Annotated in this window: 32 protein-coding genes, 1 tRNA gene, 2 rRNA genes, 1 other RNA gene and 1 riboswitch (2 of these 37 only partly in view); of the genes, 7 read left to right on the top strand and 29 right to left on the bottom strand. The window is 40.6% G+C overall.

Annotation, left to right across the window (positions count from 1 at the left end; all coding sequences use genetic code 11):
- The 12 genes from dnaX to speE all read right to left on the bottom strand — a co-directional run.
- A protein-coding gene (gene dnaX / locus PO903_RS06185; RefSeq protein WP_273592901.1) for a DNA polymerase III subunit gamma/tau crosses the window boundary here: on the bottom strand, window positions 1-1328 show its 5' portion. 424 nt of this gene lie to the left of the window's left edge; only the first 1328 of its 1752 coding nucleotides appear in the window; it begins with the start codon at window positions 1326-1328; its stop codon lies beyond the left edge, outside the window.
- A gap of 143 nt (window positions 1329-1471) precedes the next feature.
- An RNA gene (gene ffs / locus PO903_RS06180) (signal recognition particle sRNA large type) lies at window positions 1472-1738 on the bottom strand.
- A gap of 127 nt (window positions 1739-1865) precedes the next feature.
- Window positions 1866-3224, bottom strand: coding sequence for a transcription termination factor Rho (rho, locus tag PO903_RS06175; RefSeq protein ID WP_273592900.1), 1359 nt, complete (start codon window positions 3222-3224; stop codon window positions 1866-1868).
- 238 nt (window positions 3225-3462) lie between these two features.
- Complete coding sequence (gene murA, locus PO903_RS06170) at window positions 3463-4722, bottom strand: UDP-N-acetylglucosamine 1-carboxyvinyltransferase (RefSeq protein ID WP_069328590.1); 1260 nt, start codon at window positions 4720-4722, stop codon at window positions 3463-3465.
- Window positions 4723-4866: 144 nt separating this feature from the next.
- Window positions 4867-5721: a class II fructose-1,6-bisphosphate aldolase gene (gene fba, locus PO903_RS06165; RefSeq protein ID WP_069328589.1), complete on the bottom strand. Its 855-nt coding sequence runs from the start codon at window positions 5719-5721 to the stop codon at window positions 4867-4869.
- A 153-nt stretch (window positions 5722-5874) separates the two neighbouring features.
- Entirely contained in the window at window positions 5875-6261 is a 387-nt protein-coding gene (locus tag PO903_RS06160) for a response regulator (protein WP_069328588.1), read from the bottom strand.
- A gap of 363 nt (window positions 6262-6624) precedes the next feature.
- Window positions 6625-8226, bottom strand: a complete 1602-nt coding sequence (pyrG, locus tag PO903_RS06155) for a CTP synthase (RefSeq protein WP_069328587.1) — start codon at window positions 8224-8226, stop codon at window positions 6625-6627.
- A gap of 275 nt (window positions 8227-8501) precedes the next feature.
- Entirely contained in the window at window positions 8502-9044 is a 543-nt protein-coding gene (gene rpoE / locus PO903_RS06150; protein ID WP_069328586.1) for a DNA-directed RNA polymerase subunit delta, read from the bottom strand.
- Between the two features lie 183 nt (window positions 9045-9227).
- The gene (argS, locus tag PO903_RS06145) at window positions 9228-10907 is read right to left on the bottom strand and encodes an arginine--tRNA ligase (RefSeq protein ID WP_069328585.1); all 1680 of its coding nucleotides are present in this window, start codon (window positions 10905-10907) and stop codon (window positions 9228-9230) included.
- A 30-nt stretch (window positions 10908-10937) separates the two neighbouring features.
- Window positions 10938-11375, bottom strand: coding sequence for a YwiB family protein (locus tag PO903_RS06140; RefSeq protein ID WP_069328584.1), 438 nt, complete (start codon window positions 11373-11375; stop codon window positions 10938-10940).
- 250 nt (window positions 11376-11625) lie between these two features.
- Complete coding sequence (locus PO903_RS06135) at window positions 11626-12831, bottom strand: WD40/YVTN/BNR-like repeat-containing protein (RefSeq protein ID WP_273592899.1); 1206 nt, start codon at window positions 12829-12831, stop codon at window positions 11626-11628.
- Between the two features lie 161 nt (window positions 12832-12992).
- Window positions 12993-13823, bottom strand: coding sequence for a polyamine aminopropyltransferase (speE, locus tag PO903_RS06130; protein ID WP_069328582.1), 831 nt, complete (start codon window positions 13821-13823; stop codon window positions 12993-12995).
- Window positions 13824-13994: 171 nt separating this feature from the next.
- Here speE and PO903_RS06125 point away from each other — a divergent pair, with 171 nt between their 5' ends.
- A complete protein-coding gene (locus PO903_RS06125; protein ID WP_273592898.1) occupies window positions 13995-14636 on the top strand; it encodes a DNA-3-methyladenine glycosylase in 642 nt (213 codons plus the stop codon).
- Window positions 14637-14668: 32 nt separating this feature from the next.
- Here the strand turns inward: PO903_RS06125 and PO903_RS06120 are convergent, their stop codons facing one another.
- The 6 genes from PO903_RS06120 to PO903_RS06095 all read right to left on the bottom strand — a co-directional run bounded on the left by PO903_RS06120 (window position 14669) and on the right by PO903_RS06095 (window position 31363).
- Window positions 14669-16693 (bottom strand): putative bifunctional diguanylate cyclase/phosphodiesterase, encoded by a 2025-nt coding sequence (locus PO903_RS06120; protein ID WP_273592897.1) that lies wholly within the window; start codon window positions 16691-16693, stop codon window positions 14669-14671.
- A 162-nt stretch (window positions 16694-16855) separates the two neighbouring features.
- Window positions 16856-26338, bottom strand: a complete 9483-nt coding sequence (locus PO903_RS06115; protein WP_273592896.1) for an S-layer homology domain-containing protein — start codon at window positions 26336-26338, stop codon at window positions 16856-16858.
- 217 nt (window positions 26339-26555) lie between these two features.
- Window positions 26556-28775 carry a LuxR C-terminal-related transcriptional regulator gene (locus tag PO903_RS06110; protein ID WP_273592895.1) on the bottom strand — a complete coding sequence of 740 codons (2220 nt, stop codon included), beginning with the start codon at window positions 28773-28775 and terminating at the stop codon, window positions 26556-26558.
- Window positions 28762-29013, bottom strand: a complete 252-nt coding sequence (locus PO903_RS06105) for a hypothetical protein (RefSeq protein ID WP_069328928.1) — start codon at window positions 29011-29013, stop codon at window positions 28762-28764. The genes PO903_RS06110 and PO903_RS06105 overlap by 14 nt, the downstream gene beginning before the upstream one ends.
- A gap of 17 nt (window positions 29014-29030) precedes the next feature.
- Window positions 29031-30488, bottom strand: coding sequence for an ATPase domain-containing protein (locus PO903_RS06100; protein WP_137225817.1), 1458 nt, complete (start codon window positions 30486-30488; stop codon window positions 29031-29033).
- A gap of 362 nt (window positions 30489-30850) precedes the next feature.
- On the bottom strand, window positions 30851-31363 hold the full coding sequence (locus PO903_RS06095) for a YwhD family protein (protein WP_069328930.1): 513 nt from the start codon (window positions 31361-31363) through the stop codon (window positions 30851-30853).
- Window positions 31364-31843: 480 nt separating this feature from the next.
- A riboswitch (cyclic di-AMP (ydaO/yuaA leader) is annotated at window positions 31844-31983 on the top strand.
- A 12-nt stretch (window positions 31984-31995) separates the two neighbouring features.
- On the opposite strand from PO903_RS06095, the gene PO903_RS06090 reads away from it, so the two are divergent.
- On the top strand, window positions 31996-32469 hold the full coding sequence (locus tag PO903_RS06090; RefSeq protein ID WP_069328943.1) for a C40 family peptidase: 474 nt from the start codon (window positions 31996-31998) through the stop codon (window positions 32467-32469).
- Between the two features lie 277 nt (window positions 32470-32746).
- Window positions 32747-33262 (top strand): GNAT family N-acetyltransferase, encoded by a 516-nt coding sequence (locus PO903_RS06085; RefSeq protein ID WP_273592894.1) that lies wholly within the window; start codon window positions 32747-32749, stop codon window positions 33260-33262.
- Window positions 33263-33344: 82 nt separating this feature from the next.
- Here the strand turns inward: PO903_RS06085 and PO903_RS06080 are convergent, their stop codons facing one another.
- Complete coding sequence (locus tag PO903_RS06080) at window positions 33345-33638, bottom strand: hypothetical protein (RefSeq protein WP_069328932.1); 294 nt, start codon at window positions 33636-33638, stop codon at window positions 33345-33347.
- 197 nt (window positions 33639-33835) lie between these two features.
- Between PO903_RS06080 and motA the strand changes: the two genes are divergently transcribed.
- The 4 genes from motA (at window position 33836) to PO903_RS06060 (ending at window position 36870) form a co-directional block, all read left to right on the top strand.
- Window positions 33836-34654: a flagellar motor stator protein MotA gene (gene motA / locus PO903_RS06075; RefSeq protein ID WP_069328933.1), complete on the top strand. Its 819-nt coding sequence runs from the start codon at window positions 33836-33838 to the stop codon at window positions 34652-34654.
- The gene (motB, locus tag PO903_RS06070) at window positions 34647-35486 is read left to right on the top strand and encodes a flagellar motor protein MotB (protein WP_069328934.1); all 840 of its coding nucleotides are present in this window, start codon (window positions 34647-34649) and stop codon (window positions 35484-35486) included. Before motA ends, motB begins: the two co-directional genes overlap by 8 nt.
- Window positions 35487-35763: 277 nt before the next feature.
- Window positions 35764-36252, top strand: coding sequence for a tRNA adenosine(34) deaminase TadA (gene tadA / locus PO903_RS06065; protein ID WP_083243601.1), 489 nt, complete (start codon window positions 35764-35766; stop codon window positions 36250-36252).
- A 21-nt stretch (window positions 36253-36273) separates the two neighbouring features.
- Entirely contained in the window at window positions 36274-36870 is a 597-nt protein-coding gene (locus PO903_RS06060) for a GNAT family N-acetyltransferase (RefSeq protein WP_273592893.1), read from the top strand.
- Window positions 36871-36951: 81 nt separating this feature from the next.
- On the opposite strand, the gene PO903_RS06055 is transcribed toward PO903_RS06060, so the two are convergent.
- The 10 genes from PO903_RS06055 to PO903_RS06010 all read right to left on the bottom strand — a co-directional run.
- A complete protein-coding gene (locus tag PO903_RS06055) occupies window positions 36952-38043 on the bottom strand; it encodes a hypothetical protein (RefSeq protein WP_069328937.1) in 1092 nt (363 codons plus the stop codon).
- A gap of 214 nt (window positions 38044-38257) precedes the next feature.
- Window positions 38258-39163, bottom strand: a complete 906-nt coding sequence (locus tag PO903_RS06050) for a YitT family protein (protein ID WP_069328938.1) — start codon at window positions 39161-39163, stop codon at window positions 38258-38260.
- Between the two features lie 272 nt (window positions 39164-39435).
- A tRNA-Ser gene (locus PO903_RS06045) sits at window positions 39436-39524 on the bottom strand.
- A gap of 88 nt (window positions 39525-39612) precedes the next feature.
- Window positions 39613-40896 (bottom strand): serine--tRNA ligase, encoded by a 1284-nt coding sequence (gene serS / locus PO903_RS06040; RefSeq protein ID WP_069328939.1) that lies wholly within the window; start codon window positions 40894-40896, stop codon window positions 39613-39615.
- Window positions 40897-41102: 206 nt separating this feature from the next.
- Window positions 41103-41684: a pyridoxal 5'-phosphate synthase glutaminase subunit PdxT gene (pdxT, locus tag PO903_RS06035; RefSeq protein WP_069328940.1), complete on the bottom strand. Its 582-nt coding sequence runs from the start codon at window positions 41682-41684 to the stop codon at window positions 41103-41105.
- Between the two features lie 15 nt (window positions 41685-41699).
- Window positions 41700-42581 (bottom strand): pyridoxal 5'-phosphate synthase lyase subunit PdxS, encoded by an 882-nt coding sequence (gene pdxS / locus PO903_RS06030; protein WP_069328941.1) that lies wholly within the window; start codon window positions 42579-42581, stop codon window positions 41700-41702.
- Between the two features lie 217 nt (window positions 42582-42798).
- Window positions 42799-44166, bottom strand: coding sequence for a D-alanyl-D-alanine carboxypeptidase family protein (locus tag PO903_RS06025; protein ID WP_137225825.1), 1368 nt, complete (start codon window positions 44164-44166; stop codon window positions 42799-42801).
- A gap of 547 nt (window positions 44167-44713) precedes the next feature.
- Window positions 44714-46171, bottom strand: a complete 1458-nt coding sequence (gene guaB, locus PO903_RS06020) for an IMP dehydrogenase (protein WP_273592892.1) — start codon at window positions 46169-46171, stop codon at window positions 44714-44716.
- Between the two features lie 774 nt (window positions 46172-46945).
- Window positions 46946-47062: ribosomal RNA gene (gene rrf / locus PO903_RS06015) — 5S ribosomal RNA — on the bottom strand.
- Window positions 47063-47125: 63 nt separating this feature from the next.
- A 23S ribosomal RNA gene (locus PO903_RS06010) occupies window positions 47126-50000 on the bottom strand; it runs 48 nt beyond the window's last position.

Here is a 50000-nt window from a genome sequence, read left to right as displayed (position 1 = left end):
TGAGAAGGAATTTTGGCTGCTGAAGATACTCTTGCTGTTGGAGGACGTCTTCCAGAGCTTCCTGTCTGATTACGGTCGCCTGCATCGCCACTTGCCGCTATTCCTGATTTTAACGCTTTATCTAGCTTTTGTTCTAATTGAGCTAATTGCTGTTTGAGTTGTCGAATCTCTGAAGCATCTGTGGGCGTATGACTGCTTGAAGACGTGGTCACTTCTGCCGTATGATCTCCATGTGATCCTGTATTCGGTATACTGCCTAATTTCAACAGAGCCACCTCAAATAACATCTGAGGCTGAGCAGCATACTTCATCTCGGTCTGATAATGATTCAACGTATCAATCATGGCAAACAATTGTTCTTTTGTAAATGCAGCTGCTGTTTCTCGAAAAATCTCGGGATCGAGCATTCGCTCTGTTAAATCTCCTGCTTGTGGGATCATCTTAATCATCAATACATCACGGAAATAATAGAGTAGATTCTCCATACATTTCTCTGCGCTTTTACCTTCTTGCATAAATGACTCTACCATCTGTAGTACTTTGCCGATATCTCCATGTAACAATGCAGAGGCTAGTTCCGCAAACTGTTCAGAAGCGATACCACCGGTCATCTGCAATACTTGAGTATAGGTTACTTTGCCATCTGTAAAAGCTGATACTTGATCCAGAATACTAACTGCATCACGCATCCCACCATCTGATAAACGAGCAATGTATTCTAACGCATCACGATCGGCTTCAATCTGTTCTTCTCCGGCGATCAATGCAAGCCGATCTGTCTGCTCTACTAAAGATACACGGCGAAAATCAAAACGCTGACAGCGTGATATAATCGTAGCTGGTAATCGATGAGGTTCTGTTGTAGCTAGAATAAAAACAACATGAGCTGGTGGTTCTTCCAGCGTCTTAAGCAACGCATTAAATGCTTCTGTTGTTAACATATGGACTTCATCAATAATATATACTTTGCGTCGTACTTCAGTAGGCGCGTATTTGACTTTTTCCCGTAGATCACGAATTTCTTCTACACCACGGTTGGATGCAGCATCGATCTCAAGCACATCCATAATATTGCCTGATGTGATCCTTTTGCAAGTTTCACATTCGTTACACGGCTCTATAGCCGGCCCATGTTCACAGTTAATCGCTTTTGCAAAAATTTTGGCAGCAGACGTTTTACCTGTTCCTCTTGGACCACTAAACAGATAGGCATGTGAAATACGCTCTTCCCGAATGGCATTTTGCAGCGTCTGAATGATATGCTGCTGTCCAACCATGTCCTTAAACGACTGCGGTCGCCAAGCACGATAAAGTGCGATATGCTCCACTTGCTTACCCTCTTTCTTCTTTGAATACTTCATTTAATTATACTATAGATTAGACCTAAGCAAAACATCCGAAGCTCTATTTTACAAACAAAAAACACCTGATGTCCTGAGACAAAAGGTGTTATTGAATACATTATTATATACCGTGCACCTGTTATCGATTATTGCGATCCAAGCGGTTTTTCTGAACCACGACTCAGGATAGGCACTCCTTCGGCACAAGAACAAAACTGCTTATGGCTGCTTTCTTCCGAACCTGACCAGATTCACAGCAGTCCTTTGCGAAGGACCCAGCCGTCAACACCGTATTCAGATACCAGCCTCACATCGACAAAACCTAAAACAGGAATTCAACCTCGCTACAGCGGATTGCGAGTTACAGGGCACCGCTACCTCCCCATCTAGCACGGCATTAAATTATTATAACCGAGAGAAGCTTCTAATGCAATGGACAAGATATTTTGTTTTAAAAAAGTTCATTTTTATCACATAAAGTGGCGCTTCGAATCCTAAACGCCACTAGATTTCAATCTTATGTCACTTTGTCGAAGCTGGAGTTGCAGATCGCGTTGGTCGTCTTCCCGGACTACTTGAAGCACTGCTATTGGTAGGCTTTTTCGCGCCACTGCTTTTGCTTTTCGTATTGGTTTCTTCAGAGGTATCAAACGAAGCTAAGAACTCTTTGTTCGTCTCTGTGTTACGCATTTTTTTGAGGAATCCATCTACAAAGTCTGGCGTTTCGTTCATGTTTTTACGAATATGCCAGATTGTATCTAGTTCTTCTTTGCCAAGTAAATCTTCTTCGCGTCGTGTACCAGAACGACGAATATCGATCGCTGGGAAAATACGACGTTCTGCCAATTTGCGATCCAAATGAAGCTCCATATTTCCTGTACCTTTGAACTCTTCATAAATGATATCATCCATACGTGAACCTGTATCGATCAATGCTGTCGCTAGAATCGTTAGGCTACCGCCTTCTTCTACATTACGTGCTGCTCCAAAGAAACGCTTAGGACGATGGAATGCTGCTGGATCAATACCACCGCTTAGTGTACGTCCAGATGGCGGAATCACCAAGTTATACGCGCGTGCCAGACGAGTAATACTATCTAACAAAATAACCACGTCTTTTTTATGTTCTACCAGACGAAGTGCACGTTCAAGTACCAATTCAGCAACTTTGATATGGTTTTCTGGCAATTCATCAAATGTAGAAGCCACAACTTCACCTTTAACGGAACGCTGCATATCTGTTACTTCTTCCGGGCGCTCATCAATTAACAATACAAACAAATCAATCTCAGGATTGTTGGTGGAGATGCTGTTCGCAATCTCTTTAAGAAGCAAAGTTTTACCTGCTTTGGGAGGTGCAACAATTAGACCACGTTGTCCAAGTCCAACAGGTGCAAGAACATCCATAATACGAGTTGATAGTTTATTCTGAGCGGTTTCTAAGACTAGTTTGTCCTGTGGATAAAGAGGAGTTAATGCTGGGAAATGAAGACGCTCTGCGGCTTGTTCAGGGCTTGTTCCATTGACTGCATTGACTTGAAGTAATCCAAAGTAACGTTCATTTTCTTTAGGTGCTCTACATTTACCAGAGACCAGATCACCGGTACGAAGATCAAACTTACGAATCTGTGATGCTGAAATATAGATATCTTCATGACTTGGAAGATAATTAATCGGTCGTAAGAAACCATAACCTTCAGGTAAAATTTCAAGCACACCTTGCATAAACATCAAACCGCTTTTTTCAGCTTGTGCACGCAAGATTGCAAAAATTAACTCTTTTTTCTTGAGCTGTCCATAATAAGGAATCTGATACTGTTTAGCTAGCTTATACAGATCAGTCAGCTTCATTTCTTCCAAATCGGAAATTTGTAAATCCATAAAATAACCACCTATTCAATTTTATCAAGATTGTTGAGACAAATATAAGCCTACTAATATAAAGATAGGAAAATGGAGAAACTACATGTAAAAGGAGTGTATTATTTCAAATGCGTTCATAGGATAGCATTACCCATTTTGGGAGGAGATATTCAAGAGGTATGTATTTTATTGGAAAATACAAAAGAGTTCTCCTCCCCAACAGAGGGATGACTTCAAAAACGATGGTCTGACCTATTTATACGATTTCTCTCCAAACATCTGCGCCTAAGTTGCGTAAATTCTCTACCAAATGATCATAACCACGATCGATAAATTCAACACCTGACACTTCTGTAATTCCTTCAGGAACCGTTAAACCCGCAATCACAAGAGCAGCACCTGCACGCAAATCCGTCGCTTTGACTTTGGCTGCATTCAGTGGGGAACCTTCGATAATCGCAGAACGGCCTTCTACTTTGATCTTAGCGCCCATTCGTGCTAATTCTGGAACATGCTTAAATCGACTACTGTATACAAAATCACTAAGCACACTAACCCCTTGAGCTTGCGTAAGCAGACTTGTCATTGGTGACTGTAAATCTGTCGCAAATCCTGGATACGTTAATGCTTTTACATCAACATGGTTGTACGTCGGTCTACCCATTACACGAATACCTTCGTCTAACTCTTCGACTTGAACACCCATCTCTAATAACTTGGCTGTAATAGCTTCCAAGTGCTTAGGAATAACATTATCAATCAAGACGTCTCCGCGAGTGGCTGCTGCTGCCACCATATATGTTCCTGCTTGAATACGGTCAGGAATAATTGAATGTCTACAGCCGTGCATTTCAGTGACACCTTCGATACGAATAGTCTCTGTGCCTGCACCTTTAATAATGGCTCCCATCGCGTTCAACAATGTTGCTACATCTATAATCTCAGGCTCTTTCGCCGCGTTTTCAATAATAGTGTGCCCTTTGGCTCTTGCAGCCGCAAGCATGATATTAATCGTTGCTCCTACACTTGCAACGTCCAAATAAATCTTAGCTCCACGTAATTCTTTAGCATATAAATGAATAGAACCATGCTCATTCGTTACTGTCGCTCCTAAAGCTTCAAAACCTTTGATATGTTGATCGATAGGACGAGGCTCAAAATTACATCCTCCTGGCAAACCGATCGTTGCTTCTCCAAAACGTCCAAGTAGTGCACCCATCATGTAATACGAAGCTCTTAACTTTTTGACAGGTCCATTCGGCATAGGAATAGATCTGACATCACTTGGATTAATACGCATCTGGTTTTCACTTTCGTGCCAGCTTACACTTGCTCCAAGATTTTCTAAAATTTCTGCATAAACGGCTACATCGCTTAATAGCGGCAAGTTATCCAACACGACTTCCGATTCCGCAAGCAATGCCGCAGGAATAAGCGCAATGGCACTATTTTTTGCACCGCTGATCGTTACAGTTCCCTGCAACGGGCGTCCGCCACTAATCATTAATTTTTCCATAAAGCTTAATGTCCCCCTACGTGTTTTGCATCCGGTAAACGATACGTGATGTTGAATTTTGGTAATGAAAATGGAAAGACACCGACTAGGCGGTGTTCTTCCCACAATCTATTATTTAAAATGTCTTATACAAAAACAATATTCTTATGCTTTGTTGCTTGTGCCAAACTCACGGATTTTACCGATAACTGTTTGTTTGATAGCATCGCGACCTGGAACAATAAATGTACGAGGATCGTAAGCATCTGGTTTAGCAGCAAGTACTTCGCGAACTGCTTTTGCAAATACGATTTGGTTCTCTGTATTTACGTTGATTTTGGATGTTCCCAAAGAGATTGCTTTGTTGATATCGTTTGTAGGAATACCAGTACCACCGTGCAATACCAATGGAATTTGAACTGCGTCACGAACTGCTTCCATTTCTTTGAAGCCTAAGTTAGGCTCGCCGTGGTAAGGACCGTGTACAGAACCCAATGCTGGAGCTAATGTATCGATACCTGTTTCTTTAACGATACGTACACATTCGTTAAGATCAGCATACATGATACCACCGATAACGTCATCTTCTTGTCCGCCTACAGTACCAACTTCAGCTTCAACAGAAACGCCTTTAGCGTGTGCATATTCAACTACTTTTTTAGTCATTTCGATATTTTCGTCGATTGAATGGTGAGATCCATCGATCATTACAGATGTAAATCCAGCATCGATTGCTTCTTTACATTTGTCAAAGCTAGAACCATGATCCAAGTGAATAGCAACTGGAACTGTAACTTTCAAGTCATGAATCAATCCTTCTACCATTTTAACAACAGTAGTGAATCCGCCCATATGACGTGCAGCACCTTCAGATACACCAAGGATTACTGGTGATTTTTCTTCTTCCGCTGCTCCCAGAATCGCTTGAGTCCACTCCAGGTTATTGATGTTGTATTGACCCACTGCATATTTTCCTTCAAGTGCTTTGTTTAACATGTCTGTCATAGATACTAATGGCATAATGATATCCTCCTTGAGAATGATGGTATTTGTAAGCCGATACTCGCATACGTTGCTTATTATAACACAACCCACTTCAAATACTAAACAAGCAATTTAAAAAGAGCTATGCGTCTTTGCATAGCAAAAAACCTATCTTTGTAGGATAGGATTCTATTTTTGCTGATCGACTTGATTACCGCGCAGGTTTTGATCCACTACATTTCTCATTTCATCAATATCAAAAGGTTTGGTGAAATGACTGATAGCGCCTAAATCCTTAGCTTGTTTGATAATATCTAATTCTCCATAAGCTGTCATCATAATCACTTTAATTTGCGGATGCGTTGATTTGATATGTTTTAAAATTTCTAATCCATCCATGCCTGGAATTTTCATATCCAGAAGAACAAGGTCAGGTGTATCTTGCTCTACCACTTCAAGCGCCGCTTTACCATTTGCTGCCTGATACATTTGGTAACCTTCATTACCGAAAAGTTCCATAAGTAAAATTCGAATTCCGTTTTGATCATCGACAATAAGGATTTTCTTCTGTTCCACGGGTCATCCTTCCCTTCATCGTTGCTAGAATAGTATGCTGTGATTTTTTCTTAATTAGAATGAGGAGGAACGTACAATTCAAACGATTAGTTTACAGATATCAAAATTGACGTCGGATAACATAGTATATAAATTCGCTTTTTATCGTACATTTCCTGCTTGTTCCTAAATTTGTTTCGACAAAAATTAGGTTTACTTTCTAATATTAGTCACTAATTGTAATAACTATTTTATTAGGTTAATTATATAGTTAATTGATCTTATTGAGAAGCTAGTTAGGATAAATACGTGTATGTATACATAAAAAGGCGACTTCTTTCTTCACGAATGGAAGAAAGAAGTCGCCTTATCATCATCTATTGATTAGCCTTGATGTGCAAGTGATGCTTTGACAAATTCACGGAATAACGGTTGTGGACGGTTCGGACGAGAAGTAAATTCTGGATGGAATTGTACTGCTAAGAACCAAGGGTGTTCTGGAACTTCGACGATTTCTACCAATCGACCATCTGGTGAAGTACCCGAGATCTTCATACCCATATTCTCGATTTGCTCACGGTATTGGTTGTTGAATTCATACCGGTGACGGTGACGCTCATATACTAACTCTTCACCGTAACATTCCATAGCCAGTGAACCTGGTTGTAATTTACAAGGATACAATCCAAGACGCATTGTACCTCCTAAATCTTCGATATCTTTTTGTTCTGGTAACAAGTCAATTACCGGATAAGGTGTAGCTGGATTAATTTCAGAACTATTTGCTCCTTCTAATCCTGCAAAAGCACGTGCATATTCGATAACAGATACTTGCATACCTAAACAAATACCGAAGTAAGGAATACTGCGTTCACGGGAATAGCGAATTGCACTGATTTTGCCTTCAATACCACGATCGCCGAAACCACCTGGAACGAGGATACCACCCACACCGCCAAGCAATTCATGTACGTTCTCGTCTGTAATTTCTTCTGCATTGACCCAACGCAATTTGACATCTGCATTCGCATGATATCCTGCATGAGACAATGATTCAACCACACTCAAGTAAGCATCATGTAAGGCTACATACTTACCAACAATCGCAATCTCGACTGTTTTTTCCAAGTTTTTGATACGATCTAATAGGCTCTGCCATTCCGTCATATCTGGTTGAGGTGTATCTAGTTTGAGATGATTTACTACGATCTCATCTAGACCTTCATCACGTAGATTTAGTGGCACTTCATAAAGAGAAGAAGCATCACGACATTCAACTACAGCATTAGCATCAATATCACAGAACAATGCAATTTTAGCTTTCATATCTTCAGACAATTCATACTCTGTACGGCATACAATCACATTCGGTTGGATACCGATACTACGTAATTCTTTAACACTATGTTGTGTTGGCTTTGTTTTCACTTCACCTGCTGCTTTGATATAAGGAATCAAAGTTACATGGATATACATCACATTGTCGCGACCTACATCGCTTTTGATCTGACGAATTGCTTCAAGGAACGGAAGGCTTTCAATATCACCTACTGTACCCCCGATTTCGGTAATTACGATATCAGAACCTGATTCACGACCTGCACGGAATACACGCTCTTTGATTTCATTTGTAATGTGTGGAATCACCTGTACTGTTCCACCCAAATATTCGCCACGACGTTCTTTGCTAATTACGGAGGAATATACTTTACCTGTTGTTACGTTACTGTTTTTGGACAAGTTAATATCAATAAAACGCTCGTAATGTCCTAGATCTAGATCTGTCTCTGCGCCATCATCAGTTACGAATACTTCACCATGCTGGTAAGGACTCATTGTACCTGGATCGATATTGATATACGGGTCAAACTTCTGAATCGTTACTTTCAAACCTCTGTTCTTTAACAACCTACCAAGTGATGCCGCTGTGATACCTTTGCCGAGTGATGATACGACTCCGCCTGTTACAAAAATATACTTTGCCACTGTATGACCTCCTAATTATTTTCCAGAAATTCCGGCGATATATGGGGGGTTACACAGCCCCTTTTCCTTATAAAAAACAAAAAAAGTGACACCCGTAGCTACGGGGCACTTTTATTTATTACAGCATTTGAGAAAATGCGTATACGTTTAGTTATAGGTTTAAATGATAAGCCCAAGCAATAGTTTACTCTGTATCTTAATACCGTGTCAAGACATATCCTCAAGAAAAAAAGCCTGCCTAAAACAGGCAGACTTTGATCCTTATTGATAGAAGATTAATCTTTCTTATCTTCTTCTACATATTCTTCATCTTCGTCTTCATCGTCGTCATCATCTTCGTCGTCGATAACAAGATCAGCTTTATCTTCATCATCATCTTCACCGTCAACAAAGATATCATCGGAATCTTCATCTACTGCATCGTAGTTCTCATCTTCCGGCTCATCTGCATCAACAACATCTTCGTTATTGAATTCTTCGTCTTCGATATCATCGTCTTCTTCATCGTTGATAATACGAGGACGCTTCGCATTAGCGATTGGATCTTCTGCACGCTCAAGCGGATACCAACGTTTAAGACCCCATAGGTTTGTACCTACACAGGCAAAACGACCATCTACATTAATTTCAGTATATAGTTGAGCGATATATTCATCAGTTTGTGCTTTAGTAAAGCCACGTAGTTCTGCAACTTCCTTCATAAGGTCACGGTAGTATAGAGGCGTATTGATTTTTTTCAAAATAGCAACAGCCAAATCTACCATCGGAATTTCGTGTACCTTTTCCGGATCGATTTTTAATTCTTGCGGTGTACTCACTTACGGACACTTCCTCTCGGATCCATTTTCACGCTTTATCATTCACGTTTTTTCGCACAAAAAATGCAAAATGCTGAGTTAAGTAAAACCTATTTATCAGCAAAAATCAAGTTTTTTACAAAAAATCGGATGATTTGCATGTTTTGAGATATAACGTTTTAAATTTGTACCAATATTCGTCGATTACATACGCTCTGGTGCAGATACTCCAACAAGTCGAAGTACGTTCACAATAACGGTACGAACGCTACCTAACAAAGCCAGACGAGCAGCTGTTTGTGCTTCGTTGTCTGTCAGTGTACGTTCTGCTTTGTAATAACTATGCATCATAGATGCTAGCTCGTAGACATAGCGAATCAGGCGGTGTGGAGCATAGTTCTCAGCTGCTAGGGCAACTTCTTGAGGCAATTCGCCCATTTTGTGCAATAGATTATATTCATGCTCACTTGTTAATAAGCTGTAATCAATTGCAGATAACTCAGGCAACTGGATACCTTGCTCTTCGGCTTGACGATAAATACTACAAATCCGTGCATGTGCATATTGAACATAGAACACAGGATTTTCGTTAGAAGTCGAGATCGCCAAATCCATATCAAAATCAAGATGAGAATCGATACTGCGCATCGTGAAGAAATAACGAATAGCATCTACGCCTACTTCTGCCATCAAGTCTTCCATCGTTACAGCTTTACCTGTACGTTTGGACATTTTGACTTTCTCGCCATCTTGGAAAAGACTAACCATTTGCGCAATCAGCACGACCAATTTCTCAGGATCGTTACCCAATCCCTGCATCGCTGCTTTCATACGTGGAATATATCCATGATGATCTGCACCCCAGATATTGATCATTTTATCGTAACCACGACCGTATTTATCTTTGTGATAAGCGATATCTGGTGTCAAATACGTATACGTACCATCGTTTTTGATCAATACGCGGTCTTTATCATCGCCATAAGCAGTCGTACGAAGCCATGTTGCACCATCCAGTTCATAGACTTCTCCACGCTCACGTAGCTCATCCAATGCGTCTAGTACTTGACCTGTTTCGTATAGCGAAGTCTCACTAAACCAGATATCGAACTTCACGCGGAATGCTTCTAAATCACGCTGAATTTTTTGCAATTCTTTTTCAAGACCGTATTGACGGAAAAAGGCAGCTCGCTCACCCGGTGATTGCGATAATAGACGGTCGCCTTCTTGTGCTACTAATTCTTTAGCAAAGCCTTTGATATCTGCACCATGATAACCATCTTCAGGCATCGCTGCATCTTGTCCAAGCTCTTGCAAATAACGAGCTTCAATCGAGCTACTCAAGTTCGATACCTGATTACCTGCATCATTAATATAGTATTCGCGAGTGACTTGGTAACCTGCAAAGTCAAAAATATTACACAATGCGTCACCAAAAGCAGCTCCACGAGCATGTCCTAAATGTAGACTACCTGTTGGGTTCGCACTAACAAACTCAACTTCGACTTTTTCGCCTTTACCGTGTTCGATACGTCCATAGTTTTCACCTTGTTCTGCGACAACTTGGATGACCGGATATAGATAACTTTTGTTCAGCGTAAAGTTGATAAATCCAGGCCCTGCAATCTCAGCGTGTTCAATATCGCCTTGTTTGAGATCGAGGTTAGCGATAATATCTTCGGCGATCTGACGTGGATTCTTTTTAGCGATTCGAGTTAACTGCATCGCAATATTGGTTGCTAAGTCTCCGTGCGCTTTGTCTTTAGGTACTTCAAGCACCACTTCAGGTACTTCTTCACTGCTTACAATATTAGCTGCGATTACTGCTGCATGCACAGCTTCTTTCACTGCACTGCGGCTTTGTTCCAATGGATTACGTGTCATCTTCTACTGCTCCTCCTGTGTTCGCATGGTTCACACTTCGTCTATTTCGTGCGTATCCAATGCCTGTATATGTAAACTGATCTTAAATGTCCCTGTAAGCTCTTCATGCACATACAATTCGTATTCCCAGTTTACACGTCCAAGATGTCCATCTAGCTCTTGTGTCAATTGTGTGGTGTGTGTCGAAAGTGCAAATGTCATAAACGGCGAACGATACGAACCAGGTAGTTGCTTTTCTTGACGAAAAGTCTGATCTGATTCTACCCCACCACGTCTCATAATTTTCACTTCGTGATCATCGATCTTCACGACAGTACGAACTTCCTGCTGAAGAGTATCTGCGGATTCAGTGTAACGAATATATAAACTGCTGCCTTTTTGAAAAGCCTGCCCGATAAATTGAGTTGTGCTTTGCTCTCCATCTTGATCGCTATGCAATGTCAATTGTACCTGATTGAATTCAGTCATAAGATCCAGCTCCATTTTTGATGATGCGCCATGTTAGCTTGTTGAATATAGAACATTTTCACGATTAATTCAATAAGCTCAATCTCTTCTATTGTACCATTATATTGAACCGTACGTAGAGATTCTAAGCAAAAAAATACGTTTTTATTGGAATATGCTTTAGATTCTGATCCATGTCATTGACTTCTGTCTCTACAAAATATACACGAAAAGAAAAGCGACTCCATATAGAGTCGCTTCTACTTTATGCTTACTGTTTATCTGTAGCTACAAATTTTAATGTAGCAGACCATGTTTTACCACCGTCTTTGGTCGTATAGATCGCTGGCGTTAACGAATCGGTTACAGCCAGATAGCCTACATTTTGACTTAAAAACGAAATGTCTGCGCTGATACCATCAATTGTAGCTGGCATATTGTTCCACGTTTTGCCACTGTCCAGAGATCGTCCAACCGCTACTTTACCACCCGCTGGTGATCCGCCTGCAAGATAAGAAATCGTACTGCCTACAAATTGCATATTACCTGGATGTCCACCCGGTTGGGCAGGTCCTTCACCATTACCTAGAGCGCCTGTACCCGGTGCTTTGCCACCGCCGGCTGTCGATTGTCCAAAGACTTGACGCCAACTTTTGCCGCTATCTGAGCTTGCATAGACCGAGTAAGAGACTTGAGACATACCTGCTCCGCCATACAAGATTGCCCATACTTGCTTACCACTCGCATAAATTTCTCCACCAGAGACTTCAAGTGAACCTACGCTAAGCGCTGTTGTCCATTTGTTACCACCATCGATTGTCTCCATAATACGGTAGCCGCTGTTGCTACCTGATACTGTTTTGAGTACCCAACCTGTATTGCTATCCTGAAAATAACCACCGCGCGTATTCGCAGGTGTAGGAATCGCTGTCCATGCTGCGCCACCATTTATCGTTTTGTATACACCTGATGTGGTATATGCAAAACCTGTACTGCCTGATTTCTTATCGATTTTGTTAAATCTAATATTACCTTTATACGGACTTTTCCAAGTTGCTCCGCCATCGGTTGTCGTTAAAAATACAGGTTTTTGTCCAGATTTTGCACTGGCCAATGCCCATCCTTGTGTATTGGTACTAAATTCAATCTGACTGAACTGCCATGTACCCGTATAAATTTTTTGCCAGTGACATCCACTATCCGATGTACCGATCAAAAATCCATTTCCTGCTGCTCGACCTGTCGTTTGACTCAGAAAATCGGTATCGGTAAAATGAATATCTTCTTGAATGCTAGATGAACGCCCTTGCTCCAATTGAGATTGAAGAGTAGAACTATTCACATCACATGCTTTTGACGTTTTGGCAGATACAGGAGTTGCACTGAATCCAACCATTCCTAGTAACAAAACTAATACCATCATTATACTTAACGATGGATACGATCCATATGAAACACGATTATTGTTCATCTTCATCTATTCATCCTCCTAGAATATGTTACATACATGGAATATTCGTCTATGTACTATATAATATTACCCTTATTCATACAAAAAGAAGACCTGTCTTCTTCTATATTATATAAAAGAGGATACAGATCTTCTCAATTCACTCATTTATTTCTAAAATAAATCTCTTATTTGCACAGATCTTCTACAAATTTAGGCAAAACAAATGCCGCTTTGTGTAGACGTGGTGTATAATATTTGTTGCTTTCCATTTCAGGAATAGACGCTTCGTCAACTTGAAGTGGATCATGTACTTTGCTACCCATTGTAAATGTCCATAGACCACTAGGATATGTCGGAATATTAGCACCGTATACATGTACGATTGGGAAAATTTCTTTTACATCTTTATTAACTTGCTGAATCAGATCAGCTTTGAACCAAGGATTATCAGTTTGCGCTACAAAGATTCCATCTTCTTTTAGTGCTTCATAGATTCCTTGATAGAATCCACGTTCAAATAGTGGAGCAGCAGGTCCTACAGGCTCTGTAGAATCAACCATAATCACATCATATTTATTTTTGTTTTCAATAATGTGCATATAACCGTCGTTAACCAATACTTCAACACGCGGGTTGTCGAGTTCGCCAGCGATTTCAGGTAAGTATTTTTTGGAATATTCGATCACTTTACCATCGATTTCAACCAATACTGCTTTTTCTACTTCTGGGTGCTTCAATACTTCACGAATAACGCCACCATCGCCGCCGCCAACAACTAATACATGCTTAGGGTTAGGGTGCGTATTCAATGCAGGATGAGCAACCATTTCATGATAAACGAATTCATCTTTAACGGTAGTCATAACCATGCCATCTAGTACAAGCATGCGTCCGAATTCTTCTGTATCGATCATCGCTAAGTCTTGAAATTCTGTTTTTTCAGTAACAAGTGTCTCACGAATTTTTGCTGTAATGCCGAATACCGGCGTTTGTTTTTCGGTATACCATAATTCCATATTTATTACCTTCTTTCGCATATATTTGTCGGAATCGAAAAGGTCGATGTTACCACATTCATTTCGCATTATACGCGATATAAGACTAGACTGCAAAAGGAACTTTAAAGCCATTCGTATAGAATCCTACGATACAAAAAGATCATACATTTTAAAAAAGGAGTCGAATCCATGAACATCTCAGATATTGTCCAAATGAAGGCACTTGATGCGGCTCCACGTCTACTGGGTCAAATCATTAGCCGAATAACTCCAGCAGGTGAAATACGCTGTCGCATCGTTGAGACAGAGAGCTATGGTGGTGCTGAAGATAAAGGAAGTCATGCTTATGGTAATCGTCGGACAGCTCGTACTGAGATGATGTTTAGACAAGGTGGAACTTCTTACGTCTATCTGATCTATGGTATGTATCATTGTGTAAATGTAGTCACTGGCGATGTTGATGATCCACAAGCTGTACTTATTCGTGCCGTAGAACCTTTAACGAAGCGAGACGAGCAATTAATGACTACTTTAAGACCCACCGATTCACGCCGTATGCGCAATCTATCCAATGGCCCAGGTAAGCTCTGTCAGGCACTAGCGATTGATAAGTCTTTAAATGGTATAAATTTGCTCGCTAGTGGGGGCTTACTTCGCCTAGAACAATCGCCTGTTCTGGAAAACGAGTCATTTGAAATTGAATGTGGACCTCGAATCAATATCGATTATGCTGAAGAATACGCAAGTAAACCATGGCGCTTTTATATCAAAAATCATCTTTATGTTTCTGCCAAAAATGCGATGCCTACTACACTACTATTGGATTCTTAATCTAAAAAAAGATGTCGCTATAGGCAGAAGATTTACTCTGCTAGCGACATCTTTTGATTAGAAGCTTGTATCCATTGATCCATTTGTGAAATGGTCATCGGCCGACCATAATAGTAACCTTGCATCACATAACAGCCTTTAGATTGCAAAAATTCAACTTGTTCTTGCGTCTCTACACCTTCTGCCACTAAATCTAAATTTAGATTATCAGCAATAGCGACAATCGTGCTAATAATGGCTTGCTTGGAAGGAATATCGCTTTTTCGAATAAAGATCTGATCGATCTTCAGAATATCAATCGGAATTTCATCCAAAATGCCTAATGATGAATAACCTGTGCCAAAATCATCTAGTGAAATCTTGACTCCCAATTGCTGTATATATTGCAACTGTTCTACAGTGCCTTCGGTACCGTTCATCGCAATGGATTCAGTAATCTCTAGCTCTACATAACGAGCTTCAATGCCTGTGTCTTGGATCACCTTTTCTACATTGCTTGCAAATTTGGGACATTCAAACATCCGCGCTGACATATTCACTGAAATAGGGACATAGATATGATGTTGCGTTTGCCAGGTCAAATTCTGCTGACACGTTTCTTCTAGCATCCAATGAGTAATCAACATGATCAACCCTGTTTCTTCTGCAACAGGAATAAACTCTGCTGGAGATACCATACCCAGTTCTGGATGATTCCAGCGTAATAATGCTTCCATTCCTGTCAAACGATCATGCAATGAATCCCATTTCGGCTGATACACAATAAAGAGTTGCTTACTTTCAAACGCTCGCCGTAGATCATTTTCCAATTCCATTCTTCGAATCTGACGACGATTCATATCTTCACTAAATATACTGTATTTGTTTTTTCCTGAACTTTTGGATACATACATAGCTGTATCTGCTGCACGCATCAGAAAAGAACGTTCATACCCGTGTTGAGGCACTAGAGCAATACCTATACTGCCAGTGACAAATAACTCAATGCCTCCTAATTGATAAGGCTTCTTAATCACCTCTAAAATTTGTTCTGCAAGCTGTTCAATATCTTCGGTTATCCCTTTATTTGTTGCAATCAAAAACTCATCCCCACCTAAGCGGAAAACAACGCCCTGATCCATCATATACAGTTTAAGTCTGCGTGCTACTTCGACCAGTAATTCATCACCGATATCATGTCCAAGCGTATCATTGATTGACTTGAACCGATCTAAGTCTAGAAAAAGAACAGCACCTGCTTTTTGCGACTTAAATTCTTTTTCAAAATAACGGTGTAATCCATGTCGATTCGGTAAACCTGTTAATGGATCACTATAGGCCATACGTTCCAGAATATGACGTTCTACAAAAATCGCAGCCCATGAAACAGCCAAAATCAAAAACGTCACAACAGCAACCCCTGTAATCAAAAACAGTTGTCCTTTCATCGACTCATCTGCTGAATCGGTATGTGTATAGTGAAATTGAGCTGCCGCCATCCCTGTATAATGCATACCAGATATTGCAAACCCCATCACAATCGAACTATACAATTTCCAGAGACTGAAGTTCGGTCGATTCCGAAAACGACGGAATAAAAATAAAGCAGCATACGACGCTCCCAAAGCCACAAGAACAGATAACATCAAATAAAAAGGATTGTACGTAATTTCAGCATCCATCTCCATGGCGACCATTCCGGTATAATGCATGGTTACAATCCCTATACCCATCGCTGCTCCACCTACGGCTATTTTCCACAAGCGCATCACAGAATCTAACGTGACATAAAAGGCTATGAAAGACGCACTTATGCTGGCAAAAGCAGATAAAAAGGTAGTCCCTACATCATAACGAATATTGACACCTGTATGAAAAGCCAGCATCCCTACAAAATGCATCGCCCATATCCCGCCACCCATTACAAAAGAACCTGAACCTAACCATATGATTTTATGTGTACCTCTCGATTGAGAGACTTTATTTGCCAGATTCAATGCGATATAAGACGCCAATATTGAAATGACTAAAGATAATGCGACAATCGTAAAATTGTAATGAATATACATGTGTTCCATACTCAACCTCCTTGTACACAGCTCTATACTTAATAGAACGGTTACTTCACTTATTTTCGTTATAGCAAATTATCCCAATTTTTGATTTTAAAAAAATAGATGGCAGATTCTTTTACGAATCGTACCATCTATTTTTAATAAAAAGATATCATGTGACTTTGCTTATTCTGTGATGTTAAATTTTTCTGCCATTTTTTGCATTAAGCGTGAGATCGTCATTGCTGCTTCTGCACGTGTTGTATTGTCTTTTGGTGAGATTAATCCATTAGGTCTACCTTGCATAATACCTTCGTTTACTGTTGTTGCAAGGCTTTCTTTTGCCCAATCGGATGTGTTATTACTATCTCTAAATGGTGTAAGCGTCTGATTAGCATCTGTGTCAAACGATGTCGATGGCTCTAAATAGCTTAATGTGTTAGTAAGAATATTCGACATTTCTTCACGTGTAATCTGTTGATCTGGTTGGTAAGAATCGTCTGTATATCCTTTCGTGATGCCTGTAGCAGATACTGCATTGATAGCATTGTAGTACCATTTGTCTGTTGTAACGTCTGAATATGCTTTACTGGATGTGTTTGGTGATAGCTTCAATAAGTTATTGATCATTTGTGTGAACTGCGCACGTGTAATCAATGCATTTGGATCATAATTATTATCGCCGACACCATTCAAAATAGACAAATCTTGTAGTCGGTTAATCTCTGCTTCTGCCCAATGTCCACTCACATCGCTGAAGTTCTGTTTATCTATCGTCACTAGAGTAATCTTGTCAGCATTATCTAGTTCTACATCTGTTGCCTCTCCACTAGCTGCTTCAACAGCATTATCTGTTGGAGGGGTTACTGGCTCTTCTACAGCGGGTACTGGTGTATCTACAGTTGCTGCTGTGACAGGTGCCGGTATTCCTAGAACTCCTGGTGTACGATTAGATCCTACATTGTCGTCATCATCCGATGTTCCTGGGTTCGTTGGTGGATTGGTTGGCGGCGGTGTTTCTCCTTCACGATAATTAATCGTCTGAAGAACACTTGTATTGCCGTTACGATTCAGTGTAATTACCAATTGTCCTTCAGAAGCTGGAAGTTGGATATTAACATTTCCATTTCCGTCTGCTCCAATCGTAATAGTTCCTAACTGAACTGTACCTTGTTCATAGACATCACTTTGTACGGTGACTACATCTCCTGCTTGTAATCCACTTAACTCAATCGTTCCTTGTGTCCCTTGAACATCAACTAGATTTACAACTGGTGTTGCAGGTGTAGTAGGGTCTGTTGGAACTTCAACTCCACTATATGGCAGTGTACCAATCTCTGTTTCGGTTCCGTTGGCTGTTACACGTACCGACAACTCACCTTGTGCATTCGGGAAGGTAAATGTTAATACTGCTTCTCCATTGGCATTAGCTGTTCCCGTTGCTAATACTTCATTAGCTTCGCTATAGATCGAAACTGTATTTCCAACAGCTACTCCACTTACAGTTACTGTTCCTTGATCTCCCGTAATGGTTGTAATGTCAGCGGCTGGTGCTGGGGTCGTTGGAATGTCGATCCCACTGTACGGTAATGTTGTGATTTCAGTCTCGGTTCCATTAATCGTTATACGTACAGATAACTCACCTTGTGCATTCGGGAAAGTAAATGTTAATACTGCTTCTCCATTAGCATTAGCTGTTCCCGTTGCTAATACGTTATTGGCTTCACTATAGATTGAAATTGTATTTCCAACAGCTACTCCACTTACAGTCACTGTTCCTTGATCTCCCGTAATATTAGTAAGATCAGCGGCTGGTGTTGGTGTTGTTGGGATATCGATTCCGCTGTATGGCAAGGTTGCAATTTCGGTCTCCGTTCCATTGATGTTCACTCGTACTGACAATTCTCCTTGTGCATCTGGAAATGTGAATACGATTTGCGCTGTTCCATTGCTTCCTGCTACGGCTGTTCCTAGAGCGTTGTCGTCTGCGTCATACACTGTTACTGTTTCGCCGATTGCTACTCCTGTGATACTGACGGTTCCTTGATCACCTGTAATGTCTGATAATGTTGCGCTTGGTGTTGGTGTCGTTGGAATATCGATTCCGCTGTATGGCAAGGTTGCAATTTCGGTCTCCGTTCCATTAATGTTCACTCGTACTGACAATTCTCCTTGTGCATTCGGGAATGTAAATACGATTTGCGCTGTTCCATTACTTCCTGCTACGGCTGTTCCTAGAGCGTTGTCGTCTGCGTCATACACTGTTACTGTTTCGCCGATTGCTACTCCTGTGATACTGACGGTTCCTTGATCACCTGTAATGTCTGTCAATGCTGCACTTGGTGTTGGTGTCGTTGGAATATCAATGCCACTGTATGGCAAGGTTGCGATTTCTGTGTCCGTTCCATTGATGTTCACTCGTACTGACAATTCTCCTTGAGCATCTGGGAATGTGAATACGATTTGTGCTGTTCCATTACTTCCGGCTACGGCTGTTCCTAGTACATTGTCGTCTGCGTCGTATACTTTCACGACTTCACCAACAGCTACTCCTGTGATATTGACGGTTCCTTGATCACCTGTGATGTCTGTCAATGCTACGCTTGGTGTTGGTGTCGTTGGAATGTCGATTCCACTGTATGGCAATGTTGTAATTTCAGTTTCGGTTCCATTAATGTTCACTCGTACTGACAATTCTCCTTGTGCATTCGGGAATGTGAATACGATTTGTGCTGTTCCATTACTTCCTGCTACGGCTGTGCCTAAAACGTTATCGTCTGCGTCGTATACTTTTACGACTTCTCCGACTGCCACTCCTGTAATATTGACCGTTCCTTGATCACCTGTAATATCTGTCAATGCTGCGCTTGGTGTTGGTGTCGTTGGAATATCAATACCGCTGTATGGCAAGGTTGTAATTTCAGTTTCGGTTCCATTAATAACTACTCGTACTGACAATTCCCCTTGTGCATTCGGGAATGTGAATACGATTTGTGCTGTTCCATTACTTCCGGCTACTGCTGTTCCTAATACATTGTTGTCTGCGTCGTATACTTTCACCACTTCGCCGACTGCCACTCCAGTAATATTGACGGTTCCTTGGTCACCTGCGATGTCTGACAATACAGCATCAGGCGTTGGCGTTGTTGGAATATCAATGCCACTGTATGGTAACGTTGCGATTTCAGTTTCGGTTCCATTGATGTTCACTCGTACTGACAATTCCCCTTGAGCATCTGGGAATGTGAATACGATTTGTGCTGTTCCATTACTTCCGGCTACTGCTGTTCCTAATACGTTGTTGTCTGCGTCGTATACTTTCACCACTTCGCCGACTGCTATTCCAGTGATGTTCACTGTTCCTTGGTCACCTGCGATGTCTGACAATACAGCATCAGGCGTTGGAGTCGTTGGAATGACAACTCCACTGTATGGTAATGTTGCGATTTCCGTTTCCGTTCCATTCAGTGTTACTCGTACTGACAATTCCCCTTGTGCGTTCGGGAATGTGAATACGATCTGTGCTGTTCCATTGCTTCCAGCTACGGCTGTGCCTAAAACGTTATCGTCTGCGTCGTATACTTTTACGACTTCGCCGACTGCTACTCCTGTGATATTGACGGTTCCTTGATCACCTGTGATGTCTGATAATGTTGCGCTTGGTGTTGGTGTCGTTGGAATATCAATACCGCTGTATGGTAAGGACGCAACTTCAGTTTCCAATCCATTTGTCGTTACTCGCACTGACAATTCTCCTTGAGCATCTGGGAATACAAATGTCAATGTTACTTGTCCGCTTCCATCTGCTGTTCCTGTAGCAAGCAATTCATTATTAGCACTATAAATATTGACTGGAGCTGCTGCTGTAACACCAGTAATTCTTACTGTTCCTCGATCACCGATGATATCTGTAATTACAGCATCAGGTGTTGGTGTCGTTGGAATGTCAATTCCACTGTATGGCAATGTTGTAATTTCGGTCTCGGTTCCATTCATGGTTACTCGTACTGACAATTCTCCTTGTGCATCTGGGAATGTAAATACGATTTGTGCTGTTCCATTATTTCCAGCTACTGCTGTTCCTAGAACATTGTCGTCTGCGTCATATACTTTCACCACTTCTCCGACTGCCACTCCAGTGATGTTCACTGTTCCTTGATCACCTGTGATATCTGACAATACAGCATCAGGCGTTGGTGTCGTTGGAATATCAATGCCACTGTATGGTAACGTTGCGATCTCAGTCTCTGTTCCATTGATGGTTACTCGTACTGACAATTCTCCTTGAGCATCTGGGAATGTAAATACGATTTGTGCTGTTCCATTACTTCCAGCTACGGCTGTTCCTAGTACATTTTCGTCTGCGTCGTATATTTTGACGACTTCGCCGACTGCTACTCCAGTAATATTGACGGTTCCTTGATCACCTGTGATGTCTGTCAATGCTGCGCTTGGTGTTGGTGTCGTTGGAATGTCAATTCCACTGTATGGCAATGTTGTAATTTCCGTTTCGGTTCCATTAATAACTACTCGTACTGACAATTCCCCTTGTGCATTCGGGAATGTGAATACGATCTGTGCTGTTCCATTACTTCCTGCTACTACTGTTCCTAGTACATTGTCGTCTGCATCGTATACTTTGACGACTTCGCCAACAGCTACTCCTGTGATGTTCACTGTTCCTTGATCACCTGTGATGTCTGTCAATGCTGCGCTTGGTGTTGGTGTCGTTGGAATATCAATGCCGCTGTATGGTAACGTTGCAATTTCCGTTTCCGTTCCATTAATGTTCACTCGTACTGACAATTCTCCTTGAGCATCTGGGAATGTAAATACGATTTGTGCTGTTCCATTGCTTCCTACTACGGCTGTTCCTAATACATTGTCGTCTGCGTCGTATACTTTCACCACTTCTCCGACTGCCACTCCAGTGATGTTCACTGTTCCTTGATCACCTGTGATATCTGACAATACAGCATCAGGCGTTGGTGTCGTTGGAATATCAATGCCACTGTATGGTAACGTTGCGATCTCAGTTTCGGTTCCATTGATGTTCACTCGTACTGACAATTCCCCTTGTGCATCTGGGAATGTGAATACGATCTGTGCTGTTCCATTGCTTCCTGCTACGGCTGTTCCTAATATATTGTCGTCTGCGTCGTATACTTTCACCACTTCGCCGACTGCTACTCCAGTAATATTGACGGTTCCTTGGTCACCTGTGATATCTGACAATACAGCATCAGGCGTTGGCGTTGTTGGAATATCAATTCCACTGTATGGCAAGGTTGTAATTTCAGTTTCGGTTCCATTAATAACTACTCGTACTGACAATTCTCCTTGTGCGTTCGGGAATGTAAATACGATCTGTGCTGTTCCATTACTTCCGGCTACGGCTGTTCCTAATACGTTGTTGTCCGCGTCGTATACTTTCACCACTTCGCCGACTGCTATTCCAGTGATGTTCACTGTTCCTTGGTCACCTGCGATGTCTGACAATACAGCATCAGGCGTTGGTGTCGTTGGAATATCAATTCCGCTGTATGGTAATGTTGTAATTTCAGTTTCCGTTCCATTGATGGTTACTCGTACTGACAATTCTCCTTGAGCATCTGGGAATGTGAATACGATTTGTGCTGTTCCATTATTTCCAGCTACTGCTGTTCCTAGAACATTGTCGTCTGCGTCATATACTTTCACGACTTCGCCGACTGCTACTCCAGTGATGTTCACTGTTCCTTGATCACCTGCGATGTCTGACAATACAGCATCAGGCGTTGGCGTTGTTGGAATATCAATTCCACTGTATGGCAAGGTTGCAATTTCCGTTTCTGTTCCATTCACTGTCACTCGTACTGACAATTCGCCTTGAGTATTTGGAAAAGTAAAGTTCAAGATAACAGTACCATCCGTACCCACTATCGCTGTACCTAATACCTGCTCATCTTCACTGTATACTTTCACTGTAGAGCCGTTTGTAGCATTAGCTACACTAACTGTTCCTTGATCTCCAACAATATCAGATAACACTGCTGTTGGTGTCGCTGGATCAACTGGCACTTGAATACCTTGATAATCAAATGTATTCACTGTCGTTTCTACACCATTAATTATTACACGAGCAAACAATCTACCTTGAGCTTTCAAGAATTTAAAATTAACAATTGCTTGTCCATCCAAGTTAGCTACGCCTGTACCTAAAATCTGATCGTCGTCGTCGTATACTTTGGCTATTTCTCCTTCGACCATACCTATCACCGTAACAACTCCATCAACACCTAGTACTTGTGTGAACTCGGCTGTCGGTGTATCTGCTGGTGGAGCAACTGCTTCTGCTGCATACGTAACATTTACAATATTACTGTTTACTTGGTTACGAGATAAAATGACAGATACTTGTCCGCCTGCTGGTAATAATTCAAGTTGAATAGTCACTAGACCACTACCATCTGCAATTCCTGTTCCCAAAACAGTATTATTTGAATCCAGTACCCAAATCATATCACCTGATTGAACATTACTTACTTTAATCGTATCGCTATTACCAACGTTATTAAGCACTTGAATATCTGGTAGTGCCAAGACAGGAGTCGGTTCAGCCAGATACACAACAGGTGTTGGTACACTATCAATAGCACTGTGTGTATTTGTAGCTGAGATCGTACCGCCTGTTGAATTCAAAGTCACATTTAAAGTAACACTTCCGCTTGCAGCTACAGTTCCTGTACCTAAAATGGAACCCGCTTCTGCTATTGTAACTTTATTTCCTTCTGGTAAACCCGTAACTGTAACGGTATCTGAGTTACCTGTATTATTCACAACAGTAATCGAAGCTGCTGGAATAGGAGGTACGATTTCTGTCGGATAATTAACAGAAACCGGTTCACTTTCTAATCCCAAATATTCTACAGTAGCACTAATTGCACCACCTGTTGGGATTAAGATTACATCAATAACCGTTATACCATTAGCTAAAGCCGTTCCAGTACCGATTAAATCTGACCCTGAGTAAATATTTACTTTTTGACCTTCATCTAGATTTTCTATTGTGACTGTGTCGTTATCGCCATAATTATTGGCAGGTACAATATCTTGCGAAGGAATAGCTGGAATTAAGATAGAGCCATATCCAACCTGGATTGCTGCACTTTCTACTGTATTACGAACAAGACTTACACTGATCACGCCACCATTAGGTGCTAGATCGGTAGCTACTTTTGCTATGCCATTGCCATCTGCTGGCGCTGTTCCAATTAAAGAACCGTCAGCATAAACGTTGATGATATCTCCATTTTGTAATGCTTTTACAGTCACTGCTGAGTTGCCTGCAATGTCATTAACAATAGAGACATTTGCTTGTAAAAGGGAAGCTACAACTTCAGTTGAATAATTGACCAGTGTTGCAGCACTTTCTACACCGTTGCGAACCAAAGTAACTCCAACTGTACCACCTATAGGTAGCAATGTTGTATTTAATGTTGCTTTTCCATCTGCTTGTACAGTTGCAGTTCCTAATAGGGAGCCTGCTCCGTATACTTCAATACTATCGCCTGTTGTTAATCCACTTACTTGGACAACATCGTTATTACCCGAGTTATTGGTAACCAAGATAGCATTAGCAGAAATAGCAGGTGTCACTTCTGCTCCATAAAGAACTGGTGTTGCAATACTTTCAACACCTTGATGGGTTATCGTTACACCAATAGCACCTCCAAGAGGAACTAAGGTGACATTGAGTAATGCAGTACCTTGAGCGTTCGCGATCTCTGTTCCAATCACTGATCCATTTCCATATACCGTTACAATGTCTCCAGGAGTCTGTCCTGTAATTCGAACCGTATCTGCATTACCTGAAAGATTGTTCACCGTAATATTAGCTACTGGAATAGCAGGAACAACAATCCCACCATACGTGATCGAAGTGGTGACACTATCAATTCCATTTCGTGTAATTCCTACTCCTAGACTTCCGCCCAAAGGATTCACAGCTACTGGAATATTAACAATACCTGTTGCTCCTGCAGTTGCTGTGCCTAAGACCGTACCATTTCCATAGACTTTCACAATATCTCCATTGGTCAGACCACTAATCGTTGCGGTTGCATTGCCTGCAACAATAGGGGAAAGCGAAATCTGATTACTAAGTAGTGGCGTAACCACTTCAGCCAGATAACCTACTGCTGTTGGAGAACTATCTACTCCATTATGATTCAAACTGATACTTACACTTCCACCAAGAGGAGTTAAAACGACAGGAATTGTGACTGTACCTTGAGCATTTACAGTTCCTGTGCCTAACAAACCGTCTGAATTATATACGTTCACGGTATCTCCAGCTAATTGACCTGTAACAACAACTGTATCTGAAGTAGTACCTGAACGATTATTAACTTGAATATTAGCTGTTCCAATAAGCGGAACCGTAATTGAAGGATAGTTCACAGTCGTTGCTGCACTTTGTACTAATCCTTGCTTAATCGTTACACTTAAGCTACCACCTGTAGGTGTCAAAACAACAGGCAAACTCAAGCTACTTGTAAGTGCTGGCGCTGTCGCCAATACTGTGTTTCCAGATGATACTGTAACGATATCGCCTATAGTCAAACCATCTACTTTAACAATAGAAGCTCCACCATAAGAATTGGTTACTGTAATATTTCCAGAAACAATCGGAGGAATAACCTGTGCTCCATAACTAACTGTTGTTGGCGTACTTTCAATAGTATTACGCTTTAAAGTAACACCTACACTTCCACCTTCTGGTGCTAATGTAGTTGTAATAGTAGCAACACCGCTAGCATTAGCTGTAGCATTTCCGATAGCTGTTGCACCATTGTATACTGTTACGACATCTCCTGAGCTGACACCTGTAACCGTTACTGTATCTTGATCACCATATTTATTATCGACTGCGATATTGGCAGCTGGGATTGAATTTAAAACAGCACTGCCATACGTAAAAGAAGTTTTAGTACTCTCGGCAGTACCACGAACGGTACTCACATTGATTGTGCCACCACTTGGAACCAGTGTTGCTGTAATAGTAGCTGTTCCTTGCGCGTTGACTACACCCGAGCCGAGTAAAGTATTACTAGCATTATATACAGAGATTGTATCTCCTGAAGTCTGTCCGATAACTGTAACCGTGGAAGAGCCTACGACTACATTATTTACACTAATTTGAGCTGAAGAAGGGGCAGTTGGAGCAGCAAGTACTGTAAAGCTCCCCTGTTGTGTTGCACTACCGATAGAAACATTTAATGTATTTTTAGAGGTTCCGGTAAATTGATACGTACCAGCGGCTGGTAATGTTTTATTATTAAGAGTCAATGTTGTAGACGGTAATAAAAGCAAAGCGACTGTAGAAATTGTAACTGTCTGTCCATTATTGGTAATTTCACTAGCTACCAGATTTCTACCATTGATCTGGTCAGTCGTTGTGGCTTTAATCCCTGCGGGTAACGTATACGTAATACTCCCCAGAAGACTAAGAACCTCCCCTAAATTATAAGTGACAGACAAATTAGCTGATTGTCCAACAACTTGTACTCCATTTGCAGAAGTAACTGTCATTGAGCCAACAGCAGCATTCGCATATCGAGGTAGGCCTGTAAAAATTAAAGTTACAATTAAAAATACTACAAAGGCCGAATAGCTCTGCTTCTTCATATTTTTCTCCCCTTTTGTTTTAGTCAAATTACCTGTCCCAACAAATAACATACCCTGTTAAGCTTACAGATTCATTCTCCTAGAAACAGCCCCAGTTATATATAGACTTTATTTCCTATTTTATACATATAAGTAAATAGGAAAACCCTCCTCTTCCTTTTATCGCCATAAATAAAAAAAAAGATCACCCTTTTTTAAAAAAAGATGATCTTTTTTTCTAACCTATACTTTTGTTAAATACAGCAGCAATCGCTTGAGCGCGATCGGTTACACTCATTTTGTTGAAAATATTAGTTAAATGATTTTTGACAGTATGTTCACTGATAAATAAAGCAGCAGCAATCTCTTTATTACTAGAAGCTTTTACTACTAATTCTAATACTTCTTTTTCCCGTGGGGATAATCCAAATTCTTTAACGATTGCATCCAGACCACGACCTTCGGCTACTTGAGCAGTTAATGCACGAGGAACAGGCTTCTCTTCCATTAAGCTGATTTCAGTTTGCAAAGTATGGCGGCTAAGCATAAATAAACGGAATTGACTTATTAATGCTGGATCAATATTAGTAAATTGGGAATCATTCATCAGCTGTATATCATTATCGGCAGAAGCAGCTAAGGCAAATACCAATACCATAATCTGCCCGCCTTTACAGTATGCCTGAGAAGACGATTGGTTAGGATTCTGTTGAATTTGCTTAAAGTCTTCTATCATTGCTGCTTCTTGTTCAAACAAGTGCGGGAAGCTACGCAACGTCTTCGGATCAGAGAACGACATGAGACAAGCACGTGCTGTCGTTTCACCTTCCTCTTTACTCAAGCCACCCCACAAAGCAAATTCCATCACAATTTTCTGAGCATCGGTTGCTAATTGATATTGAGCCACATTCCATTCACGAATGGACTCATGTAAAATATGAGCAAATCGATTGCTGTTCGACAAAAATTGCTGTCGATCATAGAGAAGTTTCATAATTACGCTACCCATCGTTGCCAGAGCCGATAAAATCTCACGACATTCTTCGCCTTCTTGTTCATCCCCTATAGCGACGGCTAAGACAGCTCTCGTTTTATCCGCATAGACGATTGGATACTCTATCATCAATGCAGATGGGACAGAACGATTCAGATAGGAACTTGTTGCTGGCTGATTGTTTCCATTTTCCAAATAACGACGTGCAATATCTCTGGCATATGCTTCTCCACCCGGGCTTTCCATACCACGAGCTACCATCTGAACTTTCTCATCTTCACTCGCCCGATGCACTACAATAGAAGCAGATGGAGTCCATACTAGATTCAAGCTCATATCCACCAACATAAACAAAACGCGCTGAATATCCTGTACAGATACCATAACGCTAGCTAATTCCATTAAAGGCTTAAAGCGTTGAATCTGCTTTTCCATTCGACCATGTGTAATATGGTTACCAATATACCATCCGATCAGAGAAATCAATGTTTCTTCAAAGCGCACATTCGTTGTTGCCGATAATTTTTCTTCCAATCCAATACCGAATAATAGACCATAATTCTCGTCATCATAACGAATAGGGAAACATTGGACTTCATAGATCGAAGCTAACCCTTTTTGTAGAAAAAAGTGACTTCGTGGATCTCTTCCTACATCTTTCCAATGGCTGAGTTGTTCACTCAATACCGCTTGCCCTAAGAAACCTTCACCCTCATGGAAAATAGCTCCTTTTAACTCTGCCGCCGCAGGTCCAGTACTACTCACTATTCGATACGTGCCAGGCGATGTTTTTAAAGCAAAACCAAATACGTCTGCCAGATCACTCGAAGCCAGTACTGCACGGGTCACTTCTTCAATCGGCATATTTCGACTAGTATCAGAGCGTAACGTTTCGTTGAGTGTTGTTAACCGCTGTGCAAACTGCTTTTCTTTATATCCTGCTTTCAAAATCAAAGCAATCGCTTTAGACAACTTGCTAATTTTTTCTTTTTTGTATTCGATCTGTGTGGGCTGATCTTCAGGGATACGTTGAATACGTTCTCGCATCATACGGAACACTTCACTAGGCCCGTTCAAATCTGGACTATTATAGTTCACATGATCGATAATCGCTTGCCGGGTATTTTCTTGAATCATAATACCTGCCCAGATATACATTTCAATCGGTTGCTGATCAATACTAATCGGTGCAATAATCCACTTGATTCCGGGTATCCATTGATCCGACAAAGCAGTCACTCGAAGACCTTTTAACTTATCGATCTCGGCTTTTAATGAATCTTCAAGTTCTTTAGGATACGTTACAAAAAGAGAAGCAATTTCAGCATCTGAAGGCGTACTTAATAAATGCCCTTGATCATTCGTGATAAAAATAAACAAACCGGTAAGTTCCGCATATACATTTTGGAGTTCCTGACAGCTGTCTGCGTTATCATCTATAAAGTAACTTTCAATCATAAGCATTCATGTCCACTTCTGTCTGAATGTACGGTGTTTTATAACGGTAAATAGCACGCGTACCTTGACCGTTTTTTTCAAGAATAGACAATTCAGTCAAACGATTTAAAGCACGTTCAATCAAATTTGCATTTCGTCCAAGTCTTTTGGACATGCCCGTACTGGTTTCTAATGCGTAAGGATTATTTTCAAAAAATAAGGTACATTCCATCTGTAGTGTGATTACATCGCTTTCTGCTACCATAAAAGCTTAATCCCTCCTTATACCAGCCGGACAAATGGTGTTTCTGAGATATTAGCTACGATGTGTGGGGCTGACACTCTTCCGCTTGGTGATTTAGTTACCTGCAAATACTGATAATTCCCATCTACCCATGTTCTAATAACACCATTACAGGTACGTTCCAAAAAGGAAGCCGTCTCTGTTCCGATTTCACTAAAGTTACAATGAGCCATAACTGTAATACCAAGTGCACGCCAGAGCGAAATTTCTTCAGAAAAGTATTTCACAACAAATTCTTTACCACGTTCTGAAATGATCGTATTCAGGTCGTAATAAATAAACCAGCGCTTATCGCAAAGCTCTTCACATTCAAAAATAGGAGAAAGCTTGTCATTCAGCGTATTGGCATATTCATCATTTTCAACATCGTCTACCCGAATCAGTGCTTTTTCCAATCCACTATCTACAGCCCGCTTGTAATGCTCAATAAAGTGAGCTTTACCTTCATCGACCGCCTGACGCAAAGAAACGCCAAACAAATCAATCGTATCGGCAAACATATCAAGTGTCGTATTACCAGACATCATCGTGACGGTACAATCATCATCTTTGATTCGTTGTGCATAAATAGAAGAAAGAAGATATCTATAGTTGGCTTTACTATTCGTATCGATCATAAAGACACTACCTTTAGGAATACCACCCATCAGAAGTTCATCTAGCGAATCAATACCTGTCGATAATACTTCGGTTTCTTGTACCAGTATCTTGTCTTCTGCCATTGATAAAGAAGGAATAATATAGACGCCGTCTTCAACAAACTTATACGTATGTTCACCTTCCAAAATTCGGGTACCGCGCATTTTGAGTACTTCGATCGTCCGCTTACGATATTTTTCCATTAACGGCTTCAAAGAAAGTCTGACAATACCATCACAGATATAATTCTCGAAAGGAATATGCATACCTTCCACTTCGGAATATTCTCTAATAAAAAAAGAAGTCAACGCATGTTTTCGCATAATATTGCGAATGGTATATACGTTTGTCCTGGCTTCTTGTTCACTACTCATTAATCTAAATAAACTAATACTATCCATAACTACACGCTTACAACCAATTTCTTTGATCATATATTCAAATAATCCATTGGGTTCAAGCATCTGTTCTAATAAAATTTCCGGTTCTATACAGATCACACGTAATAAGTTACGCCGTTCCAAATCTTTCAAATTCCATCCAAACCGTTCCATATCATCGTAGATTTGTTCAGGAAGTTCTTCGAATGTAATATAAATACCGGGCTCGTTATGTTTAATAGCACCTTCAACCAAGAATTGCATACCTATCGTTGTTTTGCCTGTACCTGGCTCACCTTCCAGAATAACGACGCCTCCTGGGGGAATGCCACCGCATAAAATATCATCCAGTCCCGGGATACCTGTACTAATAGGCTGTTTTAATGTCTTGGTGTAAGCAGCTTCGCTTTTTTGCATTTAGTGTTCCCTCCATCTGTAGAATATTTTAGTCACGCAAGGGACAGCTTCCTACGATGATGACTTTCTCTTAATTATAACAAGGGTTTAGAGATAGAAGGAAGTAAATTTCCAATTTTTATAGTCATTTGATATCCCATCCTCATTCATAACCTTTTTTACCATATTTTACTTGTTATTATATGATATAAATAAAGATAATCCTACTATTTTGAATCCTTAATACTTGTTGGTGAAATATTATTCTTCTATAGAAGAAGTTTTTTAAAAGTGATACCAAAATGGTGACATGAAATGATAAAAGACCGACGATCTGAGGGTCGTCGGTCTTTTGTGTAATACGTAGACTATGTTAGTTATTATTAACCTTCTAATGCAGATTTAAACTCTTCTGAAGACTGATTCCACCACTCTTCATTATGGGCAACCAATAATTTTTTAAGCGCTGCTTTTTCTTCTGTTCCTAAGCCCTCTAACATAATGCGACGCTTGATCGCATAATCTAACTTATTCACATGCTCGGCAAGAATTTTCCAGCCTTTTTTCTCTTCTTCATTGATCCACATCTCACAAGCCGTCGCTCCTGCATAATTAACACCTTCAGCTAATTTATCTACAGCGACCCATACTAACCATACTTGGCGACCACCATTTAATTCTTCACGATTGGTAGTAAATTTGATTCCTTTTTCTACCTTACTTTTGGCATGCATAGCGCCAACATCGATTTTTGCTTCGCCATGGTCTATAATGATAGGGGAAACATTATTGAGGTTAATCGCTCCTGATCCAAACCCCTTATGTTTACTACTTTTTGCACTACTACTTACAATATTCAGTGACATTGACTTTTTACTTGGTTGATTTTCATCCATATTGTTAGAATACTCCTTTGTAGGTCAGTATAAATAAAGACTGTTATACATATAAATGGTACTTTAATCTATTACTCATATTGTAGCGAATAATGAGTTAAAAGCCAATAAAGTCGATTATTGTCACGATTTTTCATAAAAAAAGGTAAAAAACGTTCATTATTGTGATTGGTGAACCGAAGAAAGTATATATAGTGGTCATCATTCACTAATAACCACCCACATCTGATCAAAAGATTAAATTTTTTTAACTTTTAAGAACATGACAACCGTAGGCTTTGACAGAGATTACTCGTCAAAATGCTTAAGCAAATATTAAAAACAGATGAATAAACGTTTGCCAAAGTAAAAAACCTCTGGTAGAATAAATCCAGTGAGATTTTAGTAACAACTTTGTAAACTTTAAAATGAAATGCTGTAACCTTTATAGCGTAATGAAAAATTTGTCGTTTTGTCGTAATGATCCGTGAACGGTACATACCAAGCTTTGAGCCAAATTCCTTGGTACCGGGAAACGGGGGAACCGTTTTGGGTGAATTGATCTTGTTTCGGAGGGATCATAGGGGAATACCTTCTACCGAATCCTTAAGCTAACCTCGTAGGCAATTGGAAGGGGACAATTGATTTTGAACATGAAAAAGAAACTAACAGCCGCAGTAATGGGACTTGCTATTGCATTTACGTCACTTGGAGTAACAAGTGCACATGCAGATTCTAAAATGGATCAAGTAATTGATGGAGCTATTGGAACACCTTATCGTATTGGTGGAACATCTTTCAGCGGTTTTGACTGCTCTGGATTTACACAATATGTATTCGGCAAAATGAACATTGATCTTCCTCGCCAATCTAGTTCTCAATATCAAGTAGGTGAGCCTGTATCAAAAAGTGATTTAATTGCTGGAGATCTGTTATTCTTCAATACTACCGGGGCTGGAGTTTCACATGTAGCAGTTTATGTAGGAAATGGTAACTTCGCACACGCTTCTACTTCTAAAGGTGTGAGAATTGACAGTTTGAGCATGGATTACTATCAAAATCGTTACGTTGGTGCTAAACGCGTTATGAGTGATTCCACATATAACACCTTCGCAACTGACAATTAATTATCCTATTAACAACTCATATAAATGAACCTACAGACCACTTAAGATTCCCGCCAGAATCTTTGGTGGTTTTTTTATGTTTCTATATAAGTAAGACGTATCGAACGTCTAATAGGTTACATAAAATTGTGAATCTTTGAAAATTTATATTTTGTTGTGGTTATAATTATGTCTACTTATTATTAACCTACTCGTAATTATGGTAAACAGGATATTGCAAATTTTTTATCTTTTTTTTATGGTATACATATGAAGTATGGTCATAGGAGGTTACTAGATGAGCTCATCACTAGATTCTGTTTTTCATACTATTCCTTTGACAGAATTACATGCCGCTGAAGTATGCACATGGATCTATGAACCACCTTATAATATCTATGGTTGGATGGCATGGGAACAAATGAAAGAATTAGGGATTGAATTTGGAGATCCGATAATTCGAGAAGAACAATATCTATCTGTTCTAGATCAACATGAACAATTAGCTGGATTTGCTCAACTTTTTCCATTAGGACATACGATTAGACTAGGTATAGGAATGCGTCCTGATCTTTGTGGCCATGGTTATGGAGAAGAATTTGTACGAGCAATTGTGCAGACGGCTCAGGAACGTAGTGCTACCGCAGAGATTGATTTAGAAGTATTGACCTGGAATCAACGGGCTATTCGCACCTATCAGAAAGCAGATTTTTATATTACAGATATGTATGAACGCAGAACGCCTGATGGGATGAAGCCTTTTTATTGTATGGTCTATCAAGCTCCGCCTAACGCACGTTATCCTAATCTCTAAAATAAAAGCACAGAAGGAATGATAAGACTCATTCTTCTGTGCTTTTTGTGTATTTCTTTTTTACATACCTATAATAGATGTTTTAAATTAAAGTTACGAAAGTCATTTCTTCTTTGCCAATCAGAATATCGATCCGATGGGTATCTGCATCGTAAATGACAACTCCACTACCTACATTGATCATAGACTCTGAGCCTAACGCAAAAAATAAATCTTCTGCCAATGCTTCATTCACTTCATGTCGTTCACCTTCAGCAAGTACTTCCCACTCTTGAGGTTCCATATCAAAAAATAAATAACTGTCTGGAATCATCCCTACTGCTGATGTTAAATCACTTAATATGTCCTCATAATCTCTTCCATGCTTAACGCCCATACTTAACCTCCCGATCTGTCCATATTGTTACATTTTCCAGCTTATTTACATTATAACGCAAATATACACTAAAAAACTCTTAACAATGCAGCATATCTTGTCGATAAAAGAGTATCAGATGTTTTTGGAAAACACATCATTACATGGAAGTGGATGATGAAAAAGATAAACTATTATACTCACGGACGAGGTGTATTATGCAAATTTCAACAATTATCGGTCTAGTACTTGGTTTGGGTTCACTAATATTCGGTATGCTTTTAAAGGGTGCTCCCCTAATCAATCTGGTGAATAATCCAGCCGCTTATGTCATCATTTTTGTAGGTACAGCAGCAACCATTTTTATGGCGTTCCCAATGAACGAAGTAAAACGCCTTGGTAAATTGTTTAAAGTCGTATTTGTTCAACAAAAATTAATGGACAAAAAAGATCTAGTCGGTATGTTTATGGAGTGGGCTTCAATTACGCGTCGTGAAGGTCTACTTGCATTGGAATCTAAAGTTGAAGAAATTGATCATCCTTTCCTTCGTAACGGAATGCGTATGATTATTGATGGTAATGATCAGGAATTTGTACAAGATGTATTGATGGAAGATATTAATGCGACAGAAGAACGTCACCGTTCAGGCGCACTTCTTTTCTCACAAGCAGGTATGTATGCTCCTACACTGGGTGTACTTGGAGCGGTAGTTGGTCTGATTGCTGCGATGGCAGATTTGACTGACTTAGAAAAACTTTCTCATGCGATTGCCGGTGCTTTTATGGCGACATTGCTCGGTATCTTTAGTGGTTATGTATTATGGCATCCTATGGCGACTAAGCTTAAACGCTTATCCAAAGCTGAAGTAGAAGTGAAATTGATGATGGTAGAAGGTCTACTTTCGATTCAATCTGGTGTATCTACAATTGCGATTAGTCAGAAGTTGGCAGTCTTCTTAACACCTACTGAAAATGCGAAAATGAACAGCGAAGAAAGTAGCAGTGGCAACGTAGGGGAGGCGGTACCGAGTGAGTAAAAAAAGGCATGAGCCGCACGAAGAACATCCAGATGAAAGCTGGTTACTTCCGTATTCTGATTTAATGACCCTATTGCTTGCTTTATTTATTACTCTATTTGCAATGAGTTCACTAGATGCATCCAAATTTCAACAAATGGCAGCAGCCATGAATGCAGCTTTCACTGGTGGTACAGGTGTTCTAGAGCAAAATGCTATGGAAGAAACAAGCGGTCAAACGCCTAAATCGGATGATAATGAAACACCAGCATCCGCTGCTTCACCTGCTGATAATACTCAGAAAACCAAAGAAAGTTTACGTGAAAAACTCAAACAACAAGAGCAGGAAAATCTAGAGAAGTTAAAACGTCAACTAGACAGCTACATCAAAAACAATGGATTAAGCCAACAGTTAGCGACCAAGCTTAATCAATCTCAATTAAGTATTACGATTAGTGATAATACGTTATTCGCTTCAGGACGAGCTACAGTGAAGCCTGAGTCTCGTGTACTCGCCAAATCGATCTCAAATATTTTACAACAGTTCCCGGATTACGATATTATCGTTTCAGGTCATACCGATAATGTTCCTATCTCCAATTCGCAATATGAATCTAACTGGAACTTAAGTTCAGATCGTGCACTTAACTTTATGAAAATTCTATTGCTGAATAACAAACTCGATCCACGTAAATTTAGTGCGATTGGTTACGGACAGTATCGCCCTGTTGCTAGTAACTCTAACAACTTGGGACGTGCAGAAAATCGTCGTGTAGAAGTATCGATTATTCGTAAGTATGTGGATGAAGATGTGAATCCTACTCTTCAATCGATGGCGAACAACGGTAAATAATAACGATCACCCAAAGTAGACCTTAGTATATCTAAGGTCTACTTTTTTTATTTTGTTTACCATAGATGGATTGAAAATAAATTGCAGTTTGCCTAAAATAGTAGATACGACTTATTTTTGATCGTTTTAAAATAGTTATCCACAACTTTTTGAGCTAAAACGTTATCATTTTCGTTTTTTAAGAGTTATCCACAGTTCTATCCACAACGTGTTAACAACGAATATCTGTTCGATGTACAAGTAAAGAAAGTATCCACAGTGAAAGGTTGGGTTTATTATTTCTCAAGAAGTACATGAGTACTGGATGCGAGAAGCTATAGCCGAAGCTCGCAAAGCGGAACAGCTCGGTGAAGTACCGATTGGAGCTATTGTTGTTAAAGACAATATGATCGTAGGTCGAGGTTATAATTTACGAGAAACTTCATTCGATGCTACTGCTCATGCTGAAATTATAGCGATCAGACAAGCCAGTGAATCGTTAGGTGCATGGAGGCTACTTGATTGTACTCTTTATGTCACTTTAGAACCTTGCCCTATGTGTGCAGGCGCTATCGTGCAGAGTCGTGTCCCTACTGTTGTCTATGGAACTGTCGATCCCAAAGCTGGCTGTGCCGGCACATTAATGAATTTACTTCAAGAACCAAGATTTAATCATCGTACAGAGATCATCACAGATATTTTACAACCTGAATGTGCTCTGCTATTAACAGACTTCTTCAAGCAGTTACGTTTGCGACTCAAAAAGCCTAAACCTTTACAATCATAATTCTGCCTAAGGAGGGATGATATGTCGCTACAATTATCGAATAGCACAATTGGTATTTATATTCGTCTGCTCAAACCAGAGGATGCTTTGGCTCTTCTGCAATTACGAGTGAACAGTCGTGAAGCGAATCAGACTTTTGAACCAAGATATCCCAAAGAGTTTTTTACACTTCCTAGCCAATTGGACTTGATCTACCGCAGACAACAAGAAGCCTGGGAAGACAAAGCTTACTTATTTGGTTTATTTGCACAAGTCGATCATCAATTGCTTGGTACGTTATCGTTAACGCATTTAGTACGTGGTGTTGGTCAATTTGCAGATATCGGTTATTCTATGGATCATCACTTTCAAGGTAAAGGGTATATGACTGGGGGTGTACAATTGCTTTTAGAGTACGCTTTTCGCTCTCTAGGGCTTCATCGGGTACAAGCAGGTATTTTGCCTCATAATATTGCTTCAAGGCGCGTACTGGAGAAATGTGGCTTCCAAGCTGAAGGAATTGCGCGTAAGTTGGTTAAAATTAACGATCAGTGGGAAGATCATCAGATGTTTTCGATTTTAAAAGAAGAATTTTCCCCTCAATCTAGCGACTCCACCGCAGATATAACTCACTTTTAAATGCTATTACTTCTCATACCCATTCATGTTGCACATAAAAAAAGCTCACTGCTTAAGCAGTGAGCTTTTTGTTACAACTAATTAATAACCACCGTACATAGAACCTACTTGTTTTTGGAATTCATCCATTGTAACTACATCTGCATCTGCTGGAATACCGATAGCAAATGTTTGTTTTTCATTGATTTTGGAATACTGACTGCTACCATCTAAAGACAATTTAACATTTTGTTTAGTATCAGGGTCAGAGAATACAGCATCCATCACCATTTGTTGGTATACAGGGAAATCATCTTTGTTGATTGCTGTATTGATATGGAATTGGTTTAGAGTTAAATATTTATCCAATTCATTTACAGACTTGCTGAAGCTATTTTGAGAATCTTCAGATTGAAGTTCTTTTTTCATATCATCAATGTCTGTTTGTTTGATATTCAAAGCACTACGGTATTCTTCTTTAGACACAACATCCAATACTGCTGGCAATGCTTGTTTTACGAAGATCGTTACTGCTTCTTTTGCATTTTCATTCGTTACTGCGAATTGAACGACTTGTTTAGCGTCTACACCTTCAGGAAGAGCAGCATCTTTCGTATCTACATCTTTGAAGTATTTAGCTTGATCATATTTGTCTAGAACAGCAGTAGACAAATCTTGAGTTAATTGTTGTGTAGTCGCTGGGCTTAAAGGTTTGTATTCTTGACCTTCTTTAGCAGCCAATTCTTTTAGATCCACTTTCAAGAATTTACCTACCAATGTATCAGGCAATGCTAACATTGGGATTTGTGGAATCTTCACATATAGAACTTCTTGAGTCATAACCATAGGCACTGTAAATGTCATTGCCATATCGCCACTCAATTTCAATTCCATAGTCAATTCTGTTTGCATTGGGTCACCTTGGTATACCCCTGTTACATTAAATTCTGCATTTTTAAGTAAGCTTGCAATTTGTGCACTTTGAGCATCACTTGTCGCTTTTCCATCAGCAGAAGTAAACGATAATTCATTTACTTTCAATTTGGTTGCGATAGCGTAAGATGTCATTTTAGCTGCGTTGGTTGTTGCTGCCTTTACCGCTTCTTTCGGTTCAGCTTTCTTTGTACAACCTACAAGTGCCACTGTAAGTATCATGAGCATAACTAAAAGCCCAAGTGTCATTCTTTTTTTCATTTTGTTACCCCTCTCTTTTTGTACAACGATGAAGTATTTACTCCATTTTTCAAAGCACGACAGGTATCAAGCCAGCATACATAATAACCCATTTCAGCTAATTTTGAAAGGTACAAACTCAAAAATGGTTATTATTACTTACTTTTCACTTATACCCTAACAGATAACCTTTTACCAACATACCATACATTTTGGAAAATGAAGTTACACTTTGTTAATGGATATCCTTTTTCTTGAATCTTCCACCTTTAACATCATGGATATTTCCTACTGCCATAAAAGCGGTCTCATCAAAATGATTCACGATTTCTTTTAACTTCGCTTCTTCTAGACGAGTGATAACACAGAAAATAACTTTCTTCTCTTCTCCAGAAAATCCACCTTCACCGGATAAGTATGTGACTGTTCTTCCAAGCCGATGAATAATAGCATCTCCGATATCTTGAATACGATCACTAATAATCCATACCGACTTGGATTGATCCAGGCCATCGATCGTAATATCGATCACTTTGGTGGCAATATAATAAGCAATAATCGAATACATCGCCCGATCCCATCCAAATACAAAGCCTGCTCCACACAGAATAAATACATTAATGATCATAACAATCTCGCCTACAGAGAAAATAGAACGCCGTGACAGTAAGATCGCTATAATTTCTGTGCCATCCAGTGATCCACCAGAACGCAACACTAGACCTGTACCTAACCCTAGAAACATACCTCCAAATACAAATGCAAGAACCGTTTCTTTAACAAATGCTTCTACAGGGTGCAATAAGAATGTACCGATCGACATTACTGTTATGCCCAGTAGTGTAGACAAAGCAAATGTTTTCCCTATTTGCTTATATCCAATAATCAAAAATGGAATATTAATCACAAATAAGAATAAACCTAATTGCCACTTGGTGATATAAGACAAAATAATAGATATACCTGTAATACCACCATCGGTAATATTGTTAGGTACCAGAAAAAGTTCCAATGCCACTGCTACAATCATGGCACCCAGTACAATCAGCAACGTACGTAGGATTGTACTTTTTAAAGACCTTCTTCCATGCTTAATCGGTACAAACGTTGATAAATCGGGAGGTTGATTACTATCTACCATGGTATGTCCTCCTATTCTTATGTACGTAGAGATATAGAGTTTGGTAACACATTTTTCTGCAAGCCATACGGCGGTTTAAAGTAATAACATCCTATACGATCAAAAGATCATAATAAATATGCATATTATTCACTATTTATTATGACATAAAATAGTGGGTTGTCCTACATAAATCAAATACATACTTCTAAAATTGCTTATCCTTTTTCTTACTCTATAAATGAACAACAAAAAAGCCGCTCCTATAAAGGAACGACTTGGATTTAAATATATGGCGGAGAGGGTGGGATTCGAACCCACGTGGAGTTGCCCCCTAACGGTTTTCAAGACCGCCCCGTTATGACCGCTTCGGTACCTCTCCAGAAAAGCTTTATCAATCTTGCACAACATAAATATCATATCATGGATTTTAAGATTTGACAAGCTTTTTATCAAAAAAGATTTAAAAATTATTTTTTGCTTGTAATAACCTCTGCTCCACGCATATATGGACGTAATACTTCAGGGATAATTACACTGCCATCTTCTTGCTGATAATTTTCTAGAATCGCTGCAACCGTACGACCTACAGCCAATCCTGATCCATTTAACGTATGCAAAAATTCTGGCTTACTCTTAGTATCTTGGCGGAAACGGATATTTGCACGACGCGCTTGGAAATCCTCTACATTCGAGCAGGAAGAGATTTCACGGTACATGTTACTCTCAGGCAACCATACTTCCAAATCATACGTTTTAGCCGCTGTGAAGCCCATATCACCCGTACATAGAGCAAGTACACGGTAAGGCAGACCTAATAACTGTAATACACGCTCTGCATTAGCAGTCATTTTTTCTAATTCATCATAAGATGTCTCAGGTTGTACGATTTTAATCATTTCAACTTTGTTAAATTGATGTTGACGAATCAATCCACGAGTATCACGACCAGAAGCACCTGCTTCAGAACGGAAACAAGAGCTATACGCAACATAATGTTTTGGTAATTGATCTACTGGCAAAATCTCTTCACGATGATAATTCGTCACCGGTACTTCTGCTGTAGGGATCAAATAGTATTCTGTATCATTTAATTTAAATAAATCTTCTTCAAACTTAGGCAGTTGTCCTGTACCTACAAGACTATCTTTATTTACGATATAAGGAGGTAAGATCTCTTCATAACCATGCTCACTGCTATGCAGATCCATCATAAAGTTAATCAATGCACGTTCTAATCTAGCTCCAAATCCTTTATAAAAAGCAAAACGTGAACCTGTTACTTTAGCAGCAGCTTCAAAATCGATAATATCTAGATCTTGTGCTACATCCCAATGCGCTTTCGGTGTAAAAGCAAATTCACGCGGATCGCCATGACGACGAATCTCCACATTATCCTCTTCAGAAGCACCTACAGGTACACTGCTATGAGGAATATTAGGAATAGATAGCATCATCATATCGATTTGCGCTTCCAACTGGCGAATTTCTTCATCTAATCCTTTAATTCGATCAGATACTTCACGCATTTCAAGAATCAATTCTTCCGCATCTTCTTTATTCTTTTTACGTTTAGCCACATCACCAGATACTACATTACGGCGATTTTTAAGTAATTCTGTTTCTTGCAATAATTCACGACGCTTAGAATCAAGTGCAGGGAATTCTGCGATCAAATCTAATGATTTGCCACGGCTTTGTAGTGCTTGTTCTACGCGTGCATAGTCATTACGTAATATCTTTACGTCTAACATCTATAAACCCTCCTAATGAAAATAACCTTAACTCCTGGTTCTCTTTTCCGCCGTCAAGCTTCATTCTTTTACAAAAAGAGTGAATGCTTTATACCGGGCAAGTGAGAACTTGCCGCCATCTGCATTAGAAGGTATTTCTAATCACAGAAGCTGCCAAGAGTTAAGGTGTAATGTATTTTAACGCTTTGGATCATTACAGCATTTAATTATTGATTAGCGATATGTTCCTGCACCATGTCTGCGAAATACTGATGCAGTCGATAATCATCGGTTAATTCGGGATGAAAAGAACAAGCTAACAAATGACCTTGTCTAGCTGTTACAATCTCATCTTGATACGTAGACAGTACTTGCACCTGTTCTCCAACTTCTTGGATAAGCGGCGCACGGATAAACACAGCTCGAATAGGTTCATCAATCCCAACCACATCAAGATCTGTTTCAAAGCTTTCCCGCTGTCTCCCAAAAGCATTACGAGAAACCGTCATATCCATCAAAGAAAGATGCGGTTGATCCTGCCCAGCAATTCGTTCTGATAATACAATCAGACCTGCACAAGTTCCAAACAATGGTTTCCCTTGTTCCGAAAATTGCTGAATCGCTTCGATAAACCCATACTTCCGCATCAGCTTACCGATTGTTGTACTTTCACCACCAGGGATAACCAATCCGTCTATCTCTTCAAGTTGCTCAGTACGTTTGATGCTGATCGCTTCTGCGCCAGCTAACTGAAGACTTCTCAGATGCTCTGCAACAGCGCCTTGTAATGCCAATACACCAATCTTCATGGTCTACCTTCTTTCTTACCAGCCGCGATCCTGCATACGTTCTGAAGGAGCTAATTTAGAGATTTCAATACCTTTCATAGGAGCACCCAAGTTTTTGGATACTTCAGCAATCAATTTATAATCATCATAATGTGTAGTTGCTTCAACAATAGCACGTGCAAATTTCTCAGGGCTATCTGATTTGAAAATACCTGAACCTACAAAGACTCCGTCTGCTCCCAAATACATCATTAACGCTGCATCTGATGGAGTTGCAATGCCGCCTGCTGCAAAGTTAACGACTGGAAGGCTACCTGCTTCATGTACACCTACCAATAGATCGTAAGAAACACCAAGGTTTTTAGCTTCAGCATACAATTCATCTTTAGACATATTCGTTACTTTACGAATTTGGCTATTGATAAAGCGCATATGACGAACAGCTTCTACAATATTACCTGTTCCTGGCTCACCTTTAGTACGAATCATAGATGCACCTTCACCAATACGACGAAGAGCTTCTCCCAAATCTTTAGCACCGCAGACAAAAGGAACTGTAAATTCATGTTTATCAATATGGAAAACTTCATCCGCTGGAGTCAAAACTTCACTCTCATCCAGATAATCTACGCCTAGTGATTCTAATACTTTAGCTTCTACATAATGACCGATACGAGACTTAGCCATTACTGGAATGGATACAACTTTCATAACTTCTTCTACGATTGTTGGATCAGCCATACGAGCTACGCCACCAGCGGCGCGAATATCAGAAGGCACACGTTCAAGAGCCATAACTGCTGTAGCACCAGCAGCTTCTGCAATTTTAGCTTGCTCTGCATTCATGACGTCCATAATGACGCCGCCTTTTTGCATTTCTGCCATACCTCTTTTAACTCTTGATGTACCGGTTTCCATGTTCATGCCCCCTGAATTCGATATATAACATAAGATTATTCTTCGATTACAAAGACTATTTATACTCCATAAGGAATCATAAATAACTGGATGCTTATTTCTCAAATTCATCGCTAAATTTGAGACAGAATCTAACTCATCATTTTACAGTAGAGCTATTGAATATACAATACATTTGATAGGATCATCCGTATTGTAGTTACGCAACTTTTATCTATTAAAACATATTTTTAGCAGAATCGAATAAATCAACAAACAATTCTCCTATCGCACGGAAAAACAATCGAATCCAACTTCCTTTTTCAACAGGCTCTGCCGCAATCAAATTCACTGTTTCTACTTGATCCTCAGGCATGTTGGAATCTTTATACGTATACGTAATCGTTCCTAATGCTTTGCCTGCTTCGATCGGTGCAGTACGTGCTGCTTCATTAGCAGGAGCTACAGTATACGTTACGTTTTTAGGTGTTGTACCTTTAGGAACAACCACATTAACAGCAGCATCTGTAACAACACCCACTTCTTTAGCCGTTCCTTTCACTACTGGAAGTGATGCTAGTCCAGATACAGCCGCTTTAGCTCCAACGACTTGCTTCACTTCAAAGTTATCAAATCCATAATCAAGGATTTTTTTCGTTTGAATAAAGCGTTCAGGTTCGGATGTCGTACCCATGACTACACTAATCAGACGCATACCATTACGTTCAGCTGTACCTGTAAAGCATTGTCCTGCTGCATTCGTATGACCTGTTTTTAGACCATCTAATCCTTTATAAGCATAAGCTTTAAAGTTAGTAATAGAAGCATTCGATTCTAACATCCAGTTCCAGTTCACAACAGGATCTTTGTCTGTTGGACGGAATTTAAACGATTGAATTTTAGTAACATCGTTAAAGTCAGGATGATCATCGACAATATGTTGAGCTAATAACGCTGTATCCATTGCAGACATAATTGTTTCTTGATCCGAATCCGGTCTTGTCGCAGCAGGCATATCTGCAATGTCTAAACCTGTAGAGTTAGCAAAATGAGCTGTTTTCATCCCAAACTCTTTTGCTTTTTCATTCATAATTTTAACAAAATCTTGCTCTGTTCCACCAATAAATTCTGCTAATGCTACTGAAGCATCATTGGCTGATCCTATAGCCATCGCTTTATACAGATCAAGTACTGTATGCTTATCGCCTTTAGCCAAAAATACGCGTGATCCGATTTGAGCAGCAGCATTTTCAGATACTGTGACAACATCGTCCCATTTAATTTTACCTTGTTTTACATAATCAGATACCAGATACTCTGTCATCATTTTGGACATACTAGCAGGTGGCAAAGCTTCATCTGCATTAATAGATAATAAAATCTTACCTGTAGAAGCTTCCATCAATACTGCGGATTTTACATCCAGCCCAAGTGATTCAGCTGTTGGTAATTTCCCGGTAGCATTTGAAGTCGCTGCTGTAGATTTGCTATCTGTTGTCGTACTCTTCGAATCTGTAGCAGCGGCTGCAGCTAATGTAACTGTAGGAACGACTGCCATACAGAACATGTTTGCCAACATCAGAACTGTAATTCCCTGTTTAACCATTTGACGTTTCGACTTATTCCAAATTCCTTTTTTCAACCCTTTGTTGCGTTTCAATGTGCTGATGCTCCCCTCAAATGTTTAAGCATGTAAATCGTGTTCAAAAGACTCCCGCTACTTCATTACAGTTATACTCCGAATAAGCCTGCTATCACTTACAATGACCAGACTTATAAAGAGTCTATTCCAACCAAGTAGCTTACAGTTATATGAACGATATAATTTAACCTAAATTAAATTCAAACATAGTCATACAATTCAATACATTCATATCATTCTCTACAATTTCTTGTTCCTGGTCATTATGTATTGCCATATAGAGGTTTAGACTACAAATTACCGAATATCGCAATGACTTTCTCATTTTAACATACGGTTAAACGCAAAAAAAGACAAGCTTGTCTTAAAATCACAAGCTTGTCTAAACGTCAATTAAAATGTAAAAGGAGAAGATATCAAATCCTTCTCCTTTTGCTCATTTATAGCTTATTATATCGTAATTTAATCTTAAGATTAGTTACATTTAGCTAAAACACTAAATGGATCTGATTTACATCGAATAGTTAGGTGCTTCTTTGGTAATTTGGATATCATGTGGATGGCTTTCACGCAATCCTGCACCTGTAATACGGATAAATTGTGTATCGTTACGCAATTCATCAAGATTAGCTGTACCACAATAACCCATACCCGAACGAAGACCACCAATCAACTGATGAATCGTTTCAGACAATGGCCCTTTATAAGCGACACGTCCTTCGATACCTTCAGGAACAAGTTTTTTATCGTCATCTTGGAAATAACGATCTTTACTTCCCTGTTTCATCGCAGCCATAGAACCCATACCGCGATATACTTTAAAGCGGCGACCTTGATAGATTTCAGACTCGCCCGGGCTTTCTTCTGTTCCTGCAAATAAACTTCCTAACATAACTGCATCAGCACCAGAAGCCAAAGCTTTAGTGATTTCTCCAGAATACTTGATACCACCATCAGCAATAATAGGGATACCATATTCACGAGCTACTGTTGCACAATCGTAAATAGCTGTAATTTGAGGTACACCAATACCTGCAATAACGCGTGTGGTACAGATCGAACCTGGACCAATTCCTACTTTAACTACAGAAGCTCCTGCTTGAATGAGATCACGAGTCGCTTCACCTGTTGCTACATTACCTGCTACAATTGTAAGTTCAGGGAACATCGAGCGTAGTTTGCGTACAGCATCTAGAATATTAATATGATGGCCATGAGCAGAATCGACGACTAACAAATCAACACCTGCATTTACTAATGCTTCAGCACGTACAAAGGAATCTTGAGATACACCAATAGCTGCACCTACTAATAGACGACCTTGAGCATCTTTCGCTGCATTAGGGAACTGAATTGCTTTTTCGATATCTTTAATCGTAATAAGACCTTTAAGAATATTGTTTTCATCTACTAAAGGTAATTTTTCGATTTTGTGTTGTTGCAATAGTACTTCTGCTTCTTGTAAAGTAGTGCCTACAGGAGCAGTAACCAATTTTTCACTAGTCATAACTTCAGTAATATCAATATTATAGTCATGAATAAAACGTAGATCACGGTTAGTGATAATACCGACTAAAGTATTATTCTCATCTACTATAGGTACACCAGAGATACGGTATTTTGCCATAACTGCTTCTGCATCAGATACTTTTTTATCGGGTGTCAAAGAAAATGGATTAGTGATAACACCACTTTCAGAACGTTTTACACGATCTACTTCTTCTGCTTGTTGTTCGACAGACATGTTTTTGTGAATGATACCGATACCGCCTTCACGAGCCATAGCAATAGCTAGAGCAGCTTCGGTGACTGTATCCATTCCTGCACTAATTAAAGGAATATTCAATTTCACATGCTTACTAAGAACAGTAGCGACACTTACCTCTTTTGGTAAAACTTCAGACTTACGGGGTACCAACAATACATCGTCAAATGTTAGTCCCTCTTTAGCAAATTTTGTTTCCCACACAAGGATGTTCCTCCCTTATTTTTTTTCATTCTATAATAAAAAAACCTTACACAAATAAGGCGTTAAAATAGCTTAGAATTAGTTTCTGCAACAGTTTCTGAAAATATATTATTGCAATCTTAGCAAAGCGTATTACAGACTGTCAAGAATGTTAAAGCATTATCTTGATTTGACTTCTCCTCGCAAACTAATGTCCATCCAATAGAGACACTCAAGCATTTTTTTCCTTATTTATCAACTAAAAGCAATATAAGTATTTTGTGAAAATCTTATTTTATCTGTATATAATCTAAGTTGTATTCGTACTCTCCATATTTAATCGAAAGTAAAAGTTAATAGAACTCAAACACAACCCGTACTAATCATTTGGATATATTTTAAACGCTGTTCAAACCAAGTATAGCTAAAAGATCACTTAGATATTCTTAGAATGTAGTCCATACAATCTATCTTAAGCGGTTTATACCCGAATCTCACACTCTTCTATAAAATTAAATCCTCTACATCTACATATCGATACAGAGAAGAGATTGCCCTAACCCGTTGCCGTTGGAATCCGCGGTTCGATCCCGTCAATCTCCACCACCATATGCCGGTGTAGCTCAGATGGTATATCTCTACCCATCCTCTAAAACCAAAGGGTATAGATGCTATTGGAGTTCTAGTCTGCCTTACCTATCCTTTAAAGTCTATGAAAACAAAATCAATAAACAAAACAAAGCAAAAAAAGAGTGACTCCTGTAAACAGGAATCACTCTTTGGGTCTTGCTCGTTGCTTGGCAACGTCCTACTCTCCCAGGACCCTGCGGTCCAAGTACCATCGGCGCTGGAGGGCTTAACGGTCGTGTTCGGGATGGGTACGTGTGGAACCCCTCCGCCATCATTACCAAACAGTCAGGCTGTGTTGCTCCCTGAAAACTGAATCCGAAAACTGAAACATCGCGTTTGTAGATTTTGGATAAGCCCTCGACCGATTAGTATTGGTCAGCTCCATGCCTTGCGGCACTTCCACCCCCAACCTATCAACCTCGTCGTCTACAAGGGGTCTTACATACTGGGAAATCTCATCTTGAGGGGGGCTTCACGCTTAGATGCTTTCAGCGCTTATCCCTTCCGCACGTAGCTACCCAGCGATGCTCCTGGCGGAACAACTGGTACACCAGCGGTGCGTCCATCCCGGTCCTCTCGTACTAAGGACAGCTCCTCTCAAATTTCCTACGCCCACGACAGATAGGGACCGAACTGTCTCACGACGTTCTGAACCCAGCTCGCGTACCGCTTTAATGGGCGAACAGCCCAACCCTTGGGACCTACTTCAGCCCCAGGATGCGATGAGCCGACATCGAGGTGCCAAACCTCCCCGTCGATGTGGACTCTTGGGGGAGATAAGCCTGTTATCCCCAGGGTAGCTTTTATCCGTTGAGCGATGGCCCTTCCATGCGGTACCACCGGATCACTAAGCCCGACTTTCGTCCCTGCTCGACGTGTCTGTCTCGCAGTCAAGCTCCCTTATGCCTTTACACTCTTCGAATGATTTCCAACCATTCTGAGGGAACCTTAGGGCGCCTCCGTTACACTTTAGGAGGCGACCGCCCCAGTCAAACTGCCCACCTGACACGGTCCCTGTACCGGATCACGGTACGAGGTTAGAACTCAAATGCGATCAGGGTGGTATCCCAACGGCGCCTCAACCGAAGCTTGCGCTCCGGTTTCTACGGCTCCCACCTATCCTGTACAAATCGCACCCCAGTTCAATATCAAGTTGCAGTAAAGCTCCATGGGGTCTTTCCGTCTTGTCGCGGGTAACCTGCATCTTCACAGGTATTAAAATTTCACCGGATCTCTCGTTGAGACAGCGCCCAAATCGTTACGCCATTCGTGCGGGTCAGAATTTACCTGACAAGGAATTTCGCTACCTTAGGACCGTTATAGTTACGGCCGCCGTTTACTGGGGCTTCGGTTCATAGCTTCGCTTGCGCTAACCACTCCCCTTAACCTTCCAGCACCGGGCAGGCGTCAGCCCGTATACTTCGCCTTGCGGCTTCGCACAGACCTGTGTTTTTGCTAAACAGTCGCTTGGGCCTTTTCACTGCGGCCCCCTCGTGCTATTCACACTACCGGGGCACCCCTTCTCCCGAAGTTACGGGGTCATTTTGCCGAGTTCCTTAACGAGAGTTCTTCCGCGCGCCTTAGAATTCTCTTCTCACCCACCTGTGTCGGTTTACGGTACGGGCACCTGCTTCCTGGCTAGAGACTTTTCTTGGCAGTGTGAAATCATGACCTTCGCTACTACAATTTTCGCTCCTCATCACAGCCTGGCCTTAGGGTATGCGGATTTGCCTACATACCAGCCTCACTGCTTGAACGGACATCCATCAGTCCGCGTCACTATCCTCCTGCGTCATCCCATTGCTCATAACGGCTTTCGGTGGTACAGGAATTTCAACCTGTTGTCCGTCGACTACGCCTTTCGGCCTCGCCTTAGGTCCCGACTTACCCTGAGAGGACGAGCCTTCCTCAGGAATCCTTGGGTTTTCGGCGGATCAGATTCTCACTGATCTTTTCGTTACTCATACCGGCATTCTCACTTGAATGAGGTCCAGCGCTCCTTGCGGTACACCTTCAATCTTCATTCAACGCTCCCCTACCCCTGATACAAAGTATCAAGCCATAGCTTCGGTGGTGTGTTTAGCCCCGTTACATTTTCGGCGCAAAGTCACTCGACCAGTGAGCTATTACGCACTCTTTCAATGGTGGCTGCTTCTAAGCCAACATCCTGGTTGTCTGTGCAACTTCACATCCTTTCCCACTTAACACACACTTGGGGACCTTAGCTGATGGTCTGGGCTGTTTCCCTTTCGACAATGGATCTTAGCACTCACTGTCTGACTCCCGGAATAAAGTCTGTGGCATTCGGAGTTTGACTGAACTTGGTAACCCTTGCGGGCCCCGCATCCAATCAGTGCTCTACCTCCACGACTCAACTTCCGAGGCTAGCCCTAAAGCTATTTCGGGGAGAACCAGCTATCTCCAGGTTCGATTGGAATTTCTCCGCTACCCCCACCTCATCCCCGCACTTTTCAACGTGCGTGGGTTCGGGCCTCCAGTACGTGTTACCGTACCTTCACCCTGGACAGGGGTAGATCACCTGGTTTCGGGTCTACGTCCACGTACTCAGTCGCCCTATTCAGACTCGCTTTCGCTGCGGCTCCGGCTTTTCACCTTAACCTTGCACGGGAACGTAACTCGCCGGTTCATTCTACAAAAGGCACGCCATCACCCATTCATAGGGCTCTGACTTTTTGTAAGCACACGGTTTCAGGTTCTATTTCACTCCCCTTCCGGGGTCCTTTTCACCTTTCCCTCACGGTACTGCTTCACTATCGGTCGCTAGGGAGTATTTAGCCTTACCAGATGGTCCTGGCAGATTCATACGGGGTTTCACGTGCCCCGCACTACTCGGGATCCGTCTCGGAGAGAATGAGATTTAAGCTACAGGGCTTTCACCTTGTCTTGCGGGCCTTTCCAGACCTCTTCGCCTACCTCATTCCTTTGTAACTCCAAAGAGACGTCCCACAACCCCAAGAAGCAAGCTTCTTGGTTTGGGCTGTTCCGCGTTCGCTCGCCGCTACTGACGGAATCACTCTTGTTTTCTTTTCCTGAGGGTACTTAGATGTTTCAGTTCCCCTCGTCTGCCTCTGCACACCCTATGTATTCAGGTGTGAGTAACTGGAGATGAATCCAGTTAGGTTTCCCCATTCGGACATCCCCGGATCACAGCTTGCTTACAGCTCCCCGAGGCTTTATCGTTGTTCGCCACGTCCTTCAT

The organism is Paenibacillus sp. PK4536 (assembly GCF_028594455.2).
GTDB lineage: Bacteria > Bacillota > Bacilli > Paenibacillales > Paenibacillaceae > Saccharibacillus > Saccharibacillus nuruki.
This window is presented reverse-complemented; position numbering and strand designations above follow the sequence as displayed.

What these genes read in the sequence shown, in the direction of transcription:
- rho (WP_273592900.1), bottom strand. Translation starts at nt 3,224, where the DNA reads ATGGATTTACAAATTTCCGATTTGGAAGAAATGAAGCTGACTGATCTG.
- murA (WP_069328590.1), bottom strand. Translation starts at nt 4,722, where the DNA reads ATGGAAAAATTAATGATTAGTGGCGGACGCCCGTTGCAGGGAACTGTA.
- fba (WP_069328589.1), bottom strand. Translation starts at nt 5,721, where the DNA reads ATGCCATTAGTATCTATGACAGACATGTTAAACAAAGCACTTGAAGGA.
- argS (WP_069328585.1), bottom strand. Translation starts at nt 10,907, where the DNA reads ATGACACGTAATCCATTGGAACAAAGCCGCAGTGCAGTGAAAGAAGCT.
- PO903_RS06140 (WP_069328584.1), bottom strand. Translation starts at nt 11,375, where the DNA reads ATGACTGAATTCAATCAGGTACAATTGACATTGCATAGCGATCAAGAT.
- PO903_RS06135 (WP_273592899.1), bottom strand. Translation starts at nt 12,831, where the DNA reads ATGAAGATGAACAATAATCGTGTTTCATATGGATCGTATCCATCGTTA.
- speE (WP_069328582.1), bottom strand. Translation starts at nt 13,823, where the DNA reads ATGGAATTATGGTATACCGAAAAACAAACGCCGGTATTCGGCATTACA.
- PO903_RS06125 (WP_273592898.1), top strand. Translation starts at nt 13,995, where the DNA reads ATGAACATCTCAGATATTGTCCAAATGAAGGCACTTGATGCGGCTCCA.
- PO903_RS06120 (WP_273592897.1), bottom strand. Translation starts at nt 16,693, where the DNA reads ATGGAACACATGTATATTCATTACAATTTTACGATTGTCGCATTATCT.
- PO903_RS06115 (WP_273592896.1), bottom strand. Translation starts at nt 26,338, where the DNA reads ATGAAGAAGCAGAGCTATTCGGCCTTTGTAGTATTTTTAATTGTAACT.
- PO903_RS06110 (WP_273592895.1), bottom strand. Translation starts at nt 28,775, where the DNA reads ATGCTTATGATTGAAAGTTACTTTATAGATGATAACGCAGACAGCTGT.
- PO903_RS06105 (WP_069328928.1), bottom strand. Translation starts at nt 29,013, where the DNA reads ATGGTAGCAGAAAGCGATGTAATCACACTACAGATGGAATGTACCTTA.
- PO903_RS06100 (WP_137225817.1), bottom strand. Translation starts at nt 30,488, where the DNA reads ATGCAAAAAAGCGAAGCTGCTTACACCAAGACATTAAAACAGCCTATT.
- PO903_RS06095 (WP_069328930.1), bottom strand. Translation starts at nt 31,363, where the DNA reads ATGGATGAAAATCAACCAAGTAAAAAGTCAATGTCACTGAATATTGTA.
- PO903_RS06090 (WP_069328943.1), top strand. Translation starts at nt 31,996, where the DNA reads ATGAAAAAGAAACTAACAGCCGCAGTAATGGGACTTGCTATTGCATTT.
- PO903_RS06085 (WP_273592894.1), top strand. Translation starts at nt 32,747, where the DNA reads ATGAGCTCATCACTAGATTCTGTTTTTCATACTATTCCTTTGACAGAA.
- PO903_RS06080 (WP_069328932.1), bottom strand. Translation starts at nt 33,638, where the DNA reads ATGGGCGTTAAGCATGGAAGAGATTATGAGGACATATTAAGTGATTTA.
- motA (WP_069328933.1), top strand. Translation starts at nt 33,836, where the DNA reads ATGCAAATTTCAACAATTATCGGTCTAGTACTTGGTTTGGGTTCACTA.
- PO903_RS06060 (WP_273592893.1), top strand. Translation starts at nt 36,274, where the DNA reads ATGTCGCTACAATTATCGAATAGCACAATTGGTATTTATATTCGTCTG.
- PO903_RS06055 (WP_069328937.1), bottom strand. Translation starts at nt 38,043, where the DNA reads ATGAAAAAAAGAATGACACTTGGGCTTTTAGTTATGCTCATGATACTT.
- PO903_RS06050 (WP_069328938.1), bottom strand. Translation starts at nt 39,163, where the DNA reads ATGGTAGATAGTAATCAACCTCCCGATTTATCAACGTTTGTACCGATT.
- serS (WP_069328939.1), bottom strand. Translation starts at nt 40,896, where the DNA reads ATGTTAGACGTAAAGATATTACGTAATGACTATGCACGCGTAGAACAA.
- pdxT (WP_069328940.1), bottom strand. Translation starts at nt 41,684, where the DNA reads ATGAAGATTGGTGTATTGGCATTACAAGGCGCTGTTGCAGAGCATCTG.
- pdxS (WP_069328941.1), bottom strand. Translation starts at nt 42,581, where the DNA reads ATGGAAACCGGTACATCAAGAGTTAAAAGAGGTATGGCAGAAATGCAA.
- PO903_RS06025 (WP_137225825.1), bottom strand. Translation starts at nt 44,166, where the DNA reads ATGGTTAAACAGGGAATTACAGTTCTGATGTTGGCAAACATGTTCTGT.